At 72.5% G+C, this 55,561-nt stretch carries 54 protein-coding genes and 1 pseudogene; 30 read left to right on the forward strand and 25 right to left on the reverse strand.

The window, feature by feature from the left end:
- Positions 1-407, reverse strand: a 407-nt coding sequence (locus tag BM085_RS32145) for a membrane dipeptidase (protein ID WP_177245379.1), incomplete at its 3' end; no start/stop codon positions are given.
- Positions 408-714: 307 nt separating this feature from the next.
- Between BM085_RS32145 and BM085_RS32150 the strand changes: the two genes are divergently transcribed.
- The 6 genes from BM085_RS32150 to BM085_RS32175 are packed head-to-tail and all read left to right on the forward strand — an operon-like array spanning position 715 to position 7,425.
- On the forward strand, positions 715-2,535 hold the full coding sequence (locus tag BM085_RS32150) for an ABC transporter substrate-binding protein (RefSeq protein ID WP_093890584.1): 1,821 nt from the start codon (positions 715-717) through the stop codon (positions 2,533-2,535).
- Positions 2,536-2,538: 3 nt separating this feature from the next.
- Positions 2,539-3,546 carry an ABC transporter permease gene (locus BM085_RS32155; RefSeq protein WP_177245380.1) on the forward strand — a complete coding sequence of 336 codons (1,008 nt, stop codon included), beginning with the start codon at positions 2,539-2,541 and terminating at the stop codon, positions 3,544-3,546.
- Positions 3,543-4,445: an ABC transporter permease gene (locus BM085_RS32160; RefSeq protein WP_093890585.1), complete on the forward strand. Its 903-nt coding sequence runs from the start codon at positions 3,543-3,545 to the stop codon at positions 4,443-4,445. Before BM085_RS32155 ends, BM085_RS32160 begins: the two co-directional genes overlap by 4 nt.
- A gap of 3 nt (positions 4,446-4,448) precedes the next feature.
- A complete protein-coding gene (locus tag BM085_RS32165; protein ID WP_093890586.1) occupies positions 4,449-5,543 on the forward strand; it encodes an ABC transporter ATP-binding protein in 1,095 nt (364 codons plus the stop codon).
- Positions 5,540-6,550 carry an ABC transporter ATP-binding protein gene (locus tag BM085_RS32170; RefSeq protein WP_093890587.1) on the forward strand — a complete coding sequence of 337 codons (1,011 nt, stop codon included), beginning with the start codon at positions 5,540-5,542 and terminating at the stop codon, positions 6,548-6,550. The genes BM085_RS32165 and BM085_RS32170 overlap by 4 nt, the downstream gene beginning before the upstream one ends.
- A gap of 5 nt (positions 6,551-6,555) precedes the next feature.
- Positions 6,556-7,425, forward strand: a complete 870-nt coding sequence (locus BM085_RS32175; protein ID WP_093890588.1) for a GNAT family N-acetyltransferase — start codon at positions 6,556-6,558, stop codon at positions 7,423-7,425.
- Between the two features lie 10 nt (positions 7,426-7,435).
- Here the strand turns inward: BM085_RS32175 and BM085_RS32180 are convergent, their stop codons facing one another.
- Positions 7,436-8,581, reverse strand: coding sequence for an exo-beta-N-acetylmuramidase NamZ family protein (locus BM085_RS32180; protein ID WP_093890589.1), 1,146 nt, complete (start codon positions 8,579-8,581; stop codon positions 7,436-7,438).
- 67 nt (positions 8,582-8,648) lie between these two features.
- Here BM085_RS32180 and murQ point away from each other — a divergent pair, with 67 nt between their 5' ends.
- Positions 8,649-9,566 (forward strand): N-acetylmuramic acid 6-phosphate etherase, encoded by a 918-nt coding sequence (murQ, locus tag BM085_RS32185; protein ID WP_093890590.1) that lies wholly within the window; start codon positions 8,649-8,651, stop codon positions 9,564-9,566.
- Positions 9,559-10,653, forward strand: coding sequence for a serine hydrolase domain-containing protein (locus tag BM085_RS32190; RefSeq protein WP_245789827.1), 1,095 nt, complete (start codon positions 9,559-9,561; stop codon positions 10,651-10,653). Before murQ ends, BM085_RS32190 begins: the two co-directional genes overlap by 8 nt.
- A gap of 149 nt (positions 10,654-10,802) precedes the next feature.
- Here BM085_RS32190 and BM085_RS32195 read toward each other — a convergent pair whose 3' ends face one another.
- From BM085_RS32195 to BM085_RS32220, 6 genes are all read right to left on the reverse strand, one after another.
- Complete coding sequence (locus BM085_RS32195) at positions 10,803-11,594, reverse strand: hypothetical protein (protein ID WP_093890591.1); 792 nt, start codon at positions 11,592-11,594, stop codon at positions 10,803-10,805.
- Positions 11,594-12,103, reverse strand: coding sequence for a SigE family RNA polymerase sigma factor (locus BM085_RS32200; RefSeq protein WP_093890592.1), 510 nt, complete (start codon positions 12,101-12,103; stop codon positions 11,594-11,596). Before BM085_RS32200 ends, BM085_RS32195 begins: the two co-directional genes overlap by 1 nt.
- A 198-nt stretch (positions 12,104-12,301) precedes the next feature.
- On the reverse strand, positions 12,302-13,420 hold the full coding sequence (locus BM085_RS32205) for a hypothetical protein (protein WP_093890593.1): 1,119 nt from the start codon (positions 13,418-13,420) through the stop codon (positions 12,302-12,304).
- Positions 13,421-13,423: 3 nt separating this feature from the next.
- Entirely contained in the window at positions 13,424-14,017 is a 594-nt protein-coding gene (locus tag BM085_RS32210; protein WP_093890594.1) for an RNA polymerase sigma factor, read from the reverse strand.
- Between the two features lie 427 nt (positions 14,018-14,444).
- Positions 14,445-14,882 (reverse strand): hypothetical protein, encoded by a 438-nt coding sequence (locus BM085_RS32215; protein ID WP_093890595.1) that lies wholly within the window; start codon positions 14,880-14,882, stop codon positions 14,445-14,447.
- A 288-nt stretch (positions 14,883-15,170) separates the two neighbouring features.
- Complete coding sequence (locus tag BM085_RS32220) at positions 15,171-16,076, reverse strand: DUF8094 domain-containing protein (protein WP_093890596.1); 906 nt, start codon at positions 16,074-16,076, stop codon at positions 15,171-15,173.
- Between the two features lie 386 nt (positions 16,077-16,462).
- Here BM085_RS32220 and BM085_RS32225 point away from each other — a divergent pair, with 386 nt between their 5' ends.
- Together BM085_RS32225 and BM085_RS32230 are read left to right on the forward strand one after the other, a co-directional pair.
- Positions 16,463-16,666: a hypothetical protein gene (locus tag BM085_RS32225; protein ID WP_093890597.1), complete on the forward strand. Its 204-nt coding sequence runs from the start codon at positions 16,463-16,465 to the stop codon at positions 16,664-16,666.
- On the forward strand, positions 16,659-18,089 hold the full coding sequence (locus tag BM085_RS32230) for a nitronate monooxygenase (protein WP_218158884.1): 1,431 nt from the start codon (positions 16,659-16,661) through the stop codon (positions 18,087-18,089). Before BM085_RS32225 ends, BM085_RS32230 begins: the two co-directional genes overlap by 8 nt.
- A gap of 43 nt (positions 18,090-18,132) precedes the next feature.
- Here the strand turns inward: BM085_RS32230 and BM085_RS32235 are convergent, their stop codons facing one another.
- Together BM085_RS32235 and BM085_RS32240 are read right to left on the reverse strand one after the other, a co-directional pair.
- On the reverse strand, positions 18,133-19,032 hold the full coding sequence (locus tag BM085_RS32235) for a MurR/RpiR family transcriptional regulator (protein WP_093890599.1): 900 nt from the start codon (positions 19,030-19,032) through the stop codon (positions 18,133-18,135).
- 28 nt (positions 19,033-19,060) lie between these two features.
- Positions 19,061-20,599 (reverse strand): glycoside hydrolase family 3 protein, encoded by a 1,539-nt coding sequence (locus tag BM085_RS32240; protein WP_093890600.1) that lies wholly within the window; start codon positions 20,597-20,599, stop codon positions 19,061-19,063.
- A 220-nt stretch (positions 20,600-20,819) separates the two neighbouring features.
- Here BM085_RS32240 and BM085_RS32245 point away from each other — a divergent pair, with 220 nt between their 5' ends.
- Positions 20,820-22,370, forward strand: a complete 1,551-nt coding sequence (locus tag BM085_RS32245; RefSeq protein WP_093890601.1) for a glycoside hydrolase family 10-like protein — start codon at positions 20,820-20,822, stop codon at positions 22,368-22,370.
- A gap of 177 nt (positions 22,371-22,547) precedes the next feature.
- Here BM085_RS32245 and BM085_RS32250 read toward each other — a convergent pair whose 3' ends face one another.
- Both BM085_RS32250 and BM085_RS32255 read right to left on the reverse strand, forming a co-directional pair.
- On the reverse strand, positions 22,548-23,027 hold the full coding sequence (locus tag BM085_RS32250; protein WP_093890602.1) for an SRPBCC family protein: 480 nt from the start codon (positions 23,025-23,027) through the stop codon (positions 22,548-22,550).
- A gap of 2 nt (positions 23,028-23,029) precedes the next feature.
- Positions 23,030-23,452, reverse strand: a complete 423-nt coding sequence (locus tag BM085_RS32255; protein WP_177245381.1) for a nuclear transport factor 2 family protein — start codon at positions 23,450-23,452, stop codon at positions 23,030-23,032.
- Between the two features lie 73 nt (positions 23,453-23,525).
- Here BM085_RS32255 and BM085_RS32260 point away from each other — a divergent pair, with 73 nt between their 5' ends.
- Positions 23,526-24,020 (forward strand): MarR family winged helix-turn-helix transcriptional regulator, encoded by a 495-nt coding sequence (locus tag BM085_RS32260; RefSeq protein WP_093890604.1) that lies wholly within the window; start codon positions 23,526-23,528, stop codon positions 24,018-24,020.
- A 55-nt stretch (positions 24,021-24,075) separates the two neighbouring features.
- On the opposite strand, the gene BM085_RS32265 is transcribed toward BM085_RS32260, so the two are convergent.
- The gene (locus BM085_RS32265) at positions 24,076-25,002 is read right to left on the reverse strand and encodes an N-acetylglucosamine kinase (protein WP_093890605.1); all 927 of its coding nucleotides are present in this window, start codon (positions 25,000-25,002) and stop codon (positions 24,076-24,078) included.
- A 68-nt stretch (positions 25,003-25,070) separates the two neighbouring features.
- Here BM085_RS32265 and BM085_RS32270 point away from each other — a divergent pair, with 68 nt between their 5' ends.
- The 5 genes from BM085_RS32270 (at position 25,071) to BM085_RS32290 (ending at position 29,750) form a co-directional block, all read left to right on the forward strand.
- A complete protein-coding gene (locus tag BM085_RS32270; protein ID WP_093890606.1) occupies positions 25,071-26,237 on the forward strand; it encodes an anhydro-N-acetylmuramic acid kinase in 1,167 nt (388 codons plus the stop codon).
- A gap of 276 nt (positions 26,238-26,513) precedes the next feature.
- A complete protein-coding gene (locus BM085_RS32275) occupies positions 26,514-27,050 on the forward strand; it encodes an NADPH-dependent FMN reductase (protein WP_177245382.1) in 537 nt (178 codons plus the stop codon).
- Positions 27,051-27,286: 236 nt separating this feature from the next.
- The gene (locus tag BM085_RS32280; protein WP_093890608.1) at positions 27,287-28,180 is read left to right on the forward strand and encodes a TIGR03620 family F420-dependent LLM class oxidoreductase; all 894 of its coding nucleotides are present in this window, start codon (positions 27,287-27,289) and stop codon (positions 28,178-28,180) included.
- A 128-nt stretch (positions 28,181-28,308) separates the two neighbouring features.
- Complete coding sequence (locus BM085_RS32285; RefSeq protein WP_093890609.1) at positions 28,309-28,815, forward strand: hypothetical protein; 507 nt, start codon at positions 28,309-28,311, stop codon at positions 28,813-28,815.
- Positions 28,816-28,877: 62 nt separating this feature from the next.
- Entirely contained in the window at positions 28,878-29,750 is an 873-nt protein-coding gene (locus BM085_RS32290) for a diacylglycerol/lipid kinase family protein (protein ID WP_093890610.1), read from the forward strand.
- A gap of 86 nt (positions 29,751-29,836) precedes the next feature.
- On the opposite strand, the gene pgm is transcribed toward BM085_RS32290, so the two are convergent.
- Together pgm and BM085_RS32300 are read right to left on the reverse strand one after the other, a co-directional pair.
- Entirely contained in the window at positions 29,837-31,474 is a 1,638-nt protein-coding gene (gene pgm, locus BM085_RS32295; protein WP_093890611.1) for a phosphoglucomutase (alpha-D-glucose-1,6-bisphosphate-dependent), read from the reverse strand.
- Between the two features lie 289 nt (positions 31,475-31,763).
- Positions 31,764-32,087, reverse strand: coding sequence for a hypothetical protein (locus BM085_RS32300; RefSeq protein ID WP_093890612.1), 324 nt, complete (start codon positions 32,085-32,087; stop codon positions 31,764-31,766).
- A gap of 17 nt (positions 32,088-32,104) precedes the next feature.
- On the opposite strand from BM085_RS32300, the gene BM085_RS32305 reads away from it, so the two are divergent.
- The 4 genes from BM085_RS32305 to BM085_RS32320 all read left to right on the forward strand — a co-directional run bounded on the left by BM085_RS32305 (position 32,105) and on the right by BM085_RS32320 (position 36,726).
- On the forward strand, positions 32,105-32,740 hold the full coding sequence (locus BM085_RS32305; RefSeq protein WP_031165001.1) for a hypothetical protein: 636 nt from the start codon (positions 32,105-32,107) through the stop codon (positions 32,738-32,740).
- Positions 32,741-32,877: 137 nt separating this feature from the next.
- Positions 32,878-34,101: an NAD(P)/FAD-dependent oxidoreductase gene (locus tag BM085_RS32310; RefSeq protein WP_093890613.1), complete on the forward strand. Its 1,224-nt coding sequence runs from the start codon at positions 32,878-32,880 to the stop codon at positions 34,099-34,101.
- A 180-nt stretch (positions 34,102-34,281) separates the two neighbouring features.
- Entirely contained in the window at positions 34,282-34,971 is a 690-nt protein-coding gene (locus BM085_RS32315) for a fasciclin domain-containing protein (protein WP_093890614.1), read from the forward strand.
- 111 nt (positions 34,972-35,082) lie between these two features.
- The gene (locus BM085_RS32320) at positions 35,083-36,726 is read left to right on the forward strand and encodes a RecQ family ATP-dependent DNA helicase (RefSeq protein ID WP_093890615.1); all 1,644 of its coding nucleotides are present in this window, start codon (positions 35,083-35,085) and stop codon (positions 36,724-36,726) included.
- A 236-nt stretch (positions 36,727-36,962) separates the two neighbouring features.
- Here BM085_RS32320 and BM085_RS32325 read toward each other — a convergent pair whose 3' ends face one another.
- The 3 genes from BM085_RS32325 to BM085_RS32335 all read right to left on the reverse strand — a co-directional run bounded on the left by BM085_RS32325 (position 36,963) and on the right by BM085_RS32335 (position 39,394).
- A complete protein-coding gene (locus BM085_RS32325; RefSeq protein ID WP_093890616.1) occupies positions 36,963-37,781 on the reverse strand; it encodes an SAM-dependent methyltransferase in 819 nt (272 codons plus the stop codon).
- A gap of 123 nt (positions 37,782-37,904) precedes the next feature.
- Positions 37,905-38,720, reverse strand: a complete 816-nt coding sequence (locus BM085_RS32330; protein WP_093890667.1) for an SAM-dependent methyltransferase — start codon at positions 38,718-38,720, stop codon at positions 37,905-37,907.
- Between the two features lie 173 nt (positions 38,721-38,893).
- Positions 38,894-39,394, reverse strand: coding sequence for an ATP-binding protein (locus BM085_RS32335; RefSeq protein ID WP_177245383.1), 501 nt, complete (start codon positions 39,392-39,394; stop codon positions 38,894-38,896).
- A 237-nt stretch (positions 39,395-39,631) separates the two neighbouring features.
- On the opposite strand from BM085_RS32335, the gene BM085_RS32340 reads away from it, so the two are divergent.
- The 3 genes from BM085_RS32340 (at position 39,632) to BM085_RS32350 (ending at position 42,543) form a co-directional block, all read left to right on the forward strand.
- Positions 39,632-39,868, forward strand: coding sequence for a DUF397 domain-containing protein (locus BM085_RS32340; RefSeq protein ID WP_093890618.1), 237 nt, complete (start codon positions 39,632-39,634; stop codon positions 39,866-39,868).
- 125 nt (positions 39,869-39,993) lie between these two features.
- On the forward strand, positions 39,994-40,899 hold the full coding sequence (locus BM085_RS32345) for a helix-turn-helix domain-containing protein (RefSeq protein ID WP_093890619.1): 906 nt from the start codon (positions 39,994-39,996) through the stop codon (positions 40,897-40,899).
- A 60-nt stretch (positions 40,900-40,959) separates the two neighbouring features.
- Positions 40,960-42,543, forward strand: a complete 1,584-nt coding sequence (locus tag BM085_RS32350; RefSeq protein WP_245789828.1) for an SDR family oxidoreductase — start codon at positions 40,960-40,962, stop codon at positions 42,541-42,543.
- Here the strand turns inward: BM085_RS32350 and BM085_RS32355 are convergent.
- The gene (locus BM085_RS32355; RefSeq protein ID WP_093890620.1) at positions 42,494-42,874 is read right to left on the reverse strand and encodes a winged helix-turn-helix transcriptional regulator; all 381 of its coding nucleotides are present in this window, start codon (positions 42,872-42,874) and stop codon (positions 42,494-42,496) included. The two genes, BM085_RS32350 and BM085_RS32355, sit on opposite strands and share 50 nt — an antisense overlap.
- Positions 42,875-43,036: 162 nt before the next feature.
- Between BM085_RS32355 and BM085_RS32360 the strand changes: the two genes are divergently transcribed.
- A complete protein-coding gene (locus BM085_RS32360) occupies positions 43,037-43,723 on the forward strand; it encodes an HAD family hydrolase (protein WP_093890668.1) in 687 nt (228 codons plus the stop codon).
- A 54-nt stretch (positions 43,724-43,777) separates the two neighbouring features.
- Here the strand turns inward: BM085_RS32360 and BM085_RS32365 are convergent, their stop codons facing one another.
- The gene (locus tag BM085_RS32365) at positions 43,778-44,311 is read right to left on the reverse strand and encodes a TetR/AcrR family transcriptional regulator (protein ID WP_177245384.1); all 534 of its coding nucleotides are present in this window, start codon (positions 44,309-44,311) and stop codon (positions 43,778-43,780) included.
- A gap of 92 nt (positions 44,312-44,403) precedes the next feature.
- Here BM085_RS32365 and BM085_RS32370 point away from each other — a divergent pair, with 92 nt between their 5' ends.
- On the forward strand, positions 44,404-46,917 hold the full coding sequence (locus tag BM085_RS32370; protein ID WP_093890622.1) for a molybdopterin-dependent oxidoreductase: 2,514 nt from the start codon (positions 44,404-44,406) through the stop codon (positions 46,915-46,917).
- 76 nt (positions 46,918-46,993) lie between these two features.
- Complete coding sequence (locus BM085_RS32375) at positions 46,994-47,920, forward strand: FAD binding domain-containing protein (RefSeq protein WP_093890623.1); 927 nt, start codon at positions 46,994-46,996, stop codon at positions 47,918-47,920.
- 19 nt (positions 47,921-47,939) lie between these two features.
- Here the strand turns inward: BM085_RS32375 and BM085_RS32380 are convergent, their stop codons facing one another.
- From BM085_RS32380 to BM085_RS32390, 3 genes are all read right to left on the reverse strand, one after another.
- Complete coding sequence (locus BM085_RS32380; protein ID WP_093890624.1) at positions 47,940-49,193, reverse strand: serine hydrolase domain-containing protein; 1,254 nt, start codon at positions 49,191-49,193, stop codon at positions 47,940-47,942.
- A gap of 82 nt (positions 49,194-49,275) precedes the next feature.
- Positions 49,276-49,950 (reverse strand): response regulator, encoded by a 675-nt coding sequence (locus tag BM085_RS32385; RefSeq protein WP_093890625.1) that lies wholly within the window; start codon positions 49,948-49,950, stop codon positions 49,276-49,278.
- 72 nt (positions 49,951-50,022) lie between these two features.
- Positions 50,023-51,225 carry a sensor histidine kinase gene (locus BM085_RS32390; protein ID WP_218158885.1) on the reverse strand — a complete coding sequence of 401 codons (1,203 nt, stop codon included), beginning with the start codon at positions 51,223-51,225 and terminating at the stop codon, positions 50,023-50,025.
- A gap of 169 nt (positions 51,226-51,394) precedes the next feature.
- Here BM085_RS32390 and BM085_RS32395 point away from each other — a divergent pair, with 169 nt between their 5' ends.
- Genes BM085_RS32395 through BM085_RS32405 form a run of 3 tightly spaced genes read left to right on the forward strand, consistent with a single transcriptional unit; the run spans position 51,395 to position 53,897 of the window.
- The gene (locus BM085_RS32395) at positions 51,395-52,336 is read left to right on the forward strand and encodes an ABC transporter ATP-binding protein (RefSeq protein ID WP_093890669.1); all 942 of its coding nucleotides are present in this window, start codon (positions 51,395-51,397) and stop codon (positions 52,334-52,336) included.
- Complete coding sequence (locus tag BM085_RS32400; RefSeq protein ID WP_093890627.1) at positions 52,333-53,130, forward strand: ABC transporter permease; 798 nt, start codon at positions 52,333-52,335, stop codon at positions 53,128-53,130. Before BM085_RS32395 ends, BM085_RS32400 begins: the two co-directional genes overlap by 4 nt.
- Positions 53,127-53,897: an ABC transporter permease gene (locus tag BM085_RS32405; protein WP_093890628.1), complete on the forward strand. Its 771-nt coding sequence runs from the start codon at positions 53,127-53,129 to the stop codon at positions 53,895-53,897. Before BM085_RS32400 ends, BM085_RS32405 begins: the two co-directional genes overlap by 4 nt.
- A 148-nt stretch (positions 53,898-54,045) precedes the next feature.
- Here the strand turns inward: BM085_RS32405 and BM085_RS32410 are convergent, their stop codons facing one another.
- Together BM085_RS32410 and BM085_RS46355 are read right to left on the reverse strand one after the other, a co-directional pair.
- Entirely contained in the window at positions 54,046-54,612 is a 567-nt protein-coding gene (locus tag BM085_RS32410) for a type 1 periplasmic-binding domain-containing protein (protein WP_093890629.1), read from the reverse strand.
- A gap of 54 nt (positions 54,613-54,666) precedes the next feature.
- Positions 54,667-55,428: pseudogene (locus BM085_RS46355) on the reverse strand (2OG-Fe(II) oxygenase).
- Between the last annotated feature and the right edge of the window lie 133 nt (positions 55,429-55,561).

Below are 55,561 nucleotides of genomic sequence, written 5' to 3' on the forward strand. Positions count from 1 at the left end.
GAGGCGACCCGCACGCCCAGCCGGTGCAAGGTGGGCAGCAGCTCGACGCTGGCGTCCAGGCCGGGGGCGCTCTCCAGCGCCAGCACCAGGGCGATCCTGCCCTCGCCGAGGGCCTGGTCGATCTGGGCGCCGTCCAGGCAGAGCCGTACCGCGTCGGGGTTGCCCTCGGCCAGGGTGTGCGCGCACTCGATCATGCGCAGGGTCTGCCGCAGCGCCCCCTCGGGCCGGTACTGGTCGTCGATGAAGACCGGCAGCGCCTGCACGTTCACCCCGCCCTCGTGGAGCTGGGGCAGCCAGCGCTCACGGAAGAACGACGCCCACTGCCGCGGGGGTCGTGCCGTGACCGCCATCAGCAGGTCGTTGTGGGTGTCCGCGACGACGGCGCGGTGGTGGAGCTCAACGGACACGTGCCAGCCCTCCGATGCGTGATTACCGTGACGGTATGACAGGTCGGGGGTGGGGGAATTCGTCCGGTTTTCCTAAGAGCGGTGAGGTTGTTCGTCCATTCGGCCAAGATCGCTTTTCCGGCCCGCGCTGCCGGGGCGATCGGGGCGGATCGGCGCGGAGGTGATACGGATGGCCGGCGGATGAACGATGAAGGAAAGTTACAGGATCCTCACAACGCGTGGAGATTATTGACGCGACTCCTCGGCCGACCGTAGGGTCCGGACAACCCCGGGTTCCCGGCCTCGAAAGATCCCCACGGAGCGGTTCATGAAGCGACTAGCAGCTGTAGCGGCATTGCTCGGCCTCGCCGCCGTCACGGCGTGCAGCGGCAGTACCGGAGACAAGCCCGCCGCGGGCGGCGGCAGCGGCAGCGGCGGCGGTCTCTACACCACGATCGACGGCCTCAAGCCCGGCCTCGACGTCAACGGCCCGATCAACCCGTGGAACCCCAAGGGCAATTCCTTCATCGGGCTCAACGCCATGCGGCTCGCCTGGTCGAAGAACCACCTGACCGACCCGAACCAGTTCTACCCGGGCATCGCGGAGAGCTGGGAGATCGCGCCGGACAACTCCTCGATCACGCTGCACCTGCACCCGGACAACAAGTGGTCCGACGGTAAGCCGGTCACCGCCGAGGACGTGAAGTTCTCCATCGCCCTGGCCTACACGCAGGGCAGCACGGCCTTCGCGATCGACCCGGGCGCGGCGGGCGCGGCCTCCGAGGTCGAGGTGGTCGACGACAAGACCGTCAAGATCACCCAGGACATGGACAACCCCAGCGTCACGTTCGTGCGCGGCGTCATGGACAGCTACATCGTCCCCCAGCACGTCTGGAGCAGCGTGCTGTCGGCCGACTTCTGGGACAAGCTGAAGGCCGCCCGCGGCGAGGGGGCCGAGGCCGAGAAGGCCCGCGAGGAGATCACCGCGCTGTCGGAGAAGGTCCTCGCCTTCGCCCCGCCCAAGGACGTCTCGGCCGGCCCGTTCACGCTGGAGCGGATGAACCCGAGCGAGGCGCTGCTGGTCAAGAACAAGAACTTCTATAACGCCGCGAACGTCGGGCCCGACCAGGTCAAGCTGCTCAACTACACCGGCAACGAGCAGATCTGGAACTACCTCATCGCCGGCAAGCTCGACAACGCGCCGTTCACCGCGGTGCCCGCCGACGTGATGAAGCGCATCAGCACCACCCCGGGCAACGGGGTGGTCAAGGGCTACTCGCCGGTGTCGCTGGGCATGGCCTTCAACCAGTCCAAGAAGCCCTACGACAACGTGCACGTGCGGCGCGGCCTGGCCTACCTGATCAACCGGGACGAGATCACCAAGATCGCCTCGCCGGAGGGCGGCACCCCGGCCGTCACCACCACCGGCATCCACCAGAAGCCCGCCGCGGAGTGGCTCGGCGCCGACCTCGCCGCGCTGGAGCCGTACAAGCTCGACGCGGCCAAGGCCGAGGAGGAGTTCAAGAAGGCGGGCCTGAAGAAGGACGGCGGCAAGTGGGCGCTGCCCGACGGCACGCCGTGGAAGTTCACCGTCAACGTTCCGGCGCCGTTCTCCGACTGGGTCTCCGGCGCCAAGGCGATCACCAGCCAGCTCGCCGAGGCGGGGATCGACGCCGAGGTCGTGACCACCGCCGACTACCCGCTGTATCTCAAGGAGCTCGCCGAGGGCAAGTATGACGTCGGGTTCTGGCTGATCGCGCTCGGCCCCGCGCCGTACAACATCTACCAGCGCCTCTACGGCGTCTCCAACGGCTGGTCCATCCTCGGCGGCAAGGTCAAGCACGCCGAGCCCGGCAAGGGCGGCAACTGGATGGGCGGCCCGGAGACCATCGAGGTCGACGGGGCCAAGGTCAACCCGGGCGAGCTCACCGCACAGCTGAACTCCGCCTCCGGCGACGAGCAGAAGAAGATCATCGGCCAGCTCGCCAAGGCGGCCAACCAGGACCTGCCGGTGGTGCAGCTCTGGGACTACGTCAACACCCAGTTCGTCAACACCAACCGCTTCACCGGCTTCCCCGAGAACGACAGCGACCTGCTCCGCCAGCCCTCCGGCGTGTGGATCCAGCTCGGCATGGTCAAGAAGCAGTAACGCATGACGATGTTCGCACGAAGGCTCGCGGGTCACCTGGCCCGCGGGCTCGTCATGATCCTGGTCGTCACCACGGTCAGCTTCTTCGTCATCAGAAGCGTCCCCGGCGACCCCATGGCCGCCCGGTACGAGAAGCTGGTCGAGCAGGGCATGTCCCCCGTCGCCGCGCAGCGGGCCGTCGAGGTCCTCTACGGCTTCGCGCCGACCGGCGGCCTGTGGCAGCAGTACGTCGACTACATGTCCGGCCTGCTCCGCCTGGACCTGGGCCAGTCGCTGATGGTGCCGGGCGTGGGCGTGTCGACCGTGCTGTTCTCGGCCGCCAAATGGACCGTTCTCCCCGTGCTGGCCGGCACGCTGCTGAGCTTCCTGGTCGGCGTCGTCATGGGGGTCTACGCCGCCATCAGGCGCTCGGGCAGGCTCGGCGACGTCCTGGCGATCTCCGGGTCGCTGCTGCACGGCGTCCCCCAGTACGTGCTCGCCCTGCTGCTGGGCGCCGTCTTCACGACGCTGCTCCCGATCCTGCCCACGAGCGGCACGGCGGACATCATGTTCGAGCCGGGCTTCAACGCCGGATACATCGGCTCGCTCATCGAGTACGCCACGCTGCCGGTCCTCACCTACGCGCTCGCCTCCTACGGAGGCTGGATCCTGGCGATGAAGTCGAGCGTGGTCACCGTCCTCGGCGACGACTTCATCCTCGCCGCCGAGCTGCGCGGCATCAAGCGCGGCATCGTCTTCCGCTACGTGGCGCGCAACGCGATCCTGCCGCTGTTCACCATCCTGGCCCTCTCGCTGGGCATGCTGTTCGGCGGCGCGATCTTCATCGAGCGGATCTTCAACTACCCCGGCCTGGGGCTGATGCTCATCGACGGCATCAACAACCGTGACTACGCCCTGATGGGCGGGGCGTTCCTGCTGATCACCGTGGCGATCATCGTCGCCAACATCGTGGCGGACCTGTTCTACACCGTGATCGACCCGCGGGTGCGGAGCGGAGAGGGGGCCGCATGACGGCACCGGTCATCGCGGCGGGCGGCGGTCGCGCGGCCCTGCGGCGCAACTTCTGGCGCGGCGTCTGGCGCGTGCTGAAGCGCAAGCCCAGCCGCATGCTCGGCATGGTCATCGTGCTGGGGTTCGCGTTCATGGGCGCCTTCGGGCCGATGTTCTATCCCGACCCGCTGCCCCGCGACACCGCCGCCCTGTACGCGCCGCCGAGCTGGGCACACCCCTTCGGCACCGACTTCGAGGGCACCGACGTGCTCTCGCTGCTGGTCACCGGATCGCGGTACGTCCTGCTGACCGCCCTGGTCACCGCGGTCATCACGGTGGTGCTCGGCGCCGCGATCGGGCTCTTCGCCGGGTTCCGGCGCGGGCGCTGGGACACCGTGCTCATGCGGATCACCGACATGAAGCTGACCATCCCCGGACTGCCGCTGCTGCTGGTGCTGTCGACCATCTGGAAGTTCACCAGCGCCCTGGAGATGGGCCTGGTGCTCGGCCTGCTCGGCTGGGGCGGCGTCGCCCGGGCCGTACGCTCGCAGACCCTGTCCCTGCGCGAGCGCGGCTTCATCGAGGCGGCGCGCGGGCTCGGCCTGTCCACGACGCACATCATCGGCAGGGAACTGCTGCCCAGCATGGCCCCCTTCATCGCGATGAACATGCTCATCGCCGTCACCGGCGCCGTCTACGCGCAGGTGGGCCTGTTCTTCCTGGGCGTGCTGCCGTTCGAGGCCAACAACTGGGGCGTGATGCTCAACCTCGCCGTGTTCGGGGGCGGCGCGATGTCCTCGCCCGCCGCGCTGCCGTACCTCATGGCGCCGCTGCTGGCGATCCTGCTGCTCACCCTGGGCATCGTGCTCGTCGTCGACGCCATGGACGAGATCTTCAACCCCCGGTTGCGTGAGGAGTAACGGGTGTCTGTGACCCCTGAGAAGAAGGCGCCGGGAGTACGCGTCAGCGGCCTGTCGGTCGTCTACCGGACATCGGCCGGGGAGCTTCCCGCGATCTCCGGGATCGACCTGGACCTCGTGCCCGGGACGATCACCGGCGTGGTCGGCGAGTCCGGCTCCGGAAAGTCCACCCTGGCGCTGTCGCTGCTCAACGCCGTCCAGCCGCCCGGCAGGATCAGCGCGGGCAGCGTGGAGATCGACGGTCTCGGCGACGTGGTGAAGCTGAGGGGGGAGGAGCTGCGCAAGGCGCGAGGACGGCACATCGGATACGTCTTCCAGGCCGCCCAGAACTCCCTCAACCCCCTCAAGACGGTCGGCAAGCAACTGCTCGACCTGGGCCGCTCGCACGACGTGGCGGATCTGCGCGGGCTCGTCAGGGAGGCCAAGGACCTGCTCGGCCGGATGGGCATGGACGGCGCGCGCGTCCTCGACTCCCACCAGCACGAGCTGTCCGGCGGGATGCGCCAGCGGGTCGGCATCATGCTCGCGCTGGTGCTCAACGCCCACCTCGTCGTGCTGGACGAGCCCACGACCGCGCTCGACATGATCACTCAGGCGACGATCCTGCGGATCGTCCGCGAGGTCCACGAGGAACGCGGGCTCACCACGCTGGTCATCACCCACGACCTCGGCGTGGTGGCCGAGGTCGCCGACCGGCTGGCCGTCATGTACGGCGGGCAGGTGGTGGAGCAGGGCCCGACCATGGAGGTGCTGGGCGCGCCCCGCCACCCCTACACCCAGGGCCTGCTGCGGGCCATCCCGCGCCTGGTGGGCGACATCGACGAGGCCACGGCCCTGCCGGGCCGACCGCCGACGCTGGGCACGATCCCGGAGCGGGGGTGCGTGTTCAGGGACCGGTGCGTCCTGCGCATGGACGTCTGCGAGACGGAGAAGCCGCCGGTCGTCTCCCTCGGCGCCTCGATCGCGCTCTGCCACGCGGTCGAGGCCGCCGCGGACCGGGACGGGCGGGCGGACATCCCGCGAGCGGGAGGGCTCCAGGAAGTCGTGGGAGCGCAGGGAGCCACCGGGGTACATGAAGTGCGGGGGGAGCAGCCGTGATCACGGGGAAGAACATCACCAAGACCTTCAGGCAGCGGGGCGGCGTGCTCGCCGGCCGGGAGGTGAGGGCGCTGCGCGGCGTCGACTTCGCCATCGAGAAGGGCGGGGCGGCCTCGTTCATCGGTGAGTCCGGCTGCGGCAAGACGACGCTGGGACGGATCATCGCCGGTCTGGAGACCCACGACTCCGGCGAGATCACCATCGACGGCACCCCCATGTCGCCGCTCAAGCCCCGCCGCAGGGAGCCGTACTTCCGCCGGATCCAGCTCATCCACCAGGACCCGTACTCGGCGCTCAACCCGACCCGCACGATTCACCAGACGCTGAACGCGCCCCTGGCCCTGCGGGCCCGGCAGACCCGTCGCCCCCAGTCATGGGTGGACGAGCGGGCCGAGGAACTGCTGGCGCTGGTCGGGCTCGACCCGGGCTACGTGCTGCCGCGCTATCCCCACCAGCTCTCCGGCGGGATGCGCCAGCGCGTCGTGATCGCCCGCGCGCTCACCGTGGACCCCGACATGCTCGTCGCCGACGAGGCCGTCTCCATGATCGACGTGTCGCTCCGGCTCGGCATCCTGGGGCTGCTGAAGGACCTGCGCGAGCGGCTCGGGGTGAGCGTGCTGTTCATCACCCACGACGTGGCGACCGCGCGCTACATCGGCGACGACGGCGAGCTCTACGTCATCTACCGGGGGCAGGTCGTCGAACGGGGACACGTGGAGACGATCATCTCCGACCCCGTCCACCCCTACACGCAGTCGCTGCTGTCGGCCATCCCGGTGCTGCACGGCCTGGAGCGGCCGGGGGAGCAGCCGGTGGTGCCGACCGAGGCGCTGGACGAGAGCCACCACGACGCGGGCTGCCTGTTCGCGCGGCGCTGCCCGTTCCGCACCGAGCGCTGCGTGGCCGAGCTCCCGGTGCTCGGCCACGCCGAGGGCACCCCTCAGGAGCACGCCTGCTTCCACCCTGAGCGCCGCAGCGTCGTCGCCACGCCCATCGGGCGGGGGTGACGGGCATGGGGGGAATCCGTGAGGCCGTCGCCGCCGACGCCGCCGCGATCGGCGAGGTCGCCGGGGCCGCGCTCGTCCTGGACGCCGCGGAGGCGCCGCGCCTGGTGGCCCGGCTCTCCGACCCGCCCCCGGACCGCCGCTGGACGGCACTGGTGACGGGTGACCTCGACGCCGTGCTGTTCGCCTCGATGTCGACGCGTGACGGGTCCGTCGGGCACATCGACCTGCTGGCCGTGGATCCCGCCGCCCAGGGCCGGGGCCGCGGGCGCGCGCTGGTGGCCGCGGCCGAGGAGTGGCTGCGGGCCCAAGGGGCGGCCGAGGCCCGCTTCGCCGGCAACCCGCCCTGCTACGCCTGGCCGGGCATCGACGTGCGCTCCACCGCGGCGGCCTGCCTGGCCGAGAGCCGGGGCTACGAGCGCTACAACGTCGCCTGGAACATGACCGCCGACCTCTCCGCCGACCTGTCCACCGAGGCCGATGTCCTACGGCTGGCGGACCGGGGCGTCACCGTGCGGGCGGCCGGCCCCGGCGACCGCGCCGCCGTGCTCGACTTCGTCAGGGAGCAGTGGAACGAGAACTGGGCGTGGGAGGCGGAGCAGGCGAGCGGCTGCCACTACGCCTCCCGGGACGGGGAGATCCTCGGGTTCGCCGCCTGGGGGGCCAGGCCCGCCTGGTTCGGCCCGATGGGCACCGCCCCGGCCGCGCGGGGCCTCGGCGTCGGCCGGGTGCTGCTCCGCCGCTGCCTGGCCGAGCAGCGGGACGCGGGCCAGGCGAGCGCGCAGATCTCCTGGGTGGGGCCGCTCGGCTTCTACTCCCGGGCGGTCGGCGCGCACGCCGAGCGGGTCTTCTGGCTCTACCGCCGCGACCTGCGGTGACGCTCTGATGTCACCGGTAGAGCAGCGTCCCGCCGTCCAGCCAGACCTCCGGATGGCCGGGAGGCGGGCACAGGTCCGCCGGGTCCTCACCGGCGTCCAGGCGGTGGCGGAGCGAGTCCGAGCCCCAGAGCAGGTCCGCGAAGTACGGCTCGCCGTTCTCGCCGCCGTGCCAGGCGAAGTCCTCCGGATGGAGCGTGCGCGCCAGGTGCAGCATCGACAGGGCGGTCAGCACGGGCCGGAAGGCCCGCCGGTCGTGCACGTGGAGCTGGACCCCCCGCACGGCCACGCCGGCGTGCTTGTGGAAGGTCGGGGTGAACCAGGTGTCGCGGAACCGCACGCCCGGCAGGCCCAGGCCGTTCAGCCCGGCGGCGAACCGGCCGTCGAGGTAGGGGGCGCCGATCAGCTCGAACGGCCTGGTGGTGCCGCGCCCCTCCGACAGGTTCGTGCCCTCGAACAGGCCGGTGCCCGGATAGACCAGCGCGGTCTCCCCGGTGGGCATGTTCACCGAGGGCATCACCCAGGGCAGGCCGGTGGCCTCGAAGGGCATGTCGCGCCGCCAGCCCTCGGCGGTGATCACCCGCAGGTCGGCGCCGATCGCGCGGTTGACGGAGAGGGCGAGCTCGCCCGCGGTGAGGCCGTGCCGCACCGGGACGGCCGCCCGGCCCACGAAGCTGGCGTACGCCGGGTCGAGCAGAGGACCCTCCGCGACGGTCCCGCCGAGGGGGTTGGGCCGGTCGAGTACGGCGAAGCGCAGCCCCAGCCGCGCGGCCGACGCGATGAGGTCGTGCATCGTCCAGACGTAGGTGTAGAAACGCGTGCCGATGTCGGAGATGTCGAAGACGAGGGTGTCGACCCCGGAGGACGCCACGAGGTCGTCCAGCGCGCGGCCGTCCTTGTCGTAGGTGTCGAAGACCGGCAGCCCGGTCGACGGGTCCAGACCTTCCCGCTCGCCGGAGCCCGCCTGCGCGGTGCCGCGCATCCCGTGCTCGGGACTGAACAGTGCCGTCAGCGGCACTCCCGCCGAGCGCAGCGCCGTGGCGCCGGGCGTCAGGTCGGGCAGGACGCCGGTCGGGTTGGTGATCAGGCCGATCCGGTCGCCCTTGAGGAGTCCGGGATCGGCGGCCAGCCGCTCGATTCCGGTGCGTACGTAAGACATGGCTCCATTGTCCGAAGAAAATTTGCATAATAGAAGTAGGGGATGAAAATTAGCGACATGGGGCGACATGATTGATCCACTCGCAAGCCTGTCCACCGAGCAGAGCGATCCGCGCTACAGCGACATCGACCGGCTCTCCACCGAGCAGGTGGCCCGGCTGATGAACGCGGCCGACGTCACGGTGCCCGCGGCGGTGGCCGTGGAGATCCCGGCGATCTCGGCCGCGGTCGACGCGATCGTCACCCGCATGCGGGCCGGCGGGCGCCTGCTCTACGTGGGCGCGGGAACGTCGGGCCGGCTGGCCGTACTGGACGCCTCCGAGTGCCCGCCGACCTTCGGCACCGACCCGGAGCTGGTGCAGGGCATCATCGCGGGCGGCGAGCCCGCGCTGACCCGCTCGGTCGAGGGCGCGGAGGACGACGACGGCGCCGGCGCCGCGGCGCTCGCCGACCGGCAGGTGGGCGCGCTCGACTCGGTGGTCGGCGTCTCCGCCAGCGGCCGGGCGCCGTTCGTGCTCGGCGCGCTCGCCGAGGCCGGCCGGCGCGGCGCCCTGACCGTGGCGCTGTCGTGCAACGCCGGAGCACCGCTCTCCGACGCGGCGCTGCACCCGATCGAGGTGATCGTCGGCCCGGAGGTGGTGACCGGCTCGACCAGGCTCAAGGCCGGGACCGCGCAGAAGCTGGTCCTCAACATGATCTCCACGATCGCGATGGTGAGGCTCGGCCGGACCTACGGCAACACCATGATCGAGGTGTCGGCGATGAACTCCAAGCTCGCCGACCGGGCCACGCGGATGGTCCGCGACATCACCGGTGCCGACCTCTCCGTCGCCCGCCCTGCGCTGGAGGCGGCCGGATGGCACGTGAAGGTCGCGGTGCTGATGATCGAGCGCGGTCTCGACCCCGATGACGCCCGGGACCTGCTGCGGGTCCACGGCGACCGCCTGGAGTCGGCGCTCGCCGCGGAGAAGGTCCAGGGTGCCTGACAGCCCCGGTGTGTCCGGCGGCTCGGCCGCGCTGGCCGCGATCCTGGCGGCGGCGGTGCCGGAGGTGTGCTCGGCGGCGGTCGCCGTGATCGCCGTGGACGGGACCACGGTCGCCGCCGCGGCGCGGGGAGAGCTCGTACGATACGCGGGCGCCTCCGAGACGCTCCTGACCGACCGCCCGGCCGCCCGCCGTGACTCGATCTTCGACCTCGCCTCGCTCACCAAGCTCTACACGACGGCCGTCATCCTGTCGCTGGCCGAGGAAGGCCGCCTCGGCCTGGACGAACCGGTCGCCACCTGGCTGCCCGGCGGGCCCGCGGGGGTGACGCCGCGGCACCTGCTCACCCATACGGCGGGCCTGCCGCCCGGCCGCCGGGCACACGAGGAGATCCCCGGAGACGGGCCCGAGATCCTCGCCGCCCGCCTGGAGCGCGTCGTCTCGACACCGCCGCTGCGCCCGCCCGGCGCGTCCCACCTCTACTCCGACGTCGGCATGATCATGGCGGGCCGGGTGGCGGAGATCGCCGGGGAAGCGCCCCTGGACGAACTCCTCCGTGCCCGGGTCACCGGCCCGCTCGGCCTGGACGACACCGGTTACCGGCCCCCGCCGTCGCTGCGTCCCCGGATCGCCGCCACCGAGGAGAAGCCCGAGCGGGCCGGATCCGGATGCGTGCGGGGCGAGGTCCACGACGAGACCGCCCACGGCCTGGGCGGGGTCGCCGGGCACGCCGGCATCTTCGCCACGGCCGACGACGTGGTGCGCTTCGCCGAGGCGCTCCGCACCGGCGGAGCCCCGATCCTGCGCCCGGACACGGTCGCCGAGATGACCCGCGACCAGGGCGTCCGGGGTGCCGCCTTCGGCCAGGGCCTGGGGGTGCGGATCGGCGATCCCGCCGTCGTCGGCCCGCTGGCCTCCGCCTACGGCCACTCCGGCTTCACCGGCACCGCGCTGGTCGTCGACCCCGGACTGGCCCTGACGGCCGTCCTGCTGACCAACAACGTCCACCCGCTCCGCGGCCGCGCGGGCATCCGCGACCTGCGCCACGCCGTCGCCGCGGAGGCTCTGAGGCTGGCGCGGGCCGCGTGACGGGGGGCGAAGTGCAGCGGAACGGAAACGTACGCCGAGCCCGTTCTCACAGGTCAACCATGACGGCTCGGAACTCCTGCAGCTCCGGCCAGGGGCAGAGTACGCGGCCTTGGTCGCGCCTGGCCACACAGGACACCGGGGTTTGAGCGTCAGCCGTGTCGGATCCGCTGAAGGGTCTTCCCGTTCGCGTCAGTGAAGACCAGCGCTGCCGTTGTGACGTCGGAAGGGAATTTCACAGCCCAGACCCCGAACCCCGCTCCGACGCTCCGCGCGATGCTTCCGGTAATTTTGCGCCCATCCGTGGTGACCGCCGTGATCCCGTGAACCTCGGCCCTGGCGATGCCGAAGAAGATCTTTCCGAGGGCGTTCACGCGCTCCTGTTCATCAATGAGCCTGCGCAGCTGCTCCGCGGTGGCATCGGGATGGAGGGCTCGCACCTGCTTCGCGTCCAGAATGCCCAACGTACCGCCCTGCGTGCGAGCGAACTCCTTGGCATTGAGCGGAGGAAACCCGGCGCAGGTAGTGCCGAACGAATCCCACGCGTTGCACAGGACAACACCTTCCGCGTCGGCGGTGGACCGGCCCAGCCACATCCAGATCGGTATCTCCGGCATGGAGGCGATCTTCCCGACGGGTGGGTACTTCTTTTTCAACTTCTTGAACCCCGCACCAGACGGCTCCGTCTTGGCCGCGGCAGACGGTCCAGTGGGCATGGCACCGGTGGGCACGGCTACGGCAACCCCATCGCGCTGTCCCAGCTGCGGGAGAGCGAGCCAGGTCACTGTGACGGCCAGGCACACCGACAGCGCCGAGATCGCAGCGGCGCCTACCCGGCGGCGACGGCGTATCGCGCGTCCGGCGGCGATGGCCTGGTCCACCCGCACCGACATGGGCGGCTGCTCCTGGTGTGCCAGCGTGTCGAACAGGTTCCTGGTGTCCATCAGCACTCCTCCGTATGCGCTACACGAGTGTCCTGTGCGCCGAGTGTCGAGCGCAGGGTGGCCAAGCCGCGGGCGGTCTGGCTTTTGACGGTTCCGGTGGAGCAGCCGAGTGTGCGGGCGGTCTGCTCGACACTCAGGTCGCAGTGAAAACGCAGCACGAGGGTCGCACGCTGGCGCGGCGGAACTGCGGCCAGTGCGCGGCGCAGGTCCATGGCCGTATCGCGGTCGCTGCCCTCGAAGGAGGAATGGGGCGGCATGGGCGTCAGCCGTACCCGGGAGAACCAGCCTCCTCGCTGCTCGGCGAGAAAGACCCGGATCAGGATCACCCGGACGTAGGCATCGAGGTCGTCGGCCAGGCGCGCGTGGCGCCACTTGACGTACAGCCTTGTGATCGCCGTCTGCACCAGATCGTCGGCACGGTGCCAGTCCTGGCACAGCGGGTAGGCGATCCGCCGCAACCATGGCAGCCGCCCACTTACATAGGCGGTGTACTCCTCATCGAGGCTCATCGGTCTCCAAAAAAGATAGCTTCACAGAGAAGAGATGCGTTGAGCCCGTTCTGGGGTTGCATCGAGGGCTGATCGGTGAACGGGTTGACAGGGGAGTCGTCATGGCTCCTGGAACCGGACTGACCTTGTGTTGTGACTCAAGTGCGCGCCGCATGGCGCTCAGAGGGATTCCGGAGCGATGTGGAACGGCTTCCGGCGTCAGCCGGGCCGTTGCCCGGCCTCGTCGACGACAGCGGCCTTGATCAGGGCGTCCCAGTTGCGGATCTCGCCCTTCTTCATGGTGCCGAAAGGTCCGTCCTGGTGGTCCTTGACCACGATGGTGCGGTAGCCCAGGTACTCGTAGGTCTTCGGATTGATGAAGATCTCGTCGCGCAGGTAGCCGTCCAGGACGTGGTAGAGGGTGATGCCCCGGCGTTTGAGTAGATCGGAGGACTTGGCTCCGTATCGGACGCCCGAGATCTTGGCCATGGCACCGTACATGGCGGCGCGGAGCCTGGGTGGGAGGGCGGCGTCCCCCATGCCCATCGCGATCAGCTGGAACGCCCACCTGTCGCGCTGTACGGAGGTGAAGGGGGGCAGTGACTCCTCCGCCAGCCGCTTCGCCTCCTCGGGGGTCTTGCCCCTGTTCTCCGCCCGTTCCTGGGCGAAGCGCAGGAACGAGGTGCGATTCCTGGCGTTCTCCGTGTCGACGCTCTCGTAGATCCGGGCCAGCAACTGATCGGCGTCGGTCGGCAGGGCGAGCAGGTAGGGGTAGGTCACCTCGAACTCCGACCCCTTGGAGATTTCGAGCTTGCCCTTCTCGACGGTGGCGAACGCCTTGTCGTTGAGCTGCCGCCACTGTTCGCGGGTGTTCGTCACCGCCGGTATGCCGCGCAGCCATTCCCCGCCGTCCACCCGCGTCTGGGCGCGCAGGCTCTTCACGTAGCCCCACTGCGTGGGCCCGGCACTCCATTCAGGCTCGTCGGAGGCCAGCACCGCCGCGTTGTCGGCCAGGTCCTGGGCGTTCGCCACCGGGCGCAGCCGCAGCTCGGTGACGGCGGCGGAGGGCCGCGCCTGGGGGACCTTGACGCCCTTTTCCCGAATGACGCCCGGAGCTTCCCGAGTGACGCCCGGGACGACCGTCGTGGCCACGGCGAGCAGCGCGGCGGCGGCCGCCCCGGCCAGGCTCAGCCCCCACACCGGCCGGATGCGGCGGGCCCGCGGACGCCTGCTCCCGTGCATGTGACCCGCCAGGCGGGACCGGGCCGCGCCGATGGACTCCGGAGCGGCCCCCGGCAGCGCGTCGTGATAGCGGCGCAACTCCTGCAGTTCTTCCATGATTCAGACCCCCTTAGCCGCGTGACCCAGTGTCTTGCGTAGCTTGGCCTTGGCCCGGTTCACCCGGGAGCTGACAGTGCCGATCGGGATGCCCAGGGCGAAGGCCACCTCCGCGTAGCTGAGGTCGGCGCAGGCCACGAGCGTCAGCGCGTCACGGTCGCCCCGGGACAGGCTCTCCAGGCCGCGTGCCAGCCGGGGGCTGAGCTGCTCGGCGGTGACCCGGTCGGTGACCCGATCGGCGTGGCCCTCGACGTCGTCGCGGGCAGCCGAGCGGCTGAGGGCCCGGTAGAGGCGGAGCTCGCCGCGGCGATGACGGCCGATGAGATTGGTGGCGATGCCGTACAGCCAGGCCCTGGCCTCCGGGCGGGTCAGGTCGTAGCGGTCGCGCTGGTCGAACGCCGCCAGGAACGTCTCCGCGGCCACGTCGTCGGCTGTGCTGGGCCCGAGCCGGGCGGCGGCGTAGCGGTGGATCGTGGTGAAGTACCGGTCGAAGATCATCGAGAACCACTCCGGCTCGTGCCGCGAGTTCGCGATGACCGACGCGTCGTCCAGCTCCGCGGCCAGCCGTGTGGCGGGATATGAAGAAGGGTCATGCATCCGGCGCCTTTCTCGAAAGAGGGTCGGCGCTGATTGCCCGATGCGGGTGTCCTTGTTCGCGGTTATTTCGCGGAGCCCGCCGGAGGGCGATGACGATCAGCATCCCGCCATGGCCCGTAGCGCCCCTACGCCGATCAGCCACGGCAGGTCACTGTAACCGGCGTACCGCTACGCGGGAGGGCTAAGGATCGGCGGCCGCTGTCAGGCGGTGTGCTGAAGATCACATCCGAGCAGGAGCAGGAGGCGTTCGCTCATCTGTCGGCTACGGCCGACGCGACTGTCATGGCCGAGGGCGGGAACCAGCTTCAGGGGGCGGCTGGGCCACGCTCGCCGGGCGCCTGGGGATCTCCGCCCTTCGAACCCCCGGGGCCCGCCCTCCCGGGACGGCGGGCCCCTCGCGGCGCCGGAGGCCCCGGGACCGCGGGGTTCAGGTGACGGGCAGCGCGCTGGCGAGCAGGACGACCCCGACGGAGCCGGCGAGCGCGCTCAGCGCCATCACCCTCGCGAAGAGGGGGCGGCTGTCGCCCGTCGCCCATCCGTGCAGGGCCGCCGCCACCATGACCGCGCAGAACAGCACCAGCTTGGCGGCGAGGATCCGGCCGTAGCCGGGCTCGGCGAGGGAGGCCCACGTGACCCCCTTGTGCCAGGCGATGGCGACACCGGTGCCGAGCTGGACCGGCAGGAACACCGCCCCGGTGAAGATCCCGAACCGGCGGCCGACCGCGTGCAGCACCCGGCCGCGCTGGTCGGTCTCCAGCATGCGGCGTGCCAGGGGCAGCACCACCAGTGACACCGTGAGCTGCCCGCCGACCCACAGCGCCGCCGACAGCACGTGCAGGAAGCGCACCAGCGACCACCAGGTCATGGCGCGCTCACCGCGGACCTCCCGTGCGCTCCGGTGTGACGCGGTCCCGGGCGGATGTCGGCGGTATGACGCCTGCGGCGGGGCACAGGCCGTGCTCCTCGGCGTGCCGGCCGGTCGGCGGGGACTCCCGGCATCCGCTGTGGTCGCACATTCATTGCCCCTCGACGGTGACGTGTGACTCCAGGATCACCGCCGGCGCCGCCCGTCGCCAGGGTCCACATGCCTTCCGGGACAGGGGCGTTGGTCCTTTTCCGGACCCGGCGCCGCCGGTCCCTTCCCGGCACTGGTCTAGGCGTACCAGTCCCCGGCGATCTCCTGGATCGCCTTGCCGCCCCGGGGGACGAATCCGCCGATGGTGAGGACCTGGAAGATCGACTGCGGCGGGTTCAGCAGGCTGAAGACGTAGAACGCCCCGCCGTCCCGGGTGCGGAAGCCGTAGGAGGCGGTGAACGAGCTGAAAGACGCGTACAGGCCCTTGGAGACCCTGGGATGGGCGAGGCGGCTGTAGTTGTCCTTGGCCAGCCGGTAGCCCGTTTCTCCCCGCTTGTCCGTGGAGTTGTTCCAGAAGGCCATGTACTCCAGGGCGATGGCCGTGCCGTCCACGCGCGGCGCGGCGGCGACGTACCCCTCGGCGTCCAGCTGCGGCGCGGGTATCCGCTGCCCGTAGTGGAGCGGGGACTTGGCGGCCAGCTTGAAGGACTCGCCCTCCGGCCGCCAGAAGGCCAGGACGTGTGGCCGGTCCTGTCCCCGGTAGGTCGCCTGGAGGATGAACCACTCGCCGCCGGGCGGCTGCCGGCGGGGCACGTAGTACGTCTGCCTGCCGGTCAGCCGGATCGGCTTGCGGATCTTGCCCTTGTCGCCGTCCTCCACATGGCCCTGGTCGAGGACGACCTCGTGCCGGGTGCCGTCCCAGAACAGCTCGTCCCTCTTGGCCGGGTCGTCCCACCAGTCGCGGTCCTTGACCATCCTGTTGTGCTGGGCCACCCAGGACGCCGCGGCCTTCTTGGCGGCTGGGACGGTGAGCCGCATGTTCTCGGCCGAGGGGGAGGGGGAGGGGGCCGGCGTGGGCGCCGTGCCGGACGGGGAGGGGGAGACCGTCCCGGGCGGGGCGGGCGGCTGGGCGAAGGGGCCGGACACGAGGCCGCAGCCGGTGAGGCCGGCTGCCAGGACGGCGATGAGCGGCGCCTTTCGCACGGTGTCGAACCCTTTCGATGATTGCGACGTGCTTTATTACGACAAACGACAACGAAGAAGACCGTACCGGACGCCCTGGTGGGCGTGATCACGGGCATGACGGGGTCGCCGGAGACGCGCTGGAGAAGCAGGCGCCCGGCCAGTTCACCGTCCTGCCGGACCTGGCGGCCGACAGGAGTGCCGGGCGCGGGCCGGGCGCGGCGCCGCCGTCGCCGGCGCGGGCTGGGCACTCGCCTCCGGCGGGCGGCGGAGCCGGAATGTGACCGTAGGGCCTGTCTATTCGGGACTTTGGCCACTGGGTGCGGGCGGCCCCGGACCGCTTGGATCACAGATGCATCCAGACACCGGCGGAGCCCTGACGCTCCGTCGTCCAGAAGGGCGTTGCCTTGTCGGTTTCCCATGAGTTCACCGGCGTCCTCCGCGAGGAGCGCCGTGACGTCCGCGACCCGTTGCCCCCGCCGATCGGCGCTTTCCGGACGGCCGGCGCCACGCGGGGGAACGCCGGCGCCCACGCCGCCCGCGAGGCCGTGCGGGCCAAGGAGCTCGCCCTGCTCGCCTGGGCCGGTACGGTGCGAGCCCGACGTGTCTGAGGCCAGGCCGCCCCTCCTCATCCAGGGCGGGATGGGGGTCGGCGTGTCCGGGTGGCGGCTGGCGCGGGCCGTCGCCCGGACCGGGCAGCTCGGCGTGGTGTCCGGGACGGCGCTGGACGTCGTGCTGGCCAGGCGGCTGCAGGACGGAGATCCGGGCGGGCACCTGCGCAGGGCGCTGGCGCACTTCCCGGCTCCCGAGGTCGCCGAGCGGGTCCTGTCCCGGTATTTCGTCCCCGGCGGCGCCGGGGACGGCCTGCCGTACCGGCCGGTGCCCCGGCTCGGCCTGCGGTCGCACCGGGGCCGGGACGAGCTCACGGTGGTCGCGAACTTCGCCGAGGTGTTCCTCGCCAAGGAGGGACACGAGGGCCCGATCGGGATCAACTATCTGGAGAAGATCCAGATGGCCACGCCCGCCGCCGTCTACGGGGCGATGCTCGCTGGCGCCGACTACGTGCTGATGGGGGCGGGCATCCCCTCGGAGATCCCGCGGCTGCTCGACGCGCTCGCCGCGCACCGGCCGGCGCGGATATCGGTCGCGGTGGCGGAGGCCGCCGCGGAGGACCGCCACACCGTCGGCATCGACCCGGTGGCGCTGCTCGGCCGCACGCCCGGACCGCTGGAGCGGCCCCGGCTGCTGGCCATCGTCTCCTCTCACGTCCTGGCCGCCTACCTCGCCCGCTCCCCGCAGACCCGCCCGGACGGGTTCGTGCTGGAGTCACCGGTGGCGGGCGGGCACAGCGCGCCGCCCCGAGGCAGAATGCTGCTCGACGCCGCCGGCGAGCCGGTCTACGGCCCGCGCGATCAGGTCGACACCGGCAAGATCGCCGCGCTCGGACTGCCGTTCTGGCTGGCGGGCGGCTACGCGACCCCGGACGGGCTGGTACGGGCCGTCCAGGCCGGGGCCGCCGGGATCCAGCTGGGGACGGCTTTCGCGCTGTGCCGGGAGTCGGGCCTGGACGACACGCTCAGGCGGCGCCTGCTCGGGCGCGCGTCAAGCGGGACCCTGGAGGTCCGCAACGACCCGCGCGCCTCGCCGGCGGGCTTCCCCTTCAAGATCGCCGACCTGCCGGGCACCCTGTCCGACCCGGACGTCTACGGCGACCGCCCCCGCCTGTGCGACCTGGGCCACCTGCGCACGCCGTACCGCAAGGAGGACGGCGCGGTCGGCTACCGCTGCCCCGCCGAGCCGGTCGACACGCACGTCCGCAAGGGCCGCCCCGTCGAGGACACCGTGGAGCGCCGCTGCCTGTGCAACGGGCTGCTCGCCGCCATCGGCCTCGGCCGGCGCCGCCCGGACGGCTACCGGGAGCCCCCGCTGCTCACCCTCGGTCAGGATCTCGGGTTCCTCGACGAGCTGCCGGAGGACTACTCGGCCGCCGACGTCGTCGACCACATCCTCTCCGGGGTGAGGGCCGCGGGCTGAGGGGACCCGGCCGGGTCCCCTCAGGCTCACGGGCGCAGGCCGTTCAGGAGGGCTTGTTGCGGCGGCGGGTGTCGGCCATGAACTCGTCGAGCGCGCCCCTGGTGGCCCGCAGCGCCGCGTCCGAGGTCTCGAACGTGCGCTGGGCGATGCCGACGAAGATGCAGTCCACGATCAGGAGCTGGCTGATCCGGCTGGCCAGCGCTCCGGGGCGGAACGCCGTCTCCCGGCCCGCCGAGACCAGGACGTGCTCGGCCAGCTCGGCCAGCGAGGAGCGCGGGTTGTTGGTGATCGCCACCGTGGCCGCGCCCGCCTTCTGGGCGACCCGCATGGGCGCGATCACGTCGGGGGTCTCGCCGGTGCAGCTCACCCCCACCGTGACGTCGCCCTCCCCGAGCAGCGCCGCGCTGGTCAGCGCGAGGTGCGCGTCGGTGAAGGCATGGCTGGAGCGGCCGATCCGCATCAGCTTCTGCGCCATGTCGGCCGCCACGAGGCCGGAGGCGCCGACCCCGTAGACGTCCACCCGGCGGGCGGCGGTCATGGCCTCGACCACCGCGCCCAGCCGGTCGGGGTTGAGCTGGGCCGCGGTGTCGGCCAGCGCCTCGGACTCGGCCCGGGTCACCTTCGCGATCACGTCGGTGAGCGGGTCGTCGGGTCCCAGATCGCCGGGGACGAGCCGTTCGGGCTCCTCCCTGGCCACCGCGGCGGCCAGGGCGAAGCGCAGCTGGGAGTAGCCGGCGAAGCCGAGGGCTCTGGCGGTGCGCACGATCGTGGCCTCGCTCGTCCCGGAGACCGCGCTGAACTCGGTGATGGTGCTGCGGGCCACCATCCCGGGATCGTCGAGGATGAGCCGGGCGATGGCCTGCGCTGCGGGGGTGAGCGAGGGCAGAACCGCCCTCACGGTGGCCACCAGGTTCACGGGTGTGGGGCCGTCTTGGTCGTTCATGCGGGCACCTTTTCTGTCGGGATCAAGCCTATTGGCCGCCGGTCAGCCACAGTGCGGCCGCGCGGGCCGAAACCCGGGAAATACCGTGGGTGGCGATGTGAACCGCCCCGGTGGGCTCGCCGGGCAGCCCGGTCTCGATCACGATCGCGTCGGGGCGCAGCCTGACGGCCTGGGACAGCAGGTCCCGGACCCACGCGTGGCGGGGGGCGTCGTGCGCCACCAGGACGAGCGGGCGCCGGTGGTCGGAGAGGTCGGGGAGGCCGGCCGTCTCGGCGGCGACGGTGTGCCCGGTGGTGCCCGGCAGCAGCTCGCTCATGGCGCCGACGAGCCCGGTGGGGGTGGAGGGGTCGATCGCCAGGTTCAGGCGCGGGGCGATGTCGACGACCAGCGGCGGCCGCGACAGGACGGGCGGGTGCGCGGTCCGGTCGCCCGCGACGGTCACGCGCATGGCCGCGCGGGCGGCCCGCAGGCCGAGCTCCTCGCCCTCCTCCCTCGGATCCCGTCCTCCCCGTCCGTCCGGTGCCTCCGGGGTCTTCCGCGCGTCCCGCTCCCGCGCGGCGGCGTTCCCGGCGTACCAGCCGGCCAGGGCCAGCACGCGTCCCGCCGCCTCGGCCAGCCGCTCCTCGGGCAGCCTGCCGTCGTGCACGGCCCGCACGATCGCGTCCCGCAGCGCGTAGACGCTCTCCCCGTCCGCCGAGGACACGCCGACGCAGATCGCGTCCACCCCCGCGGCCAGCGCGCGGACCGCGATCTCGCCCGGGGGGTGCAGGGCGGCGACGGCGCCCATCTCGATCGCGTCGGTGACCAGCATGCCGTCGAAGCCCATCTCCTCGCGGAGCAGGCCGGTCAGGATCCGCCTGCTCAGCGTGGCGGGGTTGCCGGGATCGAGTGCGGGCACCAGCAGGTGGCCGCACATCACGGCCTGGACCCCCGCCTTGACGGCCGCGCGGAACGGCGGCAGGTCGCGCTCCCGGAGGAGTTCGAGGTCGGCGTGGACGGTCGGCAGCGCGTGGTGGGAGTCGGTGACGGTGTCGCCGTGACCGGGGAAGTGCTTGGCGCAGGCGGCCACCCCGGCACCCTGCAACCCCGTGATCCAGGCGGTGGTCTGCCGGGCCACCAGCTCGGGGTCGGGGCCGAAGGAACGGATGCCGATCACCGGGTTGGCCGGGTTGGCGTTGACGTCCACCACGGGGGCGTAGTCGAGGGTGATGTCGGCCGCGGCGAGGAGGCGGCCGATCTCGCGGGCGACCCGTTCGGTGCGCTCGGCGTCGTCGGCCACCCCGAGCGCCCGGTTGCCCGGCCAGGAACTGCCGGTCCTGGCCTCCAGCCGGGTGACCGCTCCGCCCTCCTCGTCCACCGCGACCACCACGGCCGGGTTCTCCCGCCGCAGACCTGCGACGAGCTCGGCCGTCTGCGCCGGGTCGGCGAGGTTCCGGGCGAACAGCACGGCGCCGCCGAGCCCTTCGGAGAGCGCCCGGCGCAGCCAGTCGGGCGGCGCGGTGCCGTCGAAGCCGGGCTGGAGCACGGTCATGGCCAGCCGGGCCAGGGTGGGGCTGTGGTGGGGCATGAGAGCACCTTCTCGCCGGGGACGTCTCGGGGCAGGTTACACATCAATGACACTTTCTTTCATCATCATTGCTTTGAAAGTAACTTTCTGCCATTCTCGCCGTCGAGACCCCCGTGACCCTCCTGACCGGCTCCGTGTCCGTTCAACGGCATCTGGCCCGCGGCCCCGCGGCCGGAGCGGCCGGGAGCGGCCGGGACGCAACACCCCCCTTGGAGTCCGCATGAGCTCACCCACCCGACGCACCGTCCTGCGCGGCCTCGCCCTCGCCGCCGCGGCGACCGCCGTACCCCTGCCCGCATTCGCCTCCACCTCCGCCTTCGCCGAGTACGTCCCGCCGCTGCGCCAGATGCGCGGCATGTGGATCGCCTCCGTCGTCAACATCAACTGGCCGTCGAAGCCCGGGCTGACCGCCGACCAGCAGAAGGCCGAGTATCTCGCCTGGCTGGACCTGGCGCAGGCCCGCAAGCTGAACGCGGTGTTCGTGCAGATCCGGCCGACCGCCGACGCCTTCTGGCCCTCGCCGTTCGAGCCCTGGTCGCAGTATCTGACCGGCACCCAGGGCCAGGACCCCGGCTACGACCCGCTGGCGTTCGTGGTCGAGGAGACGCACAAGCGCGGCCTGGCCTTCCACGCCTGGTTCAACCCCTACCGCGTGTCGATGCAGCCCGACCCGTCCAAGCTGCACCCGGACCACCCGGGCACCAAGCACCCCGACTGGATCGTCCCCTACGGCGGCAAGCTCTACTACAACCCGGGCATGCCCGAGGTCCGCGCGTTCGTGCAGGACGCGATGATGGACGCGGTGACCAGGTACGACATCGACGGCCTGCACTTCGACGACTACTTCTACCCGGTCAACACCTCCGCCTTCGACGACAGCGCGGCCTTCGCCAAGTACGGCCAGGACTTCCCCGACCTCGCGGCGTGGCGGCGCAACAACGTCGACCTGCTGGTGCAGGAGATGCAGCAGCGGGTACGGCAGGCCAAGCCGGAGATCGCCTGGGGCATCAGCCCCTCCGGCATCTGGCGCAACAAGACCACCGACCCCCTCGGTTCGGAGACGGGTGGCAGCCAGTCCTACGACAGCCTGCACGCCGACACCCGGGGCTGGGTCAAGAAGGGCTGGCTGGACTACATCGCGCCGCAGCTCTACTGGTACATCGGCCAGTCGAACGCCGACTACGCCAAGCTGGTCCCCTGGTGGTCCGACGTGGCGGCGGGCACCCCCACGCAGCTCTGGATCGGCCAGGCGGCCTACAAGGCGGGGGCGGCCGGGCAGCCCGCCCAGTGGTTCCAGCCGGACGAGCTCACCAGGCACCTGACCCTCAACCGGGACCACCCGCAGGTCGGCGGTGACATCTGGTACAACTCCGGCGACGTGCGCGACGACCGGCTCGGCTCGGTCACCACCGTCGTGACCGACCACTACACGCGCCCCGCCCTCGGCCCGCTGCTGCCCAGGCTCGCCGGCGGCGCGGCTCCGCGCCGCCCGGTGCTCGTCTGGGCGCGCCGGGTGGACGGGGGCGCCGAGCTGCGCATCCTCGCCACCGGCGGGGACGCCCCGTTCCAGTACGCCGTCTTCCGGCTCGACCGGCCCGCCCGGCCCGAGGACTTCGCCGACGCCCGCAACCTGGTCGCGGTCGTCCCCGCCGACCGTCATGTGCGCTGGGTGGACCCGGCGGGCACCAGGGGCGCGTACTACTACGTGACGGCCGTCGACCGGGCCAACCGGCAGAGCCCGCCGAGCCAGGGCCGCCGCGTGCAGTGGTGACCCGCGCGCGGCGCCGCCGGGCGTCGTGAGCACGCGGTTGTGAGGTCCGGAGCGCGCGACCCGGCCGGATGCGGCCGGCGCCGTACGCGACGGGTCCGGGCCTCCGGGAGCGGCCGGTCCCCGGGACCGGCCGCCACCGCGTGCGGCACCGCCCCGCCCGGGGTGCGCAGCGGTGCCTCAGGTCGCGGACCGTTCCCGAAGGGTGACGCGGTCGCCGTCGGGCGTACCGCTGTCGAGGATCTGGGCGAGGCGGTCGAGGTCGTCTTCCTGCAGGCGCCGGTAGGACGGGGTCAGCAGCCCGGTCAGCGGGCGCAGAGGGCCGCGCAGCCGGATGTGGAGGGTCGCGACGAGGGCGATCCGCCCTTCGGGCAGCGCCTGTAGGCGGCGTGCCCCGTGAACGGTCACCGTAGCGCTGCCGCCCCGGTACTCGACGTCGGTGGGGCCGGCGTGCTCGACACGGGTGGGTGTGACGAAGTCCAGTCCCGCGAACCGCAGTTCCTCGACGATCCGCTGGCCGGTCCGGGCCGGTCCCGGCGGCTCGACGGTCATCCGCCGGACCTGGGCGCGCCAGCGCGCGTCCTGTGACCAGTCGAGGAACAGCCGTGCCGCGTCGCCGAGGGAGGCCCGGACGACCCGCTTGCCGGTGATCGTGCTCATGGTCAGGCCTCCGCCGGCCGGTCGCCCCAGAACTCGTCGACCTCGTACTGATCGCGGCTGTGCAGCCAGGACTCGGCGATCAGGCCGTCTCGCACCGTCATGACGTGCGCCAGGTTGTTCTCCAGCGGGACGTTCGTGCCCGGGCGAGTGGCGGTGTAGGTGGCCAGGGCGACCGCCTGCTCGTCGTCGGCGAGGACGCGGTGGACGGCCAGCTTGAGCGTTCCCCCGGTGACGGCCGAGGCGTTGACGACGAACGCGATGACCGCCTCGCGGCCCTCGTAGTCGCCGGTGTTGGAACTGCGGCCGGGGACGTGCAGCACCGAGTCCGGGGCGAGCGTGCGGCGGACCGCGTCCAGGTCGCCCCTTTCGAGCGCGGCGTAGAAGTCCCAGACGACCTGGGCGTTGCCGGTTACCGCAGTGGTCATGGGTGGACCTCCCGAATATGTATTTCGACGTAGAAATACTTGCATGGATCTATTTTGATGTCAAAATAGATCCATGATGGAAGAGGCCCAGGACCCGGTGCGGCGCATGGTCGAGCAGTGGACCGCCCGGCGTCCCGACATCGACCCCGCGCCCATGGCGCTGTTCGGCAGGCTCACCAGGGCCGAAAGGCAGGCCGGCGCCGCGATCGCCGCGGTGCTGCGCCCATACGGCCTCAACCGGGGGGAGTTCGACGTGCTCGCCACCCTCTACCGGGGTGGCGGGGACCTGTCGCCCGGCGCACTGGCATTGGCGCTGTTGCTCTCCCCCGCGGCGGTCACCAACCGCATCGACCGGCTGGAGCGATCGGGCCACCTGCGACGGGATCCCGACCCGGAGGACGGGCGGGGCGTCCGTATCCGGCTCACCGATACCGGGCACGACCTGCTGGAGCGGGCGCTGACCGATCATGTGGCCGGCCTGGCGAAACTGGCCGCCGGACTCACCGAGGCCGAGCGCGACCAACTGGAGGCGCTGCTGGCGAAGCTGGCGGGGGGCATGGACGACTGACGGTCGACAAGGCCGGCACGCTCACCCCCGCAGGAGCGGGGACCGCGTGTACGGCTCAGCGCTCCTGGCCGATCAGCCGCCGGTGGGCGTCCAGCGGGGGGCGGGGGCTGGTGCCGTGCAGCGCCAGGGCGGCGGCCCCGGCGGCGCTGTCACGGGCGGTCACCACGCCGTGGTCAAGTCCGGCGCGGACCTTCGCCGCCAGCAGGGTGGGCTCGGTGAGCAGGGATCCCGCCAGCACCAGCGGCCCCGACCCCGGTCCCAGCGAGCGGACGGTGCCGACGAGCCGCCGGGCGGCCTCGTCCAGGATCGCGATGGCCGCCGCGTCGCCCGCTCCCGCGACCGACTCCACCTCCGGCGCCAGCCGCGCCAGCCAGGCGGGCCCCGCCTCGGCGACCCCCTGGTGGACCATGCTCACGATCCGCTGGGCGGACGCGCCGCCGAGGATCCCGCCGCGCAGCGCGGTGGGCGCGGCCCGGCCGTCGAGCGAGGCCAGCGCGGCCTGTACGGCCCGCCGCCCGATCCACGTCCCCGACCCCTCGTCGCCGAGCATCCAGCCGTATCCGTCGGCCCGCCGGACGACCCGCCGGTCGCAGATCCGGGCGGCCACCGCGCCGGTACCCGCGATCAGCACCGCCCCCGAGGGCTCCTCGGTCGCCCCGGCGAAGGCCGCGAGCATGTCGGGCACCACCGTGGGCCGCCCGGCCAGGCCGGCAGCCCGCCACGCCTCGGTGGCGAGGGCCTCGGCCTGCTCGGGCGCCGATTCCGCGCCCGCCAGCCCGAACACGCCGCCCGTCACCCGCTCGGGGGCGAGGCTCCCCAGCGCCGCCTGGAGCGCCGTGCGCAGGCTGGCGCCGGGGTCGGCCGCCGAGAGGGTGTTGGCGCCCTTCCCGTATCCCCGCCCCGCCACCTCGCCGGACTCCGTCGCCACCACGCACCGGGTGCTCGTCCCGCCTCCGTCAACGCCGATGACCAGTGTCGTCACACGCACTCCATATGTAGATAATCTCCCAAGGACTATATTCTTCTGAAGAATTCCTGCAAGGAGAAGACGTGCGGGTGCTCGGACTGATATCAGGGACCTCCCATGACGGGATCGACAGCGCGCTCGTGGACTGGTCGGTGGAAGAGGGCGTGCTCGTGGGGGTCGTCGAGCGCACCGGCGAGCGGCCCTACGATCACGAGCTCCGGGCGCGGATCGTCGCCGCGCTGCCGCCCAACCCGATCGACATGGCCGAGGTGTGCCGCCTCGACACCCTGATCGGCCAGGCGTTCGCCGACGCGGCCGAGGCGGGCGGCCCGGCCGACCTCGTCTGCTCGCACGGGCAGACGCTGTACCACTGGGTGGAGGACGGCACGGTGCGCGGCACCCTGCAGCTCGGCCAGCCCGCCTGGATCGCCGAGCGGACCGGCGTGCCGGTGGTCTCCGACCTGCGCGCGCGGGACGTGAGCGCCGGCGGGCAGGGCGCGCCGCTGGTCTCCTTCTTCGACCTGCTGCTCATGGCCGGTCTGCCGGGCCGCACCGGCGCCCTCAACCTCGGCGGCATCGCCAACCTGACCGTGCGGGAGCTCGGGATCGCCTACGACACGGGCCCGGCGTCGGCGCTGATGGACGCGGCGGTGGCGGCCGCCACGGGCATGCCGTACGACGAGGACGGCCGGCTCGCCGCGGCGGGGCGGGTCCACGAGGAGCTGCTCCGGGAACTGCTGGCCGAGCCGTACTACCGGGCACTGCCGCCGAAGAGCACCGGCAAGGAGCTCTTCCATCCGGGCTACCTCGCCGGGATCGCCTCACCGTACGGACTGGCCCTCCCCGACCTGCTGGCGACGCTGACCGCGCTGACCGCCGAGACGGTGGCCGCGGAGATCAGGCGGCACCGGCTCGACACCGTGATCGTCTCGGGCGGCGGGGTGCGGAACCCGGTGCTGGCCGGCATGCTGCGCGAGCGGGCCGGGCGGGCGCGGATCGTGCCGAGCGACGAGTTCGGTGTCCCCTCCGACGCGAAGGAGGCGATCGCCTTCTCGCTCTTCGGCTGGATGACGGCACACGGGCTGCCCGCGACGGTCCCCGGCTGCACGGGCGCCACCGGGCCGAGGATGCTCGGCGCGATCACGCCCGGCCGGGGGCCGCTGACCCTGCCGGAGCCGCTCCGCCAGGCGCCGGCCCGTATGCGCCTGGACGCCGTGCCGGCGCCCGGCGCGCGGGCGGCGGTCCGGTAGCGGGCGGGGCAGGCCCCCGTGTGGTGACCCGGCCCGGACCCCCTCCGAGGGCGTCCGGGCCCTCGGATGCGAGAGCTTTCACGGGCTTCCCCGGCGAGCGGCCCCGGACCGGGAGGGGCTGGACCACGGGTTTCACGGACATCCGGCCGTGTTTGGTGAAGAAATCACCGGATCATGCGCGATGTGTGCTTGAGATCATGTTCGTTGACCTTTTCCTGGGGCAGGTCCCCCCTCGCGCGTAGCGTTCGCAAGCTCGCGACAGGGATGGGGTCGGGGATGAAGATCATAGGAATCGCGGGCAGCCTCCGTCCGGGGGCGTATGTCCGGAAACTACTTGAGGCGTCGGCCAGAGAGCTGCCGGCGTCGGTGGACTTCGAGATCTGGGACGGGCTGGATCAGGTGCCGCCGTTCCAGGAGGGGCCGCTTCCGCAGCGGGTGGACGAGCTGTGCCACATCCTCTCCGGAGCGGACGGCCTGCTGGTCGCGGCGCCGGCGCACAGCGTCCTGCCTCCCCAGCTCGGCCACGCGCTGGCCTGGGCGGCGTCTTCGCGCGGCGGCGCGGTCCTCGTCGGCAAGCCGGCCGCGGTGCTGACCGCCTGCCTGCACGCCCACGAGGCGACGTGGACGCAGACCGAGCTCCGCCGTGCCCTCGGCGCGGCCGGCGCGGTCGTGTACGGCGCCGACCTGGTCGTGTCGTCGGCGCTGAGCCAGTTCGACTCCGAGGGCAGGCTCGTCGATCCGGAGTTCCGCGACAGGCTCTGCACGGTGCTGAAAGGACTCTGCAAGCCGTCCTTCACCAAGTCCACGGTGTAACAGGCCGCCGGGCCGTCCCGGCCCTCGCGTGATCTCCGGTCGCGGCCCTTCCGGACGGTCGCCGCGGTGGCCGTGCCTCCATGCCCCGGGCCCTCCGCCGGTGCCCGTGTCCCCGTGCCCGGCCTCACGGGCCCCGGCCCGGCGCGCCGGGCCGGCTTAATGTTCGATCAGCATCGAACATTGAGATACGTTCTATCTTAATCGAACACTTTGGCAGAGCTGGATCGGAGACGGCGATGGGCATCGGCCGGATCGGTGTGTGGCATCCCCTGTTCGGACGGGCCCCGGCCCCGGCCGTACGGCGGGCGGCGGTGGAGATCGAAGCACTCGGCTACGGCACGCTGTGGTTCGGTGAGGCGCCTGGAACCAGGGAGGCGTTCAGCGCCGCGGGCATCCTGCTCGCGGCCACCGAGCGCATCTCGGTCGCCACCGGCATCGCCAACATCTGGGCGCGGGACGCGACCGCCATGGCGGCCGGGGGGAAGTCGTACGGCGAGGCCTACCCGGGGCGGTTCGCCCTGGGCATCGGGGTCAGCCACGCCCCCCTCGTCTCCCGGCGCGGCCACGACTACACGCGTCCCCTCGCCGCGATGCGCGCCTACCTCGCCGCGATGGACGCCGCCGCCGCCGACCTGATGCTCGTCGACAACCCGCCCACGCCCAGGCTGCTGGCGGCCCTGCGGCCCCGGATGCTGGAGCTCGCCCGGGACAAGGCCGACGGCGCCCACCCGTACTTCGTGCCGCCGGAGCACACCGCGCACGCCCGCGAGATCCTCGGCCCGGCCCCGATCCTCGCCCCCGAACAGGCCGTGGTCCTGGAGCGCGACCCGGCCAGGGCCAGGGAGATCGCCCGCGCGCACATGGACCCCTACCTGAAGCTGCCGAACTACGTCAACAGCCTGCTCCACCTCGGCTACGAGGACCACGACTTCACCGGCGGCGGCAGCGACCGGCTGGTGGACGCGATCGTCGCGTGGGGCGACGCGGAGGCCGTCGCCCGGCGGATCGGCGCGCATCTCGACGCCGGGGCGGACCACGTCGCCGTCCAGCCGCTCCCCATCGACCTGCGCGGGGCCGTCGATCAGCTCACCGAGCTGGCCCCGGCCCTCGGCGTGCGCCCGGGGGAGTAGGGCGTCCACCGCCGCCCGCCCGCCCGGCCGTGACCGATGTTCCGTACGGGCGGCGGTCCGGCGCGGCCCCGGCGCAACCGCCGGGCCGTGCCGTACGAAGATGGGTAGGAGGGGGCAGGGAGGTCGTCGTGGGTGACTCGGGGGAGGAACGGGCGCTGAGCGCCCTGGGTGCGGCACTCGACACGGGCGCCCCGGCCGTCCGCCACGGGCTCAGGGAGTTCCCCGAGGGCACGCCGTTCCTCTGGCTGGGCTTCCCGGGGGCGGGGGAGGCGGCCGTCTTCGCACACGGCCGTCAGTGGATCTGCCTGAGCGAGCCGGAGCCGGGCGGGGTGACCACCCAGCTCGTCGCCGGCCGGCTCGACGAGGACCCCGCGCTCGTCGTCGAGCGGCTGATGTCCGTCATGGCGCCGGTCCGCGGGCGCGCGGACGGCCTGTCCCGCGTGCTGAAGGCGTGCGTGCTCGGCCTCGCCGCGGGTCTGGGCGTGGGCATGCTGGGCACGGTGATCATGGCGATACTCGTCGCGGGCAACGGCTACCTCTCGGACACCTCGACCGTCGCGGTGTACGTCCTGGCCGCCGTGCTCGGCGCCGGAGCCGGCCTCTGGCTGGGCGTGCGCTGGTGGAGGCTGGGCTGACCTGCGCGTGATCGCCCTTCCCGTGGGCAGGGACCGGCCAGGCGATCAGTTGGAGGGATGGCATGGCCGAGTTGCTGGCGATCTACAACGAGGAGGCGGGCGGCGTGGACGACGCCGCCAGGACGGCGGTCCTGGAGGTGCTCCGCGGCGGCGCCGACGTGGTGGAGGCGCCCGCGGGGCAGAAGGACCTGGACGAGATGCTCGACGCCCACCCCGGCCGGGACGTGGTCGTGCTGGGCGGCGACGGGTCGCTGCACGTGACGGTCGCGGCCCTGCACCGGCGCGGCGAGCTGGAGGCCCGCACCGTGGGCCTGGTCCCGCTGGGCACCGGCAACGACTTCGCCCGCGGCCTGGGCATTCCGCTGGACCCCGAGGTGGCGGCGCGCATCGTGCTCGCCGGGCGGCCCCAGCCCCTCGACCTCCTGGTGGACGACGAGGGCGGGGTCGTGGTCAACGCGGTGCACCTCGGCGTCGGAGCGGAGGCCTCCGAGCAGGCCAAGCCGCTCAAGCCGAAACTCGGACGGTTCGCCTACGCGGTCGGCGGGCTGCTGGCGGGCGTGCGGAGCCCCGGCTGGCGGCTGCGGGTGACCGTGGACGGTCGGCCGCTGGCAGAGGGGCGCCCGGTGCTCATGGCCGGCATCGGCAACGGCGTCACCATCGGCGGCGGCACCCCGCTGACCCCCCGGGCCAGGCCCGACGACGGCATGGTGGACGTCGTCGTCGCGCTGACGACAGGGCCGGTGGACCGGCTCGTCTACGCGCTGCGACTGCGCCGGGGCACACACCCGGAGCTGCGCGACGTCGTCACCGGCCGCGGCCGCGAGGTGGCGGTGGAGGGCGAGCCCGTGCCGGTGAACGCCGACGGCGAGCTGACCGGCCCGACGGCCCGGCGCCGCTGGACGGTCGCGCCCGCCGCCTGGCGGATGTTCACCTGACCGGGCCGCCCGGCCCGGCTCCGGGAGCGGCCGGCCCCGACCGGCGGCGTACGGTCCGCGGAGCTCCGCCCGGCCGGGCTCCCCGCCTACTTCAGCGACTCCGACACCAGGTCCCTGGCCGCCTCCTGCACCTCGGCGAGGTGCTCGGGCCCCTTGAAGGACTCGGCGTAGATCTTGTAAACGTCCTCGGTGCCGGAGGGCCGGGCGGCGAACCAGGCGCTGTCCGTGCTGACCTTCACCCCGCCGATGGGGGCGCCGTTGCCGGGCGCCGAGGTGAGCACCTCCCTGATCGGCTCGCCGGCGAGCGTGTCGGCGGTGACCTGCTCGGCCGAGAGCCTGCCGAGCACCGCCTTCTCCTCCCGGGTCGCGGGAGCGTCGACCCGGGCGTAGGCCGGATCGCCGAACCTGGACACCAGCCCGGCGTAGTGCTCGCTCGGCGAGCGGCCGGTGGTCGCGATGATCTCGGAGGCCAGCAGCGCCAGGATGATCCCGTCCTTGTCGGTGGTCCACACCGATCCGTCGCGGCGCAGGAACGACGCCCCCGCGCTCTCCTCGCCGCCGAAACCGAGTGAGCCGTCGAGCAGCCCCGGCACGAACCACTTGAACCCGACGGGCACCTCCATCAGCCGCCTGCCCAGATCGGCGGCCACCCGGTCGATCATGCCGCTGCTCACCAGCGTCTTGCCGACCCCGGCGTCCGCGGGCCAGTCAGGCCGGTGGGAGTAGAGGTAGGAGATCGCGACGGCGAGATAGTGGTTGGGGTTGAGCAGGCCCCCGTCGGGGGTGACGACGCCGTGCCGGTCGGCGTCGGCGTCGTTGCCCGTGGAGACGTCGAAGGCGTCGCGGTTGGCGATGAGGGAGGCCATGGCGTACGGCGACGAGCAGTCCATCCGGATCTTGCCGTCCCAGTCCAGCGTCATGAACCGCCACGTCGGGTCGGTCAGCGGGTTGACCACCGTCAGGTCCAGCCGGTGCCGCCCGGCGATCTCCCCCCAGTAGGCCACGCTCGCCCCGCCCAGCGGGTCGGCGCCGATGCGCACCCCCGCCTCCCGGATCGCGTCGATGTCCAGCACCGACGGCAGGTCGTCCACGTAGGCGCCGAGGAAGTCGTGGCGGCCGGTCGTGTCGGCGGCCAGGGCCCTGGCGTAGGGGATCCGCCTGACCTCCTTGAGACCGCCCGCGATCAGCGCGTTGGCCCGGTCCTGGATCCACGAGGTGGCGTCGGTGTCGGCCGGGCCGCCGTTCGGCGGGTTGTACTTGAAGCCGCCGTCGCCGGGCGGGTTGTGCGAGGGGGTCACCACCACGCCGTCGGCCAGACCCGCCGCGCGCCCGCGGTTGTGGCTGAGGATCGCGTGGGAGACCGCCGGCGTCGGGGTGTAGCCGTCACGGCTGTCGATCAGCACCCTCACCCCGTTGGCCGCGAACACCTCCAGCGCCGACACCTGGGCGGGCTCCGAGAGCGCGTGGCTGTCGGCGCCGAGGAAAAGCGGCCCGTCCACTCCCCGCGCTGCGCGGTATTCCACGATGGCCTGGCTGGTCGCGAGAATGTGGTCCTCGTTGAAGGCGACGTTCAGCGAGGAGCCGCGGTGCCCCGACGTGCCGAACGACACCCGCTGGCCGACCTCCTGGGGGTCGGGGCGGAGAGCGTAGTAGGCGGTCACCAGGCGGGCCACGTCAACCAGATCGGAGGGTTGGGCGATCTTCCCCGCGCGCTCGTGCGTCATTGCGATCTCCTTATGTCATCACGGCCAGACGGTACCTACCCGCAAACAGGCAGAACTTTAGCCATCGCCCCCGGACTTCGGCCCCGGGCCTGCGACTTCTCGCCATGCCCGGCCGCCGGGACGGGGCCGGCGTCGAGCCGGACCCGTCCGGGCAGGGCTCGTCGGAAAGGCTCGAAGATCCATGTCGCCGGCCGTGACGGCGTGCCGGGCGGTCGGGCCGGACCGAGGCCGGCGAGCCCGCCTCCGGACGGTCTTCCGGGACCGGCGCCTGTGAAACCAGGTCGACGCGTCATCGGCGCCCGCGGTGCGGCAGCCGGCGGCCCAGGTCGCTCATCCGGTCGAGCAGGCGTCTCCGGAACGCGGGAGCGCCCGATCCCACGGCGACGCCGGCCGAGCCGGTCGCCGGGACGGGGACCACCGGCCCGGCCCGGTCAGGGGCCTCGCCGAGCGCCTTCCGCTCGCTCTCCGAGGCCTCCTCCAGACGGGCGCGGAGCCGCTCGCGGATCTCGTCCGGAGTGTAGGCCTGCCGCCGCCGTTCCGCCCGGGCGATCACCACTCCGGTCGCCGCCACGCCCGCGACACCTGCCAGGCCGAGTATCTTCCACCACCGCATGTGCCTAGGCTACAGAGATGCCCGGCAAGAGCATCAGCCTCGACGAGGCGGTCGACCTGACCCGTACCGGCGACGTATGGCTGTTCCGCGGCCGCACCGTACCCGATCGAGCCATCCAGACCGTGACGAACAGTCCCGTCAACCATGTCGGCATGTCCGTCGTCATCGACGACATGCCGCCGTTGATGTGGCACGCCGAACTCGGCCGGTCGCTGCCCGACCTGTGGTCCGGGACCCACCAACGCGGGGTCCAGCTGCACGACCTGCGCGAGGCGGTCTGCGTGTGGGCCACCAGGTACGGCCAGCGCGGCTGGCTGCGCCAGCTCGAACCCCAGGTCACCCGTGAGATGGAGGACGCGGTCCTGCGCACCGTCGCACGCCTGGACGGCACCCCGTTCCCCTCCACCGCCCGGCTCGCCGGTCGCTGGTTCCGCGGGCGGGTGCCGAAGCTCCTGAAGCGGGGCGCCGAGGAGAGCGCGCTGGAGAGCGCCTACTGCGCGGAGGTCGTCGCCGTCACCTACGAGGCGATGGGGCTGCTCCCCGGCGGTCGCCGCCCGAACTGGTACGACCCGGGCCGGTTCTGGAGCGGCGACGACCTGGAGCTGTCCGGCGGATTCCAGCTCGGCGGGGAGATCACCGTGAAGCTGGCGTAGGCCGTACGGCAGACTTGGACGCAGACGCGACCCCCGGCGGCTCGCCACCCGAGGTCACAGGTGGTGGATCTTGTCGCTCCGTGCCGCTGCGGCGCCTCGCAGCGGACACGCCGCTGTGAACACCAGGGGGATGGGTCATGTCGGACACCGTGGTCGTCGTCGGAGCCGGGCTCGCCGGTCTGTCATGCGCGGTACGGCTGCACGCCGCAGGGGTGCCGGTCCGGGTCGTCGAGGCCGCCGGGGAGGTGGGCGGGCGGGTGCGCACCGACATCGTGGACGGCTTCCGGCTGGACCGCGGTTTCCAGGTGTTCAACACCGCCTACCCGGAGGCCGGCCGGGTCCTCGACATCGGCGCCCTGGATCTGGGGGTGATCGCCTCGGGGCTGATCGTCTTCGACCGGGGGCGGCGGGAGCGTTTCATGCTGCCCTGGCGGCATCCCGAGCACGCGCTCAGCGGGGTGCTGGCGGATGTGGGGTCGCCGCGCGACAAGGCCGCCCTGGCCGCGCTGACGGCACGGGACATCGCCTTCCCCGCCGACCGGCTGCGCGGCGGCACCGAACGCACCACGGAGGCGGAGCTGCGGCACTGGGGCATCTCGTCCAAGATGATCGACAAGCTGCTCCGCCCCTTCCTGTCCGGAGTGGTGCTCGAACGGGAGCTCCAGACCTCCAGCCGGTTCTTCCACCTGCTCTGGCGGGCCTTCGCCCGGGGCACGATCGGGCTGCCCGCGCTCGGCATGGGGGAGATCCCCCGCCAGCTCGCCGCCCGCCTCCCGGCCGAGGCGCTGTCACTGGGCACCCCGGTCGCGGCGGTGACGGAGGACGGGGTGAGGACGGCCGGGGGCGAGACGATCCCGGCCCGCGCGGTCGTCGTGGCGACCGACCCGGCCGCGGCGGCCGGTCTCTGTCCCGGGCTGAGGATCCCGGAGATGCGCGCGGTGACGACCTTCTACCACGTCGCCGCCCGCTCCCCGCTGGGAGAGCCCACGCAGATCGTCGACGCCGAGGGCCTGGTCACCGACACCCTGGTCGTCACCGACGTCGCGCCCGGATACTCCCCGGACGGCCGCGCCCTGATCTCCACCTCGCTCCTGGGGGTCCTGTCCGACGCCGACGAGCCGGGGGTCCGGTCACGGCTGGCCCAGATCTACGGGACGGACACCTCCGCCTGGCGGCACCTGGCGACCTATCCGATCGAGGCCGCGCTGCCCGCGATGACGCCGCCCTTCCCGCTGCGCCGGCCGGTCCGTCTCGCGCCCGGCCGCTACGTGTGCGGCGATCATCGCGACACCGGCTCCCAGCAGGGGGCCCTGGTCTCCGGCCGGCGTGCCGCCGACGCCGTACTGGCCGATCTGGGCTGATCGATCCGAGCCGGTCGGCGGGCCGACATCTCTTCATACAGGGAGATATGTGGTCAAGAGTCATGCTATGGGGCATTTAACGTGACATCGGAGGGCATTGATCTACGAAAGATCGATGAGCGACTCGGGGCCCGGCGGATGGGTCCAGGAGGACTCATCCGTCCATCCAAGGAGATCACTGTGAAGAAGAAGTCTCTTCTCGCCTCGGCTCTGACCGCGCTGGCCCTGGCCGCCGCCCCGGGCGCCGCCCAGGCGGTCACCACGGGTTCCATCCTCCGGGTCTCTCCCACGCCCATGCCCACCGACATGACCTCCGAGTCGCCCACCGACATGACCTCGGAATCGCCCGGCGGCTCGGAATCGCCCGGCGGCGCCATGACCAAACCCTTCGGCCCGGGCTGTTCCTCCCTGCCCACCACCGGCGCGGGCAGCCTGGAGAGCATGGCCAAGGAACCGGTCGCCACCGCGGCGTCCCACAACCCGCAGCTCTCCACCCTGGTCGAGGCGGTCAAGAAGGCCGGGCTGACCGACAAGTTGAACTCCGCCAAGGAGATCACGGTGTTCGCCCCCACCAACGAGGCGTTCAGCAAGATCCCGAAGGAGATGCTCGACAAGGTCCTGTCCGACAAGGCACAGCTCACCAAGATCCTCTCCTACCACGTCGTCGAGGGGAAGAAGACCCCCGAGGAGCTCACCGAGGCGACGCTGAGCACGCTCTCGGGCGGCACGCTGACCGTCAAGGGCTCCGGTGAGGACTACATGGTCAACGACGAGGCCAAGGTCCTGTGCGGCAACATCCAGACCGCCAACGCCACCGTCTACCTGATCGACGCGGTTCTGCTGCCCACCGCCGGGGCGTCGCCGAGCTGAGCGGGTGGAGGGGCGCCCTTCGCGGGTGCCCCTCACCGTGTCCTTCCGCCGATGACGAGTACCGCGCCCATCCACGGGTAGCCGGCGCGGTACACGGAGAAGGGAAGCGGCATGGGTGTGAGGGACGGCTTCGGGCTGCGGGCGCGGCGGCTGAGGGCGGTGGCCCGCGAGGTCTTCGGGTGGCGGGACCTGCGGCCGGGACAGCTCGAGGCCATGCGCCACCTGCTGGGCGGCGGCGACGCGCTCGTGGTCATGCCGACCGGCAGCGGCAAGTCCGCCGTCTACCAGGTGCCGGCCCTGCTGCTGGACGGGCCGACGGTGGTCGTCTCGCCGCTGATCGCGCTCCAGCGCGACCAGGTCGCCGGGCTGCGGGAGGCCGACGCCGGCGGGGCGGTCGCGGTCAACTCCGCGCAGGCCGGCGCCGAGGCCTCCCTTGAGTCGGTGCGGGCGGGCAGGACCGAGTTCGTCTTCCTCTCGCCCGAGCAGCTCGCCAGGCCCGAGACGGTCGAGCGGCTGCGCGCCGCCCGTCCCTCGCTGATCGCCATCGACGAGGCCCACTGCGTGTCCGCGTGGGGACACGACTTCCGGCCCGACTACCTGCGGCTGGGACAGGTCATCGAACGGCTCGGCCACCCCCCGGTGGTGGCGCTGACCGCCACGGCGACCCCGTCGGTCCGCGAGGAGATCGTCACGGCCCTGGGCCTGTCGGACGTCCGCCAGATCGTGCGCGGCTTCGACCGCCCCAACCTGGACCTGGAGGTCCGCCGGTTCGTCACCCAGGAGGACCTGCGGCGGGCGCTGGTGGAGGACGCCGCCTCCCGTCCCGGGCTCGGGCTGGTCTACGTCGCCACCCGCCGCGCCGCCGAGGAGTACGCCGCCGCGCTGCGGGAGGCGGGCCGCCGGGTCGAGCCGTACCACGCGGGGATGAAGGCCGCCGACCGCCACCGCGTCCACGGGATGTTCCGCGATGACGAGCTCGACGTCGTCGTGGCGACCTCGGCGTTCGGCATGGGCATCGACAAGCCGGATGTGCGGTTCGTGCTGCACGCCGCTCCACCGGAGTCGCCGGACTCCTACTACCAGGAGATCGGCCGCGCCGGCCGGGACCAGGCCCCGGCATCGGCGGTGCTGTTCTACCGTCCGGAGGATCTCGGGCTGCGCAGGTTCTTCGCCGGGGGGCGGGCCGACGAGGAGCTCCTGCTGCGGACCGCCACGCTGATCCACGAACACGGGGGCGCCGTCCCGGCCGCCGGGCTGCGCGGCCTGCTGGACGTCGGCGCCACCCGGCTGACCCGGGTGGTGAACCTGCTGGAGCGCGCCGGCGCGGTCGAGGTCACCGGGGAGGGGGACCTGCGCCAGGTCTCCGGCGGCCCCGCGCCGCGGGAGGCCGTCGCGCGCGCCGTCGAACTCGACGACACCCGCCGCCGCATCGACGACTCACGCATCGACATGATGCGCGGCTACGCCGAGACCACCGGCTGCCGCCGCAGGTTCCTGCTGGAGTACTTCGGCGAGCCGTACGAGCGCACCTGCGGCGACTGCGACACCTGCCGGGCGGGCCTGTCCGCCCCGCCCGAGACCGGCGGCGGGCCCTTCCCGATGCACGCCGGCGTACGGCACAGCAGCTGGGGCGCCGGGGTGGTGATGAGCAGGGAGGCCGACCGGATCACCGTTCTGTTCGACGAGGTCGGCTACAAGACGCTCTCCCTGGAGGCCGTCGAGCGCGACGGCCTCCTGGTGGCCGAGTACGTCTAGAGACCGCCCTGGAGCCGAAAAGGCATCCTGGCCAGGGGGCTGGCAGGACTCGGCTACCTCACTGGGCCGGATGCCCTGCCAGGCGGGTGAGATGCGACAAGGTCGCGTCTGTGGAGGTCGTGCGGGACCGGATGGTCCGGTCCCTCATCTCCTCGGCCTCGCGCAACTCCTCCACGTTCTCCGAGGTGATCCACCGTTCAACGGGATCGGCCCGGTCCGCCCGGACCCTCGGCGGGTCAGCCGTCGGTCTTGCGGGCGACCCCGGCCACCGTCCAGGTCCTCTCCGGGCGCTGGGCGGCGAGCGGGTTGTCGGGACGCCACTGGCGGAGGTAGACCAGGCCCGGGTCGACGAGTTCCAGCCCGTCGAAGAAGCGCAGCACCTGCTGGCGCGTGCGTGAGGCGTCCTCGCTACGGCCGAGGACCTTGCGGTAGATGTCGACGAGCGGCCCCGCCGCCTCGGGACGGGCGTCGAAGACGGCGTGGGCGATGACGAGGTGGCTGCCGACCGCCACCGCGTCGCGCAGCCGGGCGACGCTCTTGAACGGGTCGTCCTCGTCGGGGATGAACTGCAGCGCGGAGGTGATCAGGAGGGCCACCGGCCGCTCCAGATCGATGAGCCGCCGCAGCTCGGGGTCCGCGAGCAGCTCGTCGGGGTGGAGCACGTCGCCCCTGACGGCGGCGGTGCGGGGGTCGGTGGCCAGCAGGGCCAGGGAGTGGGAGAGCACGACCGGGTCGTCGGCGACGTAGACCACGCGTGCGGCGGGCTCAAGGGACTGCGCGACCTGGTGGACGTTGTGCTGGGTGGGGAGTCCCGCGCCTATGGTGAGGAACTGCGTGATGCCCTGCCCGACGAGATGGCGGACCGCCCGGCCGAGGAAGGCCTGGCCCTCCTTCGCCATCGTCCTGATCTCCGGGGCGATGGCGAGCACCTCCTCGGCGGCCCTGCGGTCGGCCGCGAAGTTGTCCTTGCCGCCGAGGAAGTAGTCGTTCATCCGGGCGACGTTGGGCACGCTCGTGTCCAGACCTGCCGGTGGCCGCCGGGTCGCGTCGCTCATGGGTCATCTCCTCGGTTGCCTGTGAGACTAAAGAACAGTGGCGTCCGTGGGTAGATGGCAAGCTGTGGGCAATGCGAGAAATATGTTGATTGTTCTGTAAGGTCCGCTGTCCCGCGCGGCCTGCTATTCCTTGCGTCCGACCCCGCCGACGACCCACACGGAGTCGGGCCGGTGGAGCGCGATCCCGTCGGGTCGCCACCGGGGCACATAGACGAGTCCGGGTTCGACGAGAGTGAGCCCGTCGAAGAAACGCCCGACGTCGGCCTTGGTGCGCAGGTTGTCACGGCGGGGGCCGGTGACCGAGCCCCGGTCCTGGTAGAGGGCGGCGAGCTTCGCGGTCGTCTCCGGGCGCAGGTCGCTGACCGCGTGGGAGAGGGCCACGTAGCTGCCCGGCGCGATCGCCTTCTGGAGTTCGGTGACGATCTGCATGGCCAGGACGTCGTCGGTGACGTCCTGCAGGAGCGAGAAGAGAAGGACCGCCACGGGCCGGTCGAGGTCGATCATGCCGGTGAGCCGCGGGTTGGAGAGCAGCCGCTCCGGATCGCGCGCGTCGGCCTCGACCACGGTGGTCAGGAGGTCGTCCTGGAGCAGGGCCTGGGCGTGGACGACGACCATCGGATCGTTGTCGACGTAGACCACCCGCGCGTCGGGCGCGACGGCGTGGACCATCTCGTGCACGTTGCCCTGGGTCGGCAGGCCGCAGCCGATGTCGATGAACTGCCGGATGCCGGATTCGGCGAGGAAACGGACCGCCCGGCCGAGGAAGCGGCGGCCCTCCCGGGACATCGCGGGGAGCTCCGGCGCGAGCGCGAGCGCGATCTGCGCGGCCGCGCGGTCGGCGGCGAAGTTGTCCTTGCCGCCCAGGAAGTAGTCGGCTATCCGCCCGGCGTTGGGGATCGTGGGGTCGAACGTGAGGCGTCCGGTCTTCGACGGCACCATGACATCCTCCATCCGGCCGGCGCGGGTTTCAGCGGACAATATCCATCATTCGCCGAACATGAGACATATTCGCGCAAATCGCCGCTCCGGTGGGGGCGGGGCGTCCGCCGTTCGCCGCTCCGGTGGGGGTGAAGCGTCCGCCGTTCACCGTTCCGCTGTCGGTGGGGCGTCTGTCAGTGGCACGCCTCCAGGTGGCGTGCGGCCCTGGAGGGGACGGCGAACGCGGCCCACACCGCCTTGCCCCGGCTCTCCAGGGGCGCCCACCCCCACATCTCGCTGACTCCCTGGACGAGCTGCAGCCCGCGGCCGTTCTCCGCCTCGTAGTCGGGCTCACGCAGGCTGGGGCCCTGGTCGCTGGGATCGGTGACCGCGCACAGCACCGAACGCTCGGTGTGGCAGAGGATGACTCTGACGTCCTGCGCGGAGCGGCCGCCCCCGTCCCGTACGCCGTGACGCACGGCGTTGGTCACCAGCTCGGAGACCACCACACCGGTGTCGTCGATCAGCGGGGCCAGTTCCCAGGAGCGCAGCGCGGCGGAGGTGAACTCGCGGGCGGTCCGTGCCGCGAGGGGGGCGTGGCGCAGGCTCCGCACCGCCATCCGCAGATGGTCGACGTGGCTGTCGCCGTCCGCCCAGGGCGGCAGCCCGCTCGGGGGGAGCACGTGATCGAGCATTGACAACCACCGTTCCCACCCACCGATCTCTGTCCGGATGGGTGTGGCTTGGGTTTGATGTCGCGGGTGACCAGTCATCGGTGACCTTGGGGAGGCGGGAGGAGCGCGTAACGGGAGCAGTCCGTTTCGTCAATCTTGCCCGTCAAAATGTGCATAAGCAAGTACAGATGCACGTGCATCTGCACAACGCCCTATGCTTGTACGGGTGTTTCCCTCCCTAATCGGTGAGAGGCGAGGATGAATCAGCTGCACAACGGCATGTCGGCGACGCTGCTGGACGGCGTCGTCTGGCGCAAGAGCCACTTCAGCAATCCCAGCGGTAACTGCGTCGAGCTGGCCGTCCTGCCAGGCGGCGGGGTCGCGATCCGCAACTCGCGGGACCCGGAGGGGCCCGCGCTGATCTACACCCGCCGCGAGCTCGACGCCTTCGTCCGGGGCGTGAAGGGCGGCGACTTCGACGACCTGATCGTCTGATCATCCGAATTGATTGAAGAATAAAATTCTATGTGGCCGGGAAGGTATGACCGGAGTACCGTGAAGGCTCGCGACGACCACAAAGAGTGGGCGGGGGCTCGCGTTCCGCGCTCGAAGGAATGTAGATGATCACACCTCACGCCGGAGGCGAGCCGGTCCACCCCACCCCCGTGGCCCTGCCGCGGGGGAGTTCGACGGTGCTGAGGATCGTGCTGGGCGCGCAGCTCCGACGGCTCCGCGAGCAGCGCCACATCACCCTGGAGGCGGCGGGGCACGCCATCCGCGCCTCGCACTCGAAGATCAGCCGCATGGAGCTCGGCAGGGTCGGCTTCCGGGTGAGGGACGTGGCCGACCTGCTCACGCTGTACGGCGTGACGGACGACGACGAGCGGCAGCCGCTGCTGGCCCTCGTCGAACGGGCCAACGTCACCGGATGGTGGCACAACTACAACGACATCCTGCCGAGCTGGTTCGAGACGTATGTGGGCCTGGAGGAGTCAGCCACCGGCATCCGCAACTACGAGGTCCAGTTCGTGCCCGGCCTGCTCCAGAGCGAGGGCTACGCGCGGGCCGTCGTCAAACTGGGGTTCCCGGCCGCGCCCGAGGAGGAGCTGGAGCGGCGCGTGCGGCTGCGCATGGCGCGCCAGCGCCTCCTGCGCGGCGCCGAGCCGCCGCACCTGTGGGCGGTGCTCGACGAGGCGGTGCTGCGCCGTCCCCTCGGCGGGGCCGAGGTGATGCGCGAGCAGATCGACCACATCCTCCAGGCGCTCGAACTGCCCAACGTGACCGTCCAGATCGTGCCCTTCAGCGTCGGCGGACACGCCGCGGCCGGCGGGCCCTTCAGCATCCTGCGCTTCTCCCAGCCCGACCTGCCCGACGTGGTCTACATGGAGCAGCTCACCAGCGCGGTCTACCTCGACAAGCGCGGCGACGTGGACCGCTACCTAGAGGTGATGGAACGGCTCTGCATCGAGGCCGAGCCGGCGTCGCGCACACGGGAGATTCTCACCCGGATCCGCGAAGAGCTATAGAAGCGGCCATAAAACGGTCAAGTCGGCAACCGTCCCGGCCCGCCGTACGAAGATGGTCGGATGAGATGCCTCGTGACCGGAGCGACGGGATACATCGGCGGGCGGCTCGTGCCCGAACTGCTCGACGCCGGGCACGACGTGCGGTGCATGGTCCGCTCGGCCGGCCGGCTGCGCGACCAGCCGTGGGCGTCCCGCGTGGAGGTCGCCGAGGCCGACGCGGCCGACGCCGTCCGGACGGGCGAGGCGCTCGACGGCGTCGACGTGGCCTACTACCTCATCCACACCATGGGCGGGGGAGCGGACTTCGCCGCCGCCGACCGGCGCGCGGCCGCCACGTTCGCCGCCGCGGCCCGGGAGGCGGGAGTGCGCCGCGTCGTCTACCTCGGCGGCCTCGCGCCCGACGAGGGGCTCTCGCCCCACCTGCGCTCCCGCGTCGAGGTGGGGGAGATCTTCCTGCGTTCCGGGGTGCCGGCCGTGGTGCTGCGGGCGGCCGTCATCATCGGATCGGGCTCGGCCTCCTTCGAGATGCTGCGCTACCTCACCGAGCGGCTGCCGGTGATGACGACGCCGCGGTGGGTGCGGACCAGGACGCAGCCCATCGCGATCCGCGACGTCCTGCGCTACCTCGTGGGCTGGGCGGCCGTCGAGGGCGAGGTGAACCGCTCCTTCGACATCGGCGGCCCGGACGTGCTCACCTACGCGGACATGATGCGCGTCTACGCCGAGGTCGCCGGGCTGCGCCGGCGGGTGATCATCCCGGTCCCGATGCTCAGCCCCGGCCTGTCGAGCCACTGGGTGGGGCTGGTCACCCCCGTCCCCGCGGGCATCGCCCGCCCGCTGGTGGAGTCGCTGCGCAACGAGGCCGTCTGCCGCGAGCACGACATCGCCGGCTACGTCCCCGACCCGCCCGGAGGTCTGATCGGGCTCAGGGAGGCCGTCGAGCTGGCCCTGCGGCGGATCAGGGAGGCGAAGGTCGTCACCCGCTGGTCCTCGGCCTCGACGCCGGGGGCGCCGAGCGACCCGTTGCCCACCGACCCCGACTGGGCGGGCGGCAGCCTCTACGTCGACAGGCGGGCCCGCCGCGTCGACGCGTCCCCGCAGGCCCTCTGGGCGGTGATCGAGTCGATCGGCGGCGAGAGGGGCTGGTACTCCCTGCCCGTCGCCTGGCGTGCCCGGGGCCTTCTCGACCGTCTCGTCGGCGGCGTGGGGCTGCGCCGCGGACGCCGCGATCCGCGCAGGCTCCGCGTGGGCGACTCGGTCGACTTCTGGCGGGTCGAGGAGGTCGAGCCCGGCCGCCTGCTCCGGCTGCGCGCCGAGATGCGCCTGCCCGGCCTGGCCTGGCTGGAGCTGAGCGTGCACCGGCACCGGGGGCGGACGGTGTACGGCCAGCGTGCGATCTTCCATCCCCGGGGTCTGGCCGGCCATCTCTACTGGTGGTCGATCTCGCCCTTCCACAGCCTGATCTTCGGCCGGATGACGCGCAACGTCGCGGCGGCCGCCGAGCGCGGTGACACGGCCGAGGACCTTGAGGTCCTCTCCTCACGGTCCCGCGCCGATCCGGACGCCGTGACCGCACCCGTCCCGGCGTCCGGGCTCAGTGGCCGGAGTCCACGCGCTGCCAGTACGCGTCACGGGCCTCGATGAGCTGGGAAAGATGCTTGTCCCCCCACGTCCGGCAGGCGTCGACCAGGTCGAGAAGGCTGCGGCCGAGGGGGGTGAGCGCGTACTCCACCCGTGGCGGGATCTCCGGGTAGGCGGTGCGGGTGACCATTCCGTCCCGTTCGAGCGCCCGGAGCGTCTCGGTGAGCACCTTCGGCGTGATGTGATGCAGCGGCACGAGAAACTCGGAGAAGCGCCGGGGGCCGTCTTCAAGGCAGATGACGATCATGGCGGTCCATTTGTCGCCGATCCGGATCGGCGTGATGCTGGACGGGCAGGCCGGGTCGAACATCTGGGGATCGAGTGGCTTGGTCACCGTTCAGACGGTAGTCAAGCGCCCCTGGGGTGACAAGGCTCCCCGGTGGCCTCACTGTGAGCCGACGTGACCTGCGAGGACTTCGCCGTCCTGGACCGGCGGGACGTCGCCCGGCGGCACCCCCTCCGCCGGCCCGGCCGCGGGCACGCCGACAATGGAGCGATGGACTACCCAGAACTGCCCGGGCCCGCGTTCCTGTTCGACCTGGACGGAACCCTGATCGACAGCGTCTACCAGCACGTCATCGCCTGGCGCAGCGCGCTGTCGCACCTCGGCATCGACCTGTCGGTGTGGCGCATTCACCGGCGCATCGGGATGAGCGGCGGCCTGTTCGTCAGCGCGCTGCTGCGCGAGACCGGCCTGTCGCTGACCAAAAGCCAGATCGACGACCTGCAGCAGGCCCACGCGGACGCCTACACCGAGCAGCTCGACTCGGTGCGCCCGCTGCCGGGCGCGGCCGACCTGCTCGCCGAGCTGACCGGCCGCGGCGTGCCGTGGGCGATCGCCACGAGCGGCTACGCCAGGACCGCCAGGTCGGCGCTCGGCATGCTGGGGCTGCCCGAGGACACCCCGATGGTCACCCGCGACCTGGTGCGGCGGGCCAAGCCCGACCCCGACCTCTTCCTCGCCGGGGCGGCGCTGCTCGACGTCGATCCGAGGTACGCCATGGTCGTCGGCGACAGCGTCTGGGACCTGCTGGCCGCCCGCCGGGCCGGAGCCCTGGGGATCGGCCTGCTGTCCGGCGGCTACGGCAGGGAGGAGCTCGAACGCTCCGGCGCGTTCCGCGTCTACGCCGATCCGGAGGACATGCGCAACCGGCTCGACGAGCTCGGTGTCCGCCTCGACTGAACGCCCGGCCGGACGATCCCGGGAGAGCGCCGCGCGGACGGCCCGCCCCTCCGCTCAGGGCTTCACGAGAACGTCGATGACGTCTTCGTAGCCGATCTCCTTCTTGGCGAAGTGCCCGGCCGTGGCGAGCTCGGCCAGGCCGTGGGCGGTGGACAGCAGGGCCATCACCCCCGCCTTGGAGGCGGCCGGGCCGCCGGCGGCCTCCAGGTCGAGCGCGGCCATCACGTCGTCGATCGCCCCCTCCAGCTCCGGATGGTGGCCGATGAGGAACTCCGAGGCGAACACGAGCCGGTATTCGTTGCGGTGCTCCAGGGCGTACTCGACGTAGCTGGTGTAGAAGGCCCGCAGCCGGTCTCGGCGGTCGGCTCCCTCCAGGACCGCTCCGGCGACGTGCGCGCTCAGATCGACGATGACCCGGACGGCGAGCGCGGCGAGCAGCGCGGTCTTGTCGGCGAAGTGCCGGTAGGGGGCCATCCGCGACAGGCCGGTCAGGTCGCCGACCGCGCGCAGCGTCACGGCGTCGAGGCCCTCCTCGCGCAGCAGGCGCAGCGCGCTCTCGACCAGCCGGGTCCTGGTGTCGTCCACCACGTCGCCCACCTTCTCACACCCCCGGATGTTGACAACGTCAACATCGGCGTCGACACTGTCCACATGATGTTGACGACGTCAACAGGAGTGTCATGAAGATCATTCTGAACGGCGCCCCCGTCCTGCTGGACGCCGGCCGGGACGACGCGACCGTGGACGTCCTGCGGGACGGGCTCGGCCTCACCGGGGCCAAGGCCGCCTGCCGTACCGGGGTCTGCGGCGCGTGCACGGTCATGGTGGACGGCACCCCGCAGGCGAGCTGCCTGCTGCCGGCCGCGGCGCTGGAGGGGCGGCAGGTCACCACCGCCGAGGGGCTGGACCATCCCGTCCAGCGGGCGTTCGCGGTCCACGACGGCATGCAGTGCGGCTACTGCACGCCGGGATTCGTGGTGGAGGCCGCCGCGTTCGTGGACCGCTGGCGCGGCGAGCACGGCGACACCGCGCCGCCGCGCGAGCGGATCGCCGCCGCCCTGGCCGGCCACCTGTGCCGCTGCGGGGCGTACGAGGGCATCTACGCGGCGGTCGCGGCCGCCTGCCGCGGCGAGCACGACGCCGCCACCGGTGCGCCCGCGCGGGTGGAGGCGATGGACAAGGTCACCGGCCGGGCCCGCTACACCACCGACGTCCGCCTGGACGGCCAGCTCGAAGGCGTGATCATCCGCTCCGCGAGGGCGCACGCCCGGGTCGTCGAGGTGAAGGTGGACGGCGCGCACACGGTCGACCTGCTCCCGTCCGACCGGGTCGTCCGCTACGCGGGCCAGCCCGTCGCCGCCGTCGCCGCTCCCACCCGCCGCGAGGCACTGGCCATCGCGGAAGGCGCGCGGATCGTCTACGACCCGATCCCCGCCGCGCTCGACGACGCGCCCGGCGCCCCGCCCGTCTACGACGAGTCGAGCAGGAGGCGCGCCCCCAGCTCCAGCGAGGGGATGAACCTGCCGGGCGGCTGGAACGGCAACGTCAAAGGCCCCTTCACCATGGCGAGCCGGCGCAGCCGTACCGCGCGGCGCCGGATCGAGGCCGCGCGGCGCCGCGCCGACCCGCTCCTGGTGACCGGGACGTTCACCACCGCGGTGCAGGTCCACACGCCGCTGGAGCCGCACGCGTGCGTGGCCCGCTGGGACGACCGGGGCGACCTCCACCTGCACCTGTCCACCCAGACGGTGGGCCTGGCCGCCGGGCAGGCCGCCAAGCGCTGGGACCTCGCCGCGGACCGGGTCCACGTCGTCGCCGACCACGTCGGCGGCGGCTTCGGGGCCAAGGTCGGGATCACCGCGGAGACGGTCGCGGCGGTCGAGCTGGCCCGGGTCTGCGGCGCGCCGGTGCGCGTGGTGCTGAGCCGCGCCGAGGAGCTCACCGACGCGGGCAACCGGCCCGGGACCCGCACCGACATCGCCCTGCTCACCGACGACAGGGGCGATCTCGCGGCCCTCGCCATGGACGTCCGCGGGCGCGGCGGAGTGGCGGTCGGGTCGGCCGTCGCGGTGCTCGCCCGCCTGATGTACGGCACGGCGCCCCGGCTGCTCCGCGACTCCGACGTCGTCACCAACGAGCCGCCCGGCACGCCGTTCCGCGGCCCCGGAGCGCCGCCCATGCTCTGGGCGCTGGAGCAGGCCGTCGACGAGGCGGCCCACCGCCTCGGCGAGGACCCCGTCGCGCTGCGCCGCCGCTGGGACGGCAACCGCAAGCGGCACGCGCTCTACGACTGGGTCGCCGGCCTGCCGGTCTGGCTCGACCGGCCGGGGACCGGCTCGCAGACGGGCAGGTTCCGCCGGGGCGTCGGGGTGGCCGCCGCCAACTGGGCCTACATGCTCGACCCCGCGACCGAGGTGGAGCTCGAGGTCCGGGGGGACGTGGTCGTCGCCCGCACCACGGTCCAGGACATCGGGACCGGCACCCGCACCGTCATCGCCGAGGTCCTGGGCGAGGAACTCGGCCTGCCCCCCGAGCGGATCCGCGTGGAGATCGGCAGGACCGGTACCGTGCACGGCCCGCCCTCCATCGGCAGCCGCGCCACGACCTCGGTGGCCCCGGCCGCGCGGGACGCCGCGCGGCGCCTGCGGGCCCAGGGCCTCACCGACGGCCGCAGGGTCGTCGGCAGGCGCCGCGGCGACCGGCGCGGCTACGTCACCCCCGTCGCGGTGGCCGGCATGGCGCTGGGCCGCGGGTTCAGCGGTGCCGTCCACGTCACCGAGGTCGAGGTCGACACCCGCCTGGGCGTGATCAGGCCGCTGCGGGTGTGGGCCGGGATCGCGGTCGGCCACATCTACAGCGAGCGGCTGGCGCGCGGCCAGTGCGAGGGCGGCATCGTCCAGGGCATCGGCTACGCGCTGCACGAGGAGCGCCACGTCGACCCGGTGACGGGGGCCGTGCTGACCACGAACCTGGAGGACTACCGGATCCCCGGGATCGGGGACAGCCCCGAGATGGTCGTCCACTTCCACCGGGACGGGTGGGACCACGTCAACGGCGGCGGCGTCGGGGTGGGCGAGGTCTCCACGATCGGCGTGGCCGCCTCGGTGGGCAACGCCGTCCACAACGCCACCGGCTGGCGCCCCCGTGATCTGCCCATCCGGCCTGACCGGCTTCTTGAGGGGATCGGCGGGTGACCGCTCTCAGCGGCCCCGGCCGGCGCCCCCGTGATCTGCCCATCCGGCCTGACCGGCCTCTCGAAGGGAACAGACGTTGACCGTCCTCACCGACCTCGGCCAGGCAGCCCGGCACGCGGGCGAGTTCCGCGCGGGCGGCACCGATCTCATGGCCCGCCGTCCGGCCGGGCCGTACGTGGACCTGCACGGCCTTCCCGGACTGTCCGGCCTCACCTGGCGGCCGGACGGCTCCCTCCGGATCGGCGCGCTGACCACGGTCGCGGAGCTGGCCGGCGACGTACGGCTCCGCGCCGCCCATCCCGGCCTGGCGCTGACGGCGCAGGCCCTCGCCACCCCCCAGATCCGGGCGGTGGCCACCGTCGGCGGCAACCTGCTCCAGCGCAACCGCTGCTGGTACTACCGCAACCCGGCCTTCTCCTGCCACCAGAACGGCGGCGACTCCTGCCCGGCCCGCGCGGGGCTCACCCTCTACTCCGCGGTGATCGAGACCGGCCCGTGCGTGGCCCCGCATCCCTCGTCGCTGGCGATGGCGCTGCTCGCGTGCGAGGCCTCCGTCGAGGTGCACGGCAGGGGCCCGTCACCGGTCGGCGACCTGTACGGCGACGGCTCCGACCCCGCCCGCGACCACCTGCTCGGCCCGGGCGAGATCCTCGTCGGGATCGACCTGCCGCCGCCCGTGCCGGGGGAGCGGGCCGCCTACCACCGTGCGATCGGCAGGTCCGAGGCCGAATGGCCGCTGGTGGAGGCGGTCGCGCGGCTGATCCCGGACGGCGACGGGATCGCCCTCGCCGCGGTGGCCGTGGGAGGCGTCGCCCGCACCCCGCTGCGCCTGCCGGAGGTCGAGGAGGCGCTGCTCGCCGGTGAGCCCCTCGATCGCGCCGCCGCGCGGGCCGCCGCCCGGTGCACCCCGACGGCCCAGAACGGCTACAAGGTCGCGCTGCTCACCGGGACGGTCCTGGAGGTGCTGGAACGCGCCGCCGGGGCCGCCGAGGGCGGGTCCTGAGCCCGGCCGGTGGTCCCGGTCAGAAGTACTTCGAGGTCAGGTCGGTCGTCGGCCAGGTGGTGACCTTGTTGAGCTCGGCGTTCATGCGCGGGCTGAGCACGTCGAAGTCGAGCGTGCCCTCCTCCTCCCGCCGGTTGAACAGGGCCGCGTAGGTGAAGCCGTTCTGCAGCCGGGCGAGGTAGGTGTAGGTGCCCGGCAGCGATCCGTCGTGCCAGGTGTTGAGGTTGCCCGGCACCTGGCGCACCCACCAGCCGCCCCCGTACCAGGAGCCGTTCTCGTTGACGCCGATCTCCGGTTTGGCGAACATCCTCCCGATCGACGTGGCGTTGAGCACCGGCCCGGCGGCGTCGAAGACCCGCGAGAACCGCACCAGGTCGACCGCCGAGGCCAGCCAGCCGCCGCCGGCTCCCCGGTTGGCCATGCTGAAGCCGCCGTACGGAGTCGGCACCACCGTGCCCGACTCGTCCGTCACGGTCTTGCTGGTGTACTGCGAGGAGTAGACGACCTCGGTCGGCGCGGCCTCCGACCTGAGAACGCGGCCCAGCCGCATCCGGGTGATGCCGACCGGGGCGAGAAGCTTCTGCTTGACGTAGGACTCGTAGCTCGTGCCGGAGACCTTCTCGACGATCCGGCCGAGCAGCATGTAGCCGTAGTTGCTGTAGGCCATCCGCGATCCCGGGGCGAAGTCGAGAGGCCGGGCGCCGGCATAGCGGATGATGTCCTCCTGGCTGATCGGCAGCGGCGCGTCCAGCGTGGCGGAGATCTGGTGGTCCAGATACAGGTAGTCCTTCGACACGTTCCGGTCCCAGCCGCCCAGGTGCTGCATCAGCCGGAGCACGGTGACCTGCGCGAGGCGGGGGTCGGCCTCGGCCGAGAGCCCGAGCAGCGTGGTGACCGGCGCTGCCAGGCTGAGCTTGCCGTCCTGGACCAGCCGCATGATCGCGGTGGCGGTGATGTGCTTGCTCAGGCTCGCGATGCGGAACAGCGAGGTGGGGGTCACCGAGGGGAGGGCCTGCGACCCGTCCGAGTACCGGTAACCGCGGGCCAGGAGGATCTTGCCCTTCTTGGCGATCGCGAGCTGCGCGCAGGAGATGTTGCGCTCCGTGACGAAGGTCTTCATGACCTTGTCGAACCCGGCCAGCGCCGCCGGGGCGATCCCCGAGACGGTCACGACCGGTACGGGCGCGGCCTGGGCGGGGCGGGCACCCAGCGCGACGGCGGGCACGAAGCCCGCGCCCGCCTTGAACAGGTTCCGGCGGCTGAGCGTTGTCACTTGTGTCCCCCAAGGCGCAGACGTATCAGGAAGGTCAGCATTTTACGGATTTTCCGGCATACCGGAACCCGGGTGGCGATCCCTAGCGAGGCCGGCGCGACGCCACCGAGACCAGACCGGTCTCATAGGCGAGGATGACGAGCTGGGCGCGGTCGCGGGCGCCGAGCTTGCTGAGCAGCCGGCCGACGTGCGTCTTCACGGTCGCGAGGCTGAGTCGCAGATGGTCGGCGATCTCGGTGTTGGACAGCCCCCTGGCGATGAGCGCGAGCACGTCGCGCTCCCGGCCGGTGACGCCGCCGAGATCTCCGGCGAGTGGCTGCGACGGTTCCGGGCGCCGGGCGAACTCGGCGATGAGGCGGCGCGTCACCGTCGGGGCGAGCAGTCCCTCACCGGCGGCGACGACGCGGATCGCCGCCAGCAGTTCCCCCGGCGGCGTGTCCTTGAGCAGGAAGCCGCTGGCACCCGCCCGCAGCGCCGCGTAGACGTATTCGTCCAGGTCGAACGTGGTGAGCATGAGGACACGCACGCCCGCGGTGTCGGCCGAGCCGCAGATGCGCCGGGTCGCCTCGATGCCGTCCATCTCCGGCATGCGCACATCCATGAGCACCACGTCCGGCCGCTCGCCGCGGGCCAGGCCGACGGCCTCGGCCCCGGTCCCGGCCTCGCCGACCGCCGTCAGGTCGGGCGCGGTGTCCACCAGGAGGCGGAAGCTGCCGCGCAGCAGGGCCTGGTCGTCGGCGACCAGCACGCGGATCACGCCGTCCTCCCGCGGGGCCGATGGTCGCACCGTCTCACGCCGTCCCTCCATGTGCTCGCCGGGCCCGCCCGTTCACGCGGCCCTCCCGCCGGGCCCACCGTACGGCGTGCTCCCGCCGTAGGGCAGCCGTGCCGACACCCCGAAGCCGCCCTCCGGCCGTCGCCCGGCCGCGAAGGACCCCCCGTACATGAGGACCCTCTCCCGTATCCCGGCCAGCCCGTGGCCCGGCTGCCCCGGCAGGACCCGGTGGCCCGGACCGTCGTCGGTCACCTCGATCCGCACCTCCCGCCCGTCCGCCTCGACCAGCACCCGGCAGCGCGCCGGCGCGGCGTGCCTGACCACGTTGGTCAGGGCCTCCTGCACGATCCGGTAGACCGACAGCCCGACGCCCTCCGGCAGCGCGGCCGCGGTGACGTCCAGCTCGACGCGGACGCCGGCCAGCGCCGCCCGGTCGGCCAGTCCGGGCAGGCCGGCGAGATCGGGAGCGGGGGAGAGGCCGGAGACCGTGTCCGGCTCCGTACCGGAGCGCATCACGCCCAGCAGGTGGCGCATCTCGGTGAGCGCTCCCCGGCTGGTGGCCTCGATGACGCGCAACGCGTCCCTGGCCTCCTCCGGCCGGGCCTGCGCGACGTGGTTGGCGATTCCCGCCTTGACCGCGATGAGGCTCATGCTGTGCGCGACGACGTCGTGCATCTCGCGCGCGATGCGCAGGCGCTCCTCGGTGACCGCCCGGTCGGCGAGCTGCTCGGCCGAACGCGCCGCGTACGCGCGCCGCTCGCGCACGGCGCGGCCGACCGTCCAGGTGCCGCCGAGGAGCGCCACGCACGGCAGGAGGACGCCGAGGAGACGCAGCCACCAGCCGGGATCGGGGCTGCCCGCCACCGACAGCAGCACCACGGCGGCCGCGCTGCCCACGCCGATCGGGACCGTCGGCTCCCACCGGGGCCTGGGCCGGGTGAGCGCGACGAGGTAGAGCGCGAAGGCCGCCGCGGTGAACCCGTCGTGCACCAGGCCGAGGAACATCGACGCCAGGGACGCCCCGAAGGCGAGGACGAACATGGGCAGCGGCCACAGCCGCCGCAGGGCGAGCGCCGACCCGGTCACGGCCACCAGCAGGGACTGTGCCCACAGCGGCACCTCCGTGACGGGACGCGCGGCCGCGAACGTCAGGAGCACGATCGCGTACGCCGCCCCGGCCAGAGCGTCGAGCGCGATGAGCTGACCGCGGCTCCACCGCCGGAGGAACAGCGAGCCGTCCACGTTGAGGTCGTCCACGCTGAGACGGTATCCGCCCGGGCTCCGGTCCGGCCTCCCCCCAGGGGACGTCATCCTCAGGTCTGACTTCTCCCCATGGGACGGCCCCGCCGTCGGCCTCCGGTCCGACGGAGAAGTCCCGGCCGTGGTCCGACGCGCCGCCGGCCCGCCGTACGGAACCCTCGACGGCATGATCGAAGTCAAGGAGCTGACCAAACGCTACGGCGCGGCCGTCGCGGTGGACGGGCTGTCGTTCCAGGTGACGCCGGGACTGGTGACCGGTTTCCTGGGGCCGAACGGCGCGGGGAAGTCCACCACAATGCGCGTCCTGCTCGGCCTGGACGCCCCCTCCTCGGGCGAGGGACTCGTCAACGGCCGCCGCTACGCCACGATCCGGCATCCGATGCACGAGGTCGGCGCACTGCTCGACGCCAACGCCGTGCACGGCGGCCGCAGCGCCTTCGACCATCTGCGCTGCCTGGCACGGAGCAACCGCATCGGCGCGCGGCGGGTGGCGGAGGTGCTGGAGCAGGTGGGCCTGGCCGGGGTCGCCCGCAAGCGGGCCGGCGGATTCTCCCTCGGCATGCGGCAGCGGCTGGGGATCGCCGCGGCGCTGCTGGGCGATCCGGGCGTGCTGATGTTCGACGAGCCGGTCAACGGCCTGGACCCGGAGGGCGTGCGGTGGATCCGCCACCTGATGCGCTCGCTGGCCGCGGAGGGACGCACGGTCCTGCTCTCCAGCCATCTGATGAGCGAGATGGCGCTCACCGCCGACCGTCTCGTCGTCGTCGGGCGCGGCCGGCTGATCACCGAGACCTCGGTCCAGGACCTGGCCGACCGCTTCGAGCGGGGTGTGCTGGTCCGCTCCCCGCGCGCGGCGGAGCTGACCGCCGTACTCGAGGCCGCCGGGGCGACGGTCCTGGCGGAACCGGACGGCGGGCTGGCCGTGAAGGGACTGGAGGTGGCGGAGATCGGCGACCTGGCCGCCGGGCACGGGCTCGCGGTGCACGAGGTGACGCCGCGCAGCGCCTCCCTGGAAGAGGCGTACATGGAGCTCACCGGCGACAGCGTCGAGTATCGGGCGGCCGGGGGCTCCGGTGCCGGCGGCGACCGGCAGGGGACCGGGCGATGACCGACGTGCTGGCCTCGGAATGGCTGAAACTCCGCTCCGCCCGCTCCACCTGGTACATCCTCGGCGTCGTCGTGGCCTTCGTCCTGCTCATGGCCGGGTTCGCCTTCTACGTGGTGAGCCTGTGGGAGGGCATGCCGCCCGAGCGACGGGCCGGGCTGCGGGCCGCGCAGCCGGAGCAGGTCGTCCTGCTGCCCCTGCAGATCTGCGCGGCGGTGCTCGGCGTCCTCACGATCACCTCGGAGTACGCCACCGGCATGATCCGTTCCAGCTTCGTGGCGGTGCCGCGGCGCGGCGCGGTGCTGGCGGCGAAGGCCGCGGTCGTCGCCGCCGCCACTCTCGTCGTCGGGCAGGCGAGCGTGTTCGTGACGTTCTTCGCCAGTCGGGCGATCGCCGGGGACCGCCCCATCCGGGACTTCGCGCCGACGCTGATCGGAGAGCTCCCCAAAATGCTGGCCACGGGGCTGTCGCCGATGGTGCTGGCCCTGGTCGGGCTCGGCCTGGGCGCCGTCCTGCGCTCCACGGCGGGGACCGTCGCCTCCGTCGTGGCACTGCTGTATGTGGTCCCGAGGTTCGCGGTCGCGCTGCCCGACCCGTGGAACGCCCGGGTCGGATCGGTCCTGCCGGAGGACCTGACCCGGCAGCTCGCGGGCGAGGCCCCGATGGCGGTCGACCTGGGGAGTTCGGACAGCGCCATCGGCCTGTCCCCGCCGATGGCGCTGGCGGTCATGGCCCTGTACGTCGTCGTCGCGCTCGGTGCGGCGGCCGCCGTACTCGGCAGGAGGGACGTCCGATGACCGACGTCCTCGCGTCCGAGTGGCTGAAGCTCCGCTCCGTCCGCTCCACCTGGTACATCCTCGGCCTGGTCGCCCTCGCCGTGCCCCTCGTCGCCTTCCTGACGCTGCAGGGGGTGAACGGCTGGGACGGCCTGCCGCCCGGGCGCCGGGCGCGATTCCAGGCTCCGCCCATGGAACAGGTCCTCCTGCCGCTCGTCCAGCTCTGCATGGGGGTCCTCGCCGTGCTGGCGATCGCCTCGGAGTACGCCACCGGCATGATCCGCACCACCCTGGCGGCCGTGCCGCGCCGCCGGACGGTGCTCGGGGGGAAGGCGGTGATCACCGCCGGGATCGCCCTTCTCGGCGGCCTGCTCTTCCTGTTCGGGGCGTTCGCCGTCAGCCGGGCGATCGTCGGCGACCGGCCGATGAGCCCCGGCTACACGACCCCGCCGGAGGCGGAGGTCCCGATGCTGCTGGCCTCCGGCCTGTCGGTGGCGGTGGTCGCACTGGTCGGCCTGGGCCTGGGCGCGGTCACGCGCTCCGCCGCCGGGGCGATCGTCGCCGTCAGCGGGCTGCTGTTCGTGCTCCCCGTGCTCGCCGGCCTCCTCCCCGGTCCCTGGAGCGGCCGGGTCGGCTCGGTGCTGCCGACCAACCTCGCGGGGCAGCTCGTGGACCATCCGTCCGCCGTGGGAGACCTGCCGCCGCTCGGGGCGCTGGGCCTGCTGGTGGCGTACGCGGTCGCCGCCCTGGGCGCGGGAACCGCCGTGCTGGCCCGTCGGGACGCGTGAGAGGTGGACATCCCGTTCCGGCGCCGAGCCGCAGGAGCGGGCGGTCGCGGCCGTGCACACCCCCGGCGCGGCCGGGGCGTTCGCGTGCCGTACGGAGGAGCCGCGGCGAGGGCAGCCGGAGTCAGGCGTGCGCCGTGGGACGGCGTGGTCACCGGGGGCTCTCTCCGGGGTGCGGGTAGTAGGTGATCAGACCTCGGCCGATCCGCCAGGCGCTGCCGTCCGCCGCCACCCCGCGCATGCCCTCCAGCGTGGCCGGCCCGGCCAGTTCCACGACCCGCACGTCGCCCAGGCAGGCGAATCCGTAGGTGCGCCGCGGCTCCCAGCCGGTGCTGTGCCGCAGCCGGCGGCTCATCTGCGCCCACCCGAGCGCGGTGCCGGCCACCACCCACGCGTCGGGGTCGCCGGCGGCGAACCGCCGCGCCGGGCGCAGCCAGGACGCGGCCTCCTCGGGCCAGTCGACGATCGCCGGCACGGTCCCGCCCGCGCCCTCCCAGCTCCGGACGAACGCCTGCGCCGCCGCCCGGGAGGCGTCGTCGCGGCCGTGGCCGACGGTGACCGTCTCGACCCGCGGCCGGGCCGCGGTCAGCAGGTCCAGCAGCGCCGCCGTCTCGGCGGGGGTGTGCCCGGCGGCTCGTCCCGGAGCGACGGCTCCCGCGACGGCGCCCCGGCGGATCAGCGGTGAACCCGATCGGTCGGCTCTTCCGGTGACGGTCATGTCGTGTGCTCCCTGTCGATCTTCCAGGCGGCGTATCCGCACGGCCGTCCCTCTTCAGGCCGCGTCGTGGAAGACCAGGCCCAGGGTGTGACGGATGCCCGAGCGGACGGTGCTGACGCCGTGGCGGACCGGGGCGGCTGACCAGCCGCGCGCCGACTCCACGGGACGGTCACGGGTGGTGAAGACCAGCCCGTGGCCCTGCCGGAGCAGGGTCGAGGTGCCCCGGGACTGGGCGCGGGGCCGCTGCTCGACCATCAGGAACTCCCCGCCGGTGTGGTCGACGCCGGGCTCGTCCAGGCCGATGACGACCTGCAGGGGGAAGACGAGGTCTCCGTACAGGTCGCGGTGGAGCGCGTTCCAGTCGCCCTACCGGTAGCGCAGCAGGATCGGCGTCGGCTTGGTCTGACCGGCCGCGTGGCACATCTCCAGCCACTCGTCCAGGGTGTCGGGCCACGGCGCGCTCCTGCCGAGCTTGGCGGCCCAGTCGCGGGCGATGGGCAGCAGACGCGGATAGAACGCCTGCCTCAGTTGCCGCACGGGTTCGGGGAACGGGCTGTCGAAGTAGCGGTACTGCCCGGATCCGAACCGGTAACGGGCCATGTCGACGGTCGAGCGGAAGCGCCAGGTCTCCTCGTACAGCGCGGAGAGCTCCGCGCACTCGGCGGGGCCGAGGAGCCGCGGGGTCAGGGCGCAGCCGTGGGCGTTGACCTCGTCCGTCACGCCGGACCAGTCGACCTGGCCGACCCGGGCGGCGAGGTCGGCCTCGTTGGCCGCCGCGGCCACCGTGCCGCCGGTCTGCCGGGATGGGGTGTTCATGAGTGGCCTCGAGCCCTTCGGAGAGGTTGTCGTCTCACCTGGTAAACGTCCCGGGGCGGCCGGATGTGAGGTCCCGATCCCAGAAAGGCCGAGAACACGGTCACTTCTTGGGCCCGGCCCGGTACGCGGCCGA

The sequence above is a fragment of the Streptosporangium canum genome (assembly GCF_900113865.1).
Lineage (GTDB): Bacteria > Actinomycetota > Actinomycetes > Streptosporangiales > Streptosporangiaceae > Streptosporangium > Streptosporangium canum.

What these genes read in the sequence shown, in the direction of transcription:
- BM085_RS32150 (WP_093890584.1), top strand. Translation starts at nt 715, where the DNA reads ATGAAGCGACTAGCAGCTGTAGCGGCATTGCTCGGCCTCGCCGCCGTC.
- BM085_RS32155 (WP_177245380.1), top strand. Translation starts at nt 2,539, where the DNA reads ATGACGATGTTCGCACGAAGGCTCGCGGGTCACCTGGCCCGCGGGCTC.
- BM085_RS32160 (WP_093890585.1), top strand. Translation starts at nt 3,543, where the DNA reads ATGACGGCACCGGTCATCGCGGCGGGCGGCGGTCGCGCGGCCCTGCGG.
- BM085_RS32175 (WP_093890588.1), top strand. Translation starts at nt 6,556, where the DNA reads ATGGGGGGAATCCGTGAGGCCGTCGCCGCCGACGCCGCCGCGATCGGC.
- BM085_RS32180 (WP_093890589.1), bottom strand. Translation starts at nt 8,581, where the DNA reads ATGTCTTACGTACGCACCGGAATCGAGCGGCTGGCCGCCGATCCCGGA.
- murQ (WP_093890590.1), top strand. Translation starts at nt 8,649, where the DNA reads ATGATTGATCCACTCGCAAGCCTGTCCACCGAGCAGAGCGATCCGCGC.
- BM085_RS32195 (WP_093890591.1), bottom strand. Translation starts at nt 11,594, where the DNA reads ATGGACACCAGGAACCTGTTCGACACGCTGGCACACCAGGAGCAGCCG.
- BM085_RS32200 (WP_093890592.1), bottom strand. Translation starts at nt 12,103, where the DNA reads ATGAGCCTCGATGAGGAGTACACCGCCTATGTAAGTGGGCGGCTGCCA.
- BM085_RS32205 (WP_093890593.1), bottom strand. Translation starts at nt 13,420, where the DNA reads ATGGAAGAACTGCAGGAGTTGCGCCGCTATCACGACGCGCTGCCGGGG.
- BM085_RS32210 (WP_093890594.1), bottom strand. Translation starts at nt 14,017, where the DNA reads ATGCATGACCCTTCTTCATATCCCGCCACACGGCTGGCCGCGGAGCTG.
- BM085_RS32215 (WP_093890595.1), bottom strand. Translation starts at nt 14,882, where the DNA reads ATGACCTGGTGGTCGCTGGTGCGCTTCCTGCACGTGCTGTCGGCGGCG.
- BM085_RS32235 (WP_093890599.1), bottom strand. Translation starts at nt 19,032, where the DNA reads ATGAACGACCAAGACGGCCCCACACCCGTGAACCTGGTGGCCACCGTG.
- BM085_RS32240 (WP_093890600.1), bottom strand. Translation starts at nt 20,599, where the DNA reads ATGCCCCACCACAGCCCCACCCTGGCCCGGCTGGCCATGACCGTGCTC.
- BM085_RS32245 (WP_093890601.1), top strand. Translation starts at nt 20,820, where the DNA reads ATGAGCTCACCCACCCGACGCACCGTCCTGCGCGGCCTCGCCCTCGCC.
- BM085_RS32250 (WP_093890602.1), bottom strand. Translation starts at nt 23,027, where the DNA reads ATGAGCACGATCACCGGCAAGCGGGTCGTCCGGGCCTCCCTCGGCGAC.
- BM085_RS32255 (WP_177245381.1), bottom strand. Translation starts at nt 23,452, where the DNA reads ATGACCACTGCGGTAACCGGCAACGCCCAGGTCGTCTGGGACTTCTAC.
- BM085_RS32260 (WP_093890604.1), top strand. Translation starts at nt 23,526, where the DNA reads ATGATGGAAGAGGCCCAGGACCCGGTGCGGCGCATGGTCGAGCAGTGG.
- BM085_RS32275 (WP_177245382.1), top strand. Translation starts at nt 26,514, where the DNA reads ATGAAGATCATAGGAATCGCGGGCAGCCTCCGTCCGGGGGCGTATGTC.
- BM085_RS32280 (WP_093890608.1), top strand. Translation starts at nt 27,287, where the DNA reads ATGGGCATCGGCCGGATCGGTGTGTGGCATCCCCTGTTCGGACGGGCC.
- BM085_RS32290 (WP_093890610.1), top strand. Translation starts at nt 28,878, where the DNA reads ATGGCCGAGTTGCTGGCGATCTACAACGAGGAGGCGGGCGGCGTGGAC.
- pgm (WP_093890611.1), bottom strand. Translation starts at nt 31,474, where the DNA reads ATGACGCACGAGCGCGCGGGGAAGATCGCCCAACCCTCCGATCTGGTT.
- BM085_RS32300 (WP_093890612.1), bottom strand. Translation starts at nt 32,087, where the DNA reads ATGCGGTGGTGGAAGATACTCGGCCTGGCAGGTGTCGCGGGCGTGGCG.
- BM085_RS32305 (WP_031165001.1), top strand. Translation starts at nt 32,105, where the DNA reads ATGCCCGGCAAGAGCATCAGCCTCGACGAGGCGGTCGACCTGACCCGT.
- BM085_RS32310 (WP_093890613.1), top strand. Translation starts at nt 32,878, where the DNA reads ATGTCGGACACCGTGGTCGTCGTCGGAGCCGGGCTCGCCGGTCTGTCA.
- BM085_RS32320 (WP_093890615.1), top strand. Translation starts at nt 35,083, where the DNA reads ATGGGTGTGAGGGACGGCTTCGGGCTGCGGGCGCGGCGGCTGAGGGCG.
- BM085_RS32325 (WP_093890616.1), bottom strand. Translation starts at nt 37,781, where the DNA reads ATGAGCGACGCGACCCGGCGGCCACCGGCAGGTCTGGACACGAGCGTG.
- BM085_RS32330 (WP_093890667.1), bottom strand. Translation starts at nt 38,720, where the DNA reads ATGGTGCCGTCGAAGACCGGACGCCTCACGTTCGACCCCACGATCCCC.
- BM085_RS32335 (WP_177245383.1), bottom strand. Translation starts at nt 39,394, where the DNA reads ATGCTCGATCACGTGCTCCCCCCGAGCGGGCTGCCGCCCTGGGCGGAC.
- BM085_RS32340 (WP_093890618.1), top strand. Translation starts at nt 39,632, where the DNA reads ATGAATCAGCTGCACAACGGCATGTCGGCGACGCTGCTGGACGGCGTC.
- BM085_RS32345 (WP_093890619.1), top strand. Translation starts at nt 39,994, where the DNA reads ATGATCACACCTCACGCCGGAGGCGAGCCGGTCCACCCCACCCCCGTG.
- BM085_RS32350 (WP_245789828.1), top strand. Translation starts at nt 40,960, where the DNA reads ATGAGATGCCTCGTGACCGGAGCGACGGGATACATCGGCGGGCGGCTC.
- BM085_RS32360 (WP_093890668.1), top strand. Translation starts at nt 43,037, where the DNA reads ATGGACTACCCAGAACTGCCCGGGCCCGCGTTCCTGTTCGACCTGGAC.
- BM085_RS32370 (WP_093890622.1), top strand. Translation starts at nt 44,404, where the DNA reads ATGAAGATCATTCTGAACGGCGCCCCCGTCCTGCTGGACGCCGGCCGG.
- BM085_RS32395 (WP_093890669.1), top strand. Translation starts at nt 51,395, where the DNA reads ATGATCGAAGTCAAGGAGCTGACCAAACGCTACGGCGCGGCCGTCGCG.
- BM085_RS32400 (WP_093890627.1), top strand. Translation starts at nt 52,333, where the DNA reads ATGACCGACGTGCTGGCCTCGGAATGGCTGAAACTCCGCTCCGCCCGC.
- BM085_RS32405 (WP_093890628.1), top strand. Translation starts at nt 53,127, where the DNA reads ATGACCGACGTCCTCGCGTCCGAGTGGCTGAAGCTCCGCTCCGTCCGC.
- BM085_RS32410 (WP_093890629.1), bottom strand. Translation starts at nt 54,612, where the DNA reads ATGACCGTCACCGGAAGAGCCGACCGATCGGGTTCACCGCTGATCCGC.